Raw genomic sequence first — 56,851 nt, 5'->3', positions numbered from 1 at the left:
CTTCAATAAACTATCTACTAACCACTATCTACTATCTACTAACCACTAACAACTAACTACTAACCACTAACCACTAACCACTAACCAAGTTAAGTTTTTAATACTTGAGAAAATGTGATATGGAAAGCAGTGCCATGATTGCGCTCTAGAGTTAGAGTACCCTTGAGTTGTCTGGTTAGGTTATGCACAATCCTTAAACCTAAAGAGTTGGTGTTGTTCCAATCTAAGGACTCTGGAATACCAATACCAGTATCGCTGACTGTTAGTGTAATGGTATTGTCTGTGGCTGATACCAGACAAATGGCAATTTCGCCGCGTCTTCCTTTGGGAAAAGCGTATTTGAGAGAGTTGGAAACAAGCTCGTTGATAAGCAGCCCACAAGGTATAGCAGTATCAAGGTTGAGCTTGATTCCACCAGTTTCTATTTTTAATAAAATCGCCTTTTGACTGATGCCATAGCATCGGAATAAGTTATCTGTTAAACTCCGAATGTATTCACCAAAATCTATTTGCGAAATTTCTGGCGACTGGTACAAATGTTCGTGAATAAGTGCCATGGATTGCACGCGATTTTGAGATTCTTGGAATAACACCATGGTTGATTCATCCCGCGCACGTCTCGATTGCATTCGCAGCAAGCTAGAAATAATTTGCAGGTTATTTTTCACTCGGTGATGAATTTCTTTTAACAACGTTTCTTTTTCTTCTAGCGAATGTTCTAGTTGGTCTACTGCTTGCTTGCGATCGCTAATATCAGTCACTCTTACTAAATTTCTCACCGTCCCGGCAATACTGATTTGTTTAACAGCTAAGTTCCCCCAAAATGAGTTTCCTTTAAGGGTTTTATATTCAATTTCTCGACTCCAAAATCCTTTTTTCTTAACTTCTTCTGTTAATTTTTCTAATTCTTGAAATGTCAAGGGATAATGTTGTAATGTATGACGATCGTCGTTAATCAGTTCTTCCTTACTAGATGCTTCAAATAACTTAATAGCACGACGATTGCAATCAATGATTCGGCGAGTATCCTCATCCACAAGAAAAATCGCATCAGCCGATTCATTAAAGATGGCTTCTCGGAGATCGCGATTGCGAAGAAGTTCTAACTCCGCTTGTTTGCGTTCCCGTAGGGCGGCTTGTCGTTCGCTAATATCTTGGCAAATACCTATACCACCAATCACATTCCCCTGTATATCCCTAACTAAAGCAGTGGAAAGGCTGATGTCAATTAATGAGCCATCTTTTCTTTGACGCTGAGTTTCCACTTGAGTTATGCCCTGCCCAGCAAAGGTTTGATGCACAAACTCAATAAATTTTTCCCGAGCTTCATTAGGCACAATTGGTAAAGGTTTGCCAAGGACTTCTTGTGCTTTCCAACCAAACAAACGCTCGCTCATTGGATTCCAAAGGACAACATTGCCATCAGTATCAACCAAATCAATCCCAACTGGTGCTGACTGAATAATGGCTTGCAATAAAGCATTAGTTTCCCGCATTTCCATCTCAGTTTGTTTGAGTAACGTGATGTCACGGCTCATTAATAACACGGAAGATAAATCTCCATGAGAATTTCGTTCTGGCACCATTCGAGCTTGGTAGTGCTTCAAACCATTTAAACCATCAAGGCTAAACTCAATAAAATGCTCTTGCCCGGTTTCAAAAACCTGCTTTACCCCAAGTTCTATCTGTATAACTGTCTCCTTGGGAAACCCAAGTTCTCCAGTCGTTTTTCCTATAAATGCTTGTCGGGGTAAACCTGATGCTGCTTGTACGGCAGGGTTAATATATAGGTAACGGTAATCACGCTCAATTCGGGCTATGATATCCGGGGCATTTTCAACCAAAGCTAAAAATTCCTGTTGGCGGCGTTGGAGTTCTGTTTCCGTGCGTTTGCTTTCGGTTATGTCTTCAGCAATACCTACGATCCGTTGAATTGCACCTGCTGAATTTCGAACCAAAAAGCTTTGAGTCCGAATCCAACGAATATCTCCATCATCTCGAAGAATCCGATATTCTTGCCTAAATCCTTCAATATATCTTTGGCGATCGAGTGATAGTATAACGCTGTCTTTGTCCTCAGGATGGACAAGATTTAACCAAGACAAAGAGTTTTGATACATACTCGAGCAAGATTGACCCCAAATCTCTTCATATGCTGGGCTAATATAAATCGTTTCGCTCAAATCGTGGTTAAATATGAAGAAAACTTCGCGAATCTTCTGTGCAAGTTGGCGAAACTTTTCTTCACTTCGACGCAATTCATCTTCTACACGTTGTCTTTCGGCTATTTCGCTTCTGAGGTTAATATTGGCTTGCTCCAAATCCTGAGTCCGTTGTTGAACTCTGATTTCTAACTCTTCATTGAGATCGCATAAAGCTTCTTCTGCTTGCTTGCGTTCTGTGATATCTCTGCCTTCTGGCAGTAACAAAACGACTTCCCCCATCTCATTCAAAATAGGTTTTATGGAAACATCAATAGTTCTTTGAATGCCTCGTGCATTGGGTAATGTGACTTCATACCGCACAAAATTGCCAACAGATGCTAGAGCGATCGCTTTTTGCAAACTGTCATGTATGGTAGGTGATATTTTGTAACAGGATAATTCCCAAAAAGGCAACCCTCTAAGCCGATCGCATTCAGCACCAAAAAACTCCAAAAAGGCTTGGTTGAGTTCCAATATTGTCCCTTGCGGAGTTAACAACCCAATCAATTGAAAAGTTTGCTCAAAAATTGCACGGAATTTACGCTCGCTTTGTTGTAATTCTACTGTTCGTTCAAGGACTTTAGCTTCTAGTTGTGCGTTTAGGCAACGCAAGTTTTCGTAAAGTTCTGCCTGTTGAATCGCGATCGCTAATTGTACTGAAAGTTGCTCTAGCAAATCCATTTCCGATTGTTGCCATTGACGGGAATTTCCGCATTGATGGGCGATGAGCAAACCCCAAACAGGAGGTTCATTTCTCAGCAAACATCGATCGGCTTCTACAGGTTGAATACCTGAAAAAATTGGAACGTAGAGATTTGCTCGGACTTGGTAGTGTTTCAAAAGTTCAACATAACAGTCAGATAATACCGCTTGATGTGTATCGTTAACTGCACCAGGACGACTGCGGTGATAACTTCCTCTTACACCCTGAAAACAGGTATCTTCAACCCTGACATTCAAGCAACTCTTCCAACCAGATACAACAGATTCTGCTACAATTGTACCGCTCTTATCGGGATGAAACTGGTACACTATCACTCGATCTGCTTTCAGAAAATCTCGGATTTCTTCAACTGCCGTATTCAGAACAATTTCCAAGCTCAAGGACAAACGAATGCGGAGAGCGATCGCCGCAATCAATCGTTGCTGCTCTTGCTGTAAATCTACTTGCTGCATGAGGCGCACCCGTTCCATTACGGTATAGCTAGCACGGTAAAAAGTGTCATCAGTGAGTTTCCCTTTGACGAGATAATCCTGTGCGCCGCTTTTCATTGCCTGCACGGCAACGCTTTCATCCCCTTGCCCTGTCAGCATAATGACAGGCAAATGTTTTCTATCGGTGGAAAGTTTTAATTCCTCAAGAAACTCCACCCCAGTCGCATCCGGCAGCATAAAGTCTATGAATATCAGATCTGGAATCCAAGACTTACAAGACTCAATTGCTTCTGCTGCCGATTCAAATTCCACCACTTTATAAGTATAGCGTGTATCGCGCTCTAGTAAGCGACGATAAACCATGCGGTCTTCTTTACAATCATCAATGATAAAAATGGTGCGTTGGCTATCCATATGTCATGTTTTTTGCTGTATGGAATTAGGAAGAACAACGGTATCAAACCAGTAGTCCAAAAAATTCCGAATGGTTTTTCTCAAAGCTTCCACGCCGATTGGTTTGAGCATATAGCAATTCACACCGTACTGATAGCAAGCTTCAATATCTTTGGGGCTAGAAGATGTAGTCAGTGCGATCGTAGGAATACTTTTCAGCAAACGATCCTGTTTGATTTGTTCGATCGCTTCTCGTCCATCTGTTCCCGGTAAATTTAGATCCACCAAAACCAGTGCTGGACGGGGAGATAGAGCGGGATTGGCGTACTTCCCTTGGCGGTGAAGATAATCCAATGCATCATCACCATCACATACGCGATACACCGAGCAGACAAAAGAAGCTTCTCTAAGCGCACGGGTGAATGCTGTAAAGTCCTCATCGCTATCTTCGACTACCAAAATGACACAGTTATGGTTGGGGGTATTGAGAGAAAATTGAGCCAATGGTTTTTCCATAATTTATGTTCATTTCGGTAATGTAAAGTAGAAAGTACTGCCCTGACCGTCAGCAGACTCAACCCAAATCTTTCCATCGTGTCGTTCGATGATTTTCTTGACAATTGTTAACCCTGCCCCTGTCCCACCGGCATACTTACCGGGAGCATGCAGTCGTTTGAAAATCCGAAAGATGGTTTCTAGATGTTTTTCACGAATGCCAATACCATTATCCTTTACGTAAAACGTCCATAGGGGGGGTTTTTGCTCGTTAAGCGAATCTAAATACCCAATCTCTACCCATTTTTCAGGGTTCTCGTTGTATTTGAAGCCATTACTCATTAAATTGATTAGGACTTCTTCAAGTAAAATGCGATCGCCCCTAATCACAGGTAAAGGTTTGGGAATTCGGATATTAATATGACTATTCCCCAAACTCATGCAAAATATTTCAGAGACATTTTGCACCAATTCATTAAAGTCAATTAGCTCCACATTCAATTCCTGTCTTCCCAAACGGGAAAAGTGAAGAAGAGAATTAATCAAATCCTCCATCCGCTTTGTCAAACGAACTAACGTTTCTAGTTTTGAGACACCTTCTCCATCTAAAATCTTGGCATAGTCTTCTAATAAAAAGGTGGAGTAATTGTGAATTCCTCGCAATGGTTCTTTAAGATCGTGAGAAGCAATGTAGGCAAAAGCATCTAACTCATTATTGCTGCGTTCTAACTCCAAGTTAATTGCTGCTAATTCATCAGCTTTACGAAGCACAATCCCTACAATTGCACTCCTCAACTCAATTGCCCCATCAATTTCATAGGATTGCCAAGGTAAAGATGTTCCGTTTACCTGTTCTTGCCACAACTCAAAGGACTTACGCGGACAAAGAGTTAAACTGCCATCAGGTGCTACAGTCTTGACGGGCTGAGGATTTCCCGCCCAATTGACATATTGCAATCTTTCCGGGCGGAACCACAAGACATAGTTATTACGTATCCTAGCTATCGAAAGAGCTAACAATCCACTCGCTACATCTTTAAAGTCTACTGCCTTTGGATAAAGGTTTGATAAAGAGTCAGTCACAAAAAGGTAATTCTGAAATTTGTCACCCAACCAAGACATAAGATCGTGAATAGCTGTTTCACTTGGTGTTTTACCAATAAGTGTCAAATGACCATCAGTACAGACAACAGCCCCCTCAGCATTAACAAGCTTCAGCAAACTAACTCGATCTTGAAACAAAGCATCAGCAAAATCTTGCGATTTAGCCACTGTATCTATAAATTTGGTTTGGCTGAACTTTAACTGCAATTTGTATTCTAAATTTTCATTTTCTTCTTTGGAAGCGAGTTCTAAAGACATAACCTTTCCCAAAAACTCGCAAGCTGTTCTGATTTCATAAGAGACAAATCGAGGCGTTTGATGGTGGCATGCGATTAAACCCCATAATTTGCCGTCTTTTACAAGTGAAATTGACATACTCGCCCCAACTCCCATATTTTTCAAATACTGAATGTGGCACGTGGAAACGCTTCTCAATACGCTATAGGTTAAGTCGAGGGGATTTTGGATTTTGGATTTTGGATTTTGGATTGGGGACTGGAAATTTTGGATTTTGGATTTTGGATTTTGGATTGGGGACTGGAAATTTTGGTTTTTGGAGATAATCGTTACAGGTTGGTAGTTAACATCTGCAATAAGACGCAGGGGATTCAGGGTATACAGATATCTGGCATGGGGGGGTATGTCAAAATCTGGGTATCGCAAGCCGAGATATGGTTCTATCTGTTCCAATTTATCTTCGGCAATGACTTCCCCACAACTTTTCTCATCAAACCGATAAACCATAACTCGGTCAAAACCCGTCATTTTTCTGACTTCTTTGACGATCGCAGCACTCAACTCACTCAAGTTTGAAACTTGTTGCATCTGAGTCAGTGCGTTTCTTGTCAGAGAATAAAAATCATAGAACCCCGTACTCCCTTCGCAATTACAAGGTTCTAACTCCAGAATCAAATCGTTTTGTGGCGAGCGATGAATAATCCCATTAAACAAGCAGATTCTACCATGACTGGAAACTGCGAGTTTCAAAGGATTAATATTTTCAAAATTCCCTTGAAGACATCCTTCAATTGCAGCTATTTGTTCTGGTTCTAAAAGTACGGATAAATGCTGTTCTAAATACTTTTGGGCTGGCATTCCTAGCAAATTCTCTGTATTATTACTAATGTAGAGAATTTCCAAATCGGGTTCTGACAGGACTAAGAATAAACCGTGAGGTTGGATGGAACCTGGGCTGTGAATCGGTTCGCGATCGTAATTAGTTAACTGGATATTATCAACAGGCAGAAAATTTGTATATTCATTGATATGTTCATTTACTATGTATGATAATTAGTATAAAAATACATTTTCAAAGAAAAATACATATTTTTGAGAATGGTTTTACCATGTATCGATTTTCAAAAAATAGCTAGTTTTAGTATACTTATTTAAAATATTTCTAGCATTTTCTTTACCTATCTTAAAAATTTTTTTTAAAAGTATAGCAATCCTAAATCATGCCTGAAAAATTTTAAGTCCTGTAGGTAGGGCTATGCAGCACAAAAGCTTTTTGGTGGGCAATGCCCTACTAACCCTGTCAAGGTGGCTCAGAAAATTTTGATTTAGGTGGCAATTCCTCATCTTTACTCTCTGCGCTCTGGAGCGTACTCTGCGGTTCAAAAGTCATTTATTTAACCTTACTAGACGCAGAGTACGCAGAGAAAAGAGGAGAGAGAGCAATTGGATTTCTTGCAGTTTGTATTCACTTTGACAGGGCTAGCAATGCCCAACCCAACTCCTCTGGGCGCGGGGAAACCCCTTGCTCTTCGGGTGGCTCCCCTAGGTGTATTGCACAAACTAAATAGGGTTGCTATATTGCTTTTGTTATCGACTATTGTTAAGCTAATTAATTTTTTTAATCATTTACTTAATTATAGTGATTTTTAATACATTATTTAACCGTAAAAATATATAAATATTAAACATTTTTGATAACATCGTTTCTACGGATATATTCCTTGTACTTTAAGTAAAAGAACCGTATTTTCACGTAAATATTTGGTATTGAGAATCATTAAGAATAAGCTTGCGGCGTAGAGGAAGGGAACTCGACATTAAACTCTTATTGTTGGGTTTCGTTCCTCAACCCAACCTACGCTTTTCCAGATTACAACGATATAACTGATAGGGAACACCAATACGGTAGTGCTCTTTAGAATCTATAATACAACTGATTTGAGGGGAAACTGCCAGATTATGTTGATAATCTACGCGTCTCCGTCCGGGGCTAATAATCCATAGATTAAGCTTGTCTACTTCTAGTGGGGGAAGTTGAGAAAGTTTTTGCCAAACAGAGGATAAATCGGGTGATTGCTTGAAAAAGGCAAAATAGGATTTAGGGCATTGGACATTGGGGATTGAGCATTGGGGCGGAGTCATTTTTTCCGTGTTTCGTTCTCTCAGCGGTTCAAGTGCTAAAGCAAAGCTCAACCCTAAGGCAATATCTTGATAATTTCTATATGCCATAACAACCATGAGTGAAGTAGAGGGGTCTTGATTCATATTCTTTGCTACTTGCTCGGGCTGAAAAGGTTTTTGAAAAACGAAGTTAGAAACTACGAAACAACTACAAATAATACCGACAAGAAAACAAATGAAGGGCGGAGAAAGAGCAATATAATTTTTTTTATTTCTTGTTCTTGTTTCATATTTCTCTTTTTGAGAAAGACTTGCAGCTATTAGAGCGCACAACCCAGGATAGTAAACAAAGCTATACCGTGGAACGTTGGTAATATCTTTTCCTAGGAAATAGGCAATGGCAAAAAATTCTAACAAGACGCAACCAGTAAAAGTTAACAAAACAAATGTGCTCGATCGCGTTGATGGTGTAGACCATAATTGTTTAAAACCTTTGAAGAGTTGGCAACTTATCCAAAATGTAAAAGACAGCATGAGCAACCCGGATATCAATAAAATTGGGAGAGGCTGATTTTCAACGGGTAAAGCAATGAGCATTAACACCCAATTTAGGAGAGTTTGAAGCAGAGGAGCAATATTTTTGGGAGGTTCTACCCAGTCAGTTTCAGAACGACCAAAATGATATAGCACCATCGCTAACCAGGGCAAGAAACTCATCACAACTCCACAGGAATAGAGAAGGATTGCCAACCAGGTTTGGCGTTGGTTGAGTATCTTTCTCCTGCGCCAATATACGAACAAAAGCAGAGCCACAATTTGAGCGACAAAGGCAAGAGCAAAAAAGTAATGCACGTAAAGACCGATGGCATTCACAATTGCCCACCCAGTCCAAAGAACAAACCTCACTGTCTGACGCTCTTCTATATTCTGTTGAATTTGGATAAGGAGCAGTAAAGCTAGAGTGATGAGAAACATGGGGAAGGTGTAGTGGCGTGCTTCTTGGGAAAGGTAGACAGCAAAGGGAGAAACAGCCATCAATGCAGCTGCCACTAATCCGGCAAATGGGAAGAAGGCGATGCGATTTACGTAATACATTGCGATAATAGCACCAACACCAAAGATTGCGGATGGCGATCGCAACTGTGTCACCCACCCTTCTCCCAATGGAGCGAGCCAACTTAACCAAGTATACATTCCACAGAAAAAAAGTGGTGGATGAGTAGACTCTGTAGCAACAGTTTTGGTAATTTGAAAACAACTCTCTCCCGATTGAAAAGTAAACATTTCCTGCAAATTTTGAAGCAGAAATACTCGATCTAAAGTAAAATCATTGTAATTCTTCCCCAAGCTAAAGATAGCACTGATGACCTCATCCATCCATAGGGGTTTTAAATCCAAATGCCAAAAGCGCAAGAGAGCACCCAAGAATATTACTGCAATCAAACACAGATAATGTAGGAATTTACGATTTACCATAAATGTATAGGGATAGTTGTTAGTTGTTAGTTGTTAGTTGTTAGTTGTTGATTGTTGGTTGTTCTACTAACCACTAACCACTAACCACTAACCACTAACCACTAACCCCTAACAAGACACTCAACTGACAGATACTGTGCCTCAAGAATCGAACTTTATAGAAGTATATGCTGAAAAGCCCGTGTCTTCCCTGCGGGAGACAGCCATAACACGTATCCGTAACAGTCTGCGCCCCGGACAGCAACAAATGGCTGACTGGAGATCGGGTCCGTTGGCGATTTCAGCAGTTCCTGGTGCTGGTAAATCAACAGGGATGGCAGCTGCAGCTGCCATTGCAATTGCACGTCAGTACGAACGTTCTGCGGAATTACGTAAAAAATCTCGCAGTCAACTGATTGTTGTGACCTTTACTCGCTCGGCGGCGGCAAACATTAAAGCTAAAATTCGTGAATATTTACGTAGAGATTTATCTCTACCGCAAACAGGTTTTGTTGTACATACACTCCACGGTCTTGCACTGAACATTGCCACTCGCTACCCCGATTTGTCAGGGTTGCAGTTAGAAAACGTCACTTTAATTACTCCAAATCAAAGTCACCGTTTTATCCGTACTGCTGTAGAGCAATGGGTTTCCAACCATCCAGGACAGTATTCCCGCTTGCTAGAAGGTACGCAATTTGACGGGGAAGAAACAGAAAGACTGCGGCGTCAATCAGTCTTGCGGACAGAGGTGCTACCAGATTTAGCAATGACTGCGATTCATGAGGCAAAAAGTTCCGGTCTGTCACCAGAAGATTTACACGAGTTAAGCAACAAGACAAAAGACGAATATGGAATTTTAAGCATTGCTGCTGGGTTATACGAGCAATATCAAAATTTAATGCGTTCTCGTGACTTTATTGATTACGATGATATGATTCTAGCCGCCTTGCGCGTTCTAGAAAACGAAAGCGCTCGCAAAATAGAGCAAAATCAAGTTTTTGCAGTGTTTGAAGATGAAGCCCAAGACTCTAGCCCTTTACAAACGGAACTTTTAACAATTCTTGCGGCTGACCCCAACAATCCCAACCAACCACCAAACCTCATCCGTGTCGGCGATCCCAACCAAGCCATTAACTCCACGTTTACCCCAGCCGATCCCATTTATTTTCGGCAATTCTGTGAGGAGTGCAGTTTGCAAGAACGACTTGCAACAATGGATCGAGCCGGTCGCAGTACCAGAATTATTATTGAAGCTGCTAATTTTGTTTTGCAATGGGTGAACCGTCATTCGTCAGTTAATAACGACCAAGGACTTTTGACAAATGACAAAAGACAATTACCCTTTCGCCATCAAATCATTCAGCCAGTTAACCCTGACGATCCCCAACCAAATGCCAATCCGGAACGCATCGGAAAGGGACTAGAAATTTATACTCCTCGCGACATTCATCATACAGTTGAGTTGTTATCTGACAGAATTGTTGAGTTATTGTCGCAAGATCCAATGAGTGCGAGTGCAGCCATTTTAGTTCGGGAAAACCGTCAGGGACGGTGGTTAGCAGAAGCATTGGCTCCTATCTGCAAACTCTATAAAATTGCACTTTATGATGTTGGCGAACAGGAACGCCGTTCTCACGTACCGGTGGAAATTCTAGCTCTGCTGCAATTTTGCGATCGCCCCCATTCTCCAGACTACCTGAAAGCAGCGCTAGAAGTTTTTGTCCAAAGGCGACTGATTGAAACACAAGACTTAAACGCTCTTGCAACTTTACCCGAAGAATTTTTGTATCCCGGTCCTTTAGCGGCACCCCAATCAGAACCCGTGCAAAAAGCTGCACATTTGTGTCGCAGTTTACTTCGGGCACGTTTGGAACTGCCTTTGTATCATCTAATTTCTTTTTTCGCTCTGGCACTTAATTATGACCAAGCAGAACTGGCAACTGCTGACAAATTAGCAGAAAGAATTAACCAACAAATCGCCGGTCATGCTGCCATGGGTACGATGCTAAACGCACTGAGCGAAATCGTCAGTTCCGAACGCTTTGAACCTGTGGAAACAGAAGATTCAGAAGCTCGGTACACCCGTCGCGGTCAACTGACAATTATTACCATGCACAAAGCCAAGGGATTGGATTGGGACTACGTGTTTATACCTTTTCTGCATGAAAACTTGATTCCGGGTAGATTTTGGGTTCCGCCTCAAAGCCAGTTTTTAGGAGACTTTACCCTATCGGAAGTAGCTCGCGCTCAAATTCGTGCGGCTCTCCACGATGAATCCACTTTACCTGATGTTACTACGGCTTGGGAACAAGCCAAACACCTAAAAACTGCCGAGGAGTACCGCTTGCTTTATGTTGCCATGACACGGGCAAAGCGATTGTTATGGATGTCTGCATCAAAAAAAGCTCCATTTACTTGGAGTAAACCAGAGAATTTACAAGACCAAGCACCTTGTCCCGTGTTTCCAGCATTAAAACGTCAATTTCGCGAGTGCGTAATCTCAATGGCAACAATACCCAACTGAAAACGTCATTCTACCTTGAGAGGATATTTTGAAAACTCCTTTAATAATATGAAATTTCCAAATAATAATCAACTTTCTCCCTTTCATCGTGTCTTTCAAGTTCCTAAAGGTGCTGTTTTGACCCTATTGTTAACCAGTTTGCTCTATTGGGGACTGAATGTAAATCATTCTACAGCCAACGCGATAAGCTTGGTACAGCCTGCGCTTCGCGATAAGCCGGGTACGGCTTGCGCTAAGAGCGATAAGCTGGGTACAGCTTGCGCTAAGAGCGAACGCACAACAGTCAGTAGTCATGGTAAGAGCGCCCAGTTAGCCCAAAACACCAACCAGCAATCCAAGGTTCTACCGAAACGAATTGCAAAAGCGATCTTGCGGGATGCTTCCAAACGTTCTGACATACCAATGCGCGATTTACAGGTGACTCAAGCGACACCAAAAACTTTCAGCAATCCGTGCATATTTAAGTTTGGTGAGGTTTGCACCAGAGAATATAAACCCGTTGAGGGTTGGGAAGTCAACGTACAAGTAAAGAATGATTCTTGGACTTACCACGTTGATAAATCAGGTTCCCAAGTTGTTTTAGATCCCAAAGTCAGTGCTTCTCAACCAACTGCAATGCCAAAAGCGTTAGAGGCTACTATTTTGCGTGATGCTTCACAGCGTTCCAAAACACCAGTCGCCCAATTAAAAATTACCCAAGCAACTCAAAAAACCTTTGGCAATCCCTGCGAATTCAAATTTGGGGAAATTTGTACAAAGGAATTCAATCCGATCGGAGGTTGGGAAGTGGTTGTAGCTGGTGGTTCTCAATCTTGGACTTACCATGTCAACGAATCTGGTTCCCAAGTTGTTTTAGATCCAAAAGCAGCTAGTCAATAGTGATAAAAGCGATCGCTATTCAACTTAAGAACCAGATCGTAGCAGTTCCTACTCCCTTTCCGCCCGAAGATGACCTATTTAATGAACCACAAAGACGCAAAGGGGAAGGGAGTAGTCTGCTGAGATACAAATTTATCAGCGTCCATCCGCGTTCATCTGCGGTTAATTATTTCTTCTTGAGCCATCTCCCCGAACTAAAGTTACGGGGATTCTGGCTAAGAGTTAGGTATAGCTTTTTGTCCGAAATTGTTTGCACAAAATGACTATCTGGCTACACTTTCTTAGCTATGGGTCAACCGCTCTGCCGCTCTACCAGGGACACGGGCTTTCGGACGCTGCCTACTCAACTTGCGGATTAAGTCAACGCTTTCACACCGACCACGGGAACGGCTCCGTCCCACAATATGTGAAAACTCTCCTGATTCTTTATCCAAGTGACGATACCCCAGTACTTTCAACCGTGAGTATTGGACGAATACGATGTGGCGTAAGCATTTGCGCACCTTTATGTTGCCACCTATGTATCTCATTGCCGCATAATTAATATGATTGCATATTTGTACAAAAAGTTCCAGAGTTTGACGGCGAATAAATTCGCACGAGTCGCCTTTCCACCCCGATATAAATAACATATGAGTTTCAATTCATTTAATTTCTTGAAACTCATATTTCGGGGCTACCAGGCACCCGCGTATTTTAGGTGTGCAAATTAAAGAATTATTAGCTTACAACTGAGCCAAAAAAGCATCCAGCCTTGACGAACTCACCACTTCTGGCAATAAAATCCCCTTTCGTCGTACCAGATAAACACCCTCTGTGAGTTCTTTAAAATCAAAAATCAAACCCGCTTTCTTAGCTTCAGACAGCTTTTTCACCTCAATTGGCATCAATTCCCTCACACGCTTTTTCTCAATTGGTGTGAGTGCTTCCCACGCTTGGTGCTTGTGGTCTTCATGAACAAGCAAAGCTTCTCTAATTTGCTCCCAAGTACTAGCATTCTGAAAGGTCTCAATCAACGACTCAACAGGAGATGGGGTATATTGCTCTGGTTTGAATTCAACCACAGCAGTATATTCCCCACAATCCTCCGTACAATCATCCTTTTCTGGGTCTGGCTCAAACGTCCAAGCGCCCTCCACCTGTTCCTCAAACACCTCAATCTCAGTGGGTACTACGTCTGTATCCGGGTCATTCACCCAAACATTGCTCCAATTCGTTTCTTCATCCTCTGATGTTTCTTCATCACCAGTACCCTCAAAGCTTGCCACCAAAATCAACCGCCCTTCTTTGTAAGCTTGCCGCAGTGCTATGGATTCGGCAACGATGCTCTGTGCGGTCAAACCCTCTTCATCCATCATCTTTTGTAAAGTCGTCCCAGTGATGTAGTCAGACTCGTGAATTGGTGGAATTTGGCAATACCGCTCCCCGTTCTTTGTCCGCCGCCAGATGCTGGGTATTTCTTCTGGTTTTGGTTCCTTGGGTTGTTGCTGCTTGGCAATCAGGTCTCGAACAGTAGATTGGTTAATCTCTGTTAAGCCGTGCAGTTGGTTGATGACGCTTTCGTACTTTTTGGGATTGTTTGCCAGTTGGAATATTGTTGCTGGTTCAATTTGGCTTAAGTCTCGAGCTGAAAACTGTTTGAATGCTGCAGCCACTTTTAAGTACTTCCGGTCTTCGTTTTTCCAACCCCGGTCTTTCAACAACTTTCTGTACTCCCTTTTGGATAACTCCTCCTTCTGCTGGGCAAGCCACAGAGCATGGCTGAGGATGTAGGAAGTGGATTGAGCTAACCCATCAAAAGAATCGCCAGGTGTTTGGAGTGCTATTATATTGCCCTGTGCTTCAACGTATTTGTCATCTTGTTGAGCAATAACTTGTTCGTTTGTTGCAACAGCTTGTGTTTGTGGCATAATAGGTACTAATTGAATTTGATTTGCTATTAGAAAAAGGCGATCGCACTTGGACTTAGGTCTGAGAGATCGTCTTTTTTACTATTTCATAGTATATAGCCAATACGCTACTTAATTTTAGACTTATATATAAAATTTTCTTATAGGCTATGCCAACTGTAAATAAGACAGTCAAAAAGCAGGCTGACTATAAATCACGATTTAGAGGAAACTATGAGAGTAGGTAAAAAAGGAAGACTATCAAAAAATGATTCGTTGGCGGCTTAGGATGATAATGGCAGAGAAAAAAATTAGCAACAAAGAACTTGCCGAGCTTTCAGGCGTTCATCCCACTTCCATTTCAAAGCTAAAAAATGTAGATGAGATCGAACAGATTAGCGGCAGAGTGCTCAACAACTTGTGTAATGGCTTGACTAAGGCGTATCGAGGCAGAAAAGAAAACCGAATTATTACTCCTACCGATTTATTGGAATACACCTACGATGGGGATGATTACTATCCCACCGTATCTGACGAACAACCGTTGTGAGCAAAAAAGTATCCGTTAGCCCAATCCAAAATCCAAAATCCAAAATCCAAAATACAAAATCCAAAATCCAAAATACAAAATCCAAAATCCAAAATCCAAAATCCAAAATCCTTTTATGGTTAGTGAAGTCAAATTTGTTTCAGGACGGGGAATTCCTTTAGTAGGAAATGATATCGACACAGATCGTATCATTCCCGCCAGATATTTAAGGTGCGTCACCTTTAATGGATTGGGAGAACACGTATTTGCCGATGACCGTGCAGTATTAAAAGGACAGCATCCTTTTGACCAGCCTCAGTACCAAGGAGCCAATATTTTGGTAGTCAACCGCAACTTTGGTTGTGGTTCATCACGGGAACACGCACCACAAGCGCTTTCCAAATGGGGTATTCAAGCAGTGGTTGGTGAAAGCTTTAGTGAAATCTTTTTTGGGAATTGTGTTGCCATAGGAATTCCCTGTGTAACTGTTGATACAGAGACTGCGAAGGAACTGCAAGAGAGGCTTGCTGCTAATTCTGAAGTCACCATTTCAGTGAATTTGGAAAGCCTGCAGGTTCACTGTGGTGACTTCTCAGCTTCAATTTCGATAAATGACAGTACCAGAAACATGTTTCTTTCTGGGAGTTGGGATGCTTGCGGTCAGTTAGTAGCTAACAAAGACCAAATTCGGGCAACTGCCACAAAACTGCCTTACATCAGGTGGTATGAGTCTGTTGCAAGTTAGCAAGACCCTTTTAAATTCAAGTTCGCGTCATAAAATCTCTACTCTTATCTCTGTGCTCTCTGTGCCTCTGCGGTTAAATAAATTACTTTTAAACCGCAGAGGCACAGAGGACGCAGAGGAAAGAGGAGTTATTGGTTAAAAATTTTGTTCACCTTGACAAGAGTCGGTGATATCAAGTTCGGTTGATTACTTGTAATAAAATTTATCAACGTAGGTTGGGTAGAACGAAGTGAAACCCAACACAAGCTGAGAATTCATGTTGGGTTTCGTTCCTCAACCCAACCTACGGATATTATAAGTGTTTAACCGGACATGATATGAGTTGCGATCGCATATTAGCGCCGCCATACCCAGCTTATTGCTACAACAATCGGTAATTTATAGAGTGAAAGGCGTATCTCCCTGGTTTGATTTTAAAAATTGTAAGCTTAGTTAAGCTTTAAGGTTGAAAACCCAAAGTCGCCCATGATTGACATTGACGGTTCCTACGGAGAAGGCGGAGGGCAAATACTCCGTACTTCTCTCAGTTTATCTGCTATTACCGGTCATCCAATCCGGATAAACAACATTCGTGCTGGACGGGATAAGCCCGGTTTAGCCGCACAACACTTGACATCGGTTCGTGCTGCAGCAACGATTTGTCGTGCCAAAGTCCGGGGAGATGCAATGGGTTCCATGACTTTGGAGTTTATTCCCAGTAGTGATGTACAAGTAGGAAATTATACTTTTGACGTGAGCGAGGCACGTGAAGGTGGTTCGGCAGGTGCTGTTGGTATGGTGTTACAAACTATACTGTTACCTTTGGTGCTTGCAAATGGCAATTCCCAAGTGACACTGCGGGGCGGAACTCATGTCAATTACAGCCCTTCAATGACCTACATTCAAGAAGTCTATCTTCCGATGCTGCGTCGCATGGGTGTGCAAGTTGAGATGCAAATTAATGCTTGGGGATGGTATCCACAAGGTGGTGGAGAAGTCGAATTGTCTGTAAGTAGCGATAAGCCGGGTACGGCGGCGCTGCCATGCGATCGCAACTTGAATGGTATTATCTTATTAAAACGGGGTGACTTGCAACAGGTACGGGGTTTGGCAGTTGTGACGCAGCTCCCCTCCCATATTCCCCAAAGGATGGCGAGTCGTGCTGAAAATATATTGCGTGAAGAACAATTGAAAGTAGCAGTACAGCCAACTCATGCAAAAGGTGTAGCACCAGGGGCTGGTTTGTTTCTAACTGCTGAGTATGAAAATAGTTTGGCAGGCTTTAGCAGTTTGGGGCGTATTGGTTTGCCAGCAGAAAAAGTTGCTGAGGTAGCTTGTGAGGAATTTCTGAAATTTCATGAAACGGGCGCACCAGTGGACGAACATTTAGGGGATCAGTTATTATTGCCAGCTGCTTTAGCATCAACCAGAAGTGAGTACCGAGTGGCTGTTGTTAGCAATCACTTAACGACCAATGCTTCTATTATCGAGCTATTTGGATTGGCAAAGGTAACAGTAGATGAAGAGGAGAACACAGTCGTTGTGGAACCGTTAGGACACAGTTGAAATCTACTATATTATTTAGTATCAAGTTAGTCACTAATTCTTAAGAAAAATACGGTGAGCAATCTTGTAGAACTCATTCAGCATCAGGATGCTTATAGCTTCAACCACCGGGTGCGCGATTTCCTACTGCGTAATGAAGCATTGCATCATACTATGCTATCCCAGTGTTATGCACTCACTCATACATCAGACCCGTTAAAGAAATGCTCGTATATAGCCTTCCCCTTTCATCCCCCCTTACCAAGGGGGGACAGAGGGGGGTAATTTTTGTACCTCACCAAATTGAAATTTGCTGTATATTGACCTGTTCAACAAATTTGTTCTAATTTTTACTCCTTGCCATTCAAATATACTTTTACAGAACGAGCTAAAGCTTTTGCCAAAATTGGAGGAACAGCATTTCCAATTTGATTGAATTGACTGTTTTCAGAACCTTGAAATTCAAACCAATCTGGAAAACTTTGAAGACGAGCACCTTCACGCACTGTCAATCGTCTTCGGCGTCCATCAGGTAAGCGTATTCGTAACATATCACCAGTTGCGCCGCATAAATTACGACAGGTGACTGTTCTACTAGGGATATCCAGATGAATATCTCTGGGCTTTATACATTTAGATGCTATTTCGTATTTCTTAATATATTCATCCATACTGTGAGTCAGAAATCTTGAGTTAGGCGGCACTGAATAGGCTAGTTCTTCCAAAGCATCACCAGCTGTATATTGTGAACCATGAATATGAGTTTTTTCTGGCCATCTCCAGCCACCTTTATGAGCAACACAAAAAAGACGTTCTCTTTTTTGAGGCACACCATAATCGACTGCGTTTAATATTTTCCATTCAACAGTATAATTAAGTTCTTGCAAAGCAAAAACGATTTCTTCAAAATAGTCTTTATTCCGAAAAAGCATTCCCCGCACATTTTCAAATAACGCAAATTTTGGACGATAGCGTTGAACCGCAGAAATAAAAGTAGGGAATCCGTCACGACTATCTTTTAAACCTAGTTGATGCCCACCTACACTAAAAGGCTGGCAGGGAGGCCCGCCTATGATAACTGCTACACTATCAACTAGCTCGGATAAAGGTGTGAGATTAACTTGATAACATAAACTGTGTAGATTATGCCTGTATGTCGTACAAGCATCTTCTAAAATTTCATAACCAATAGTTTTAAAACCTGCTGCTTCAAATCCCAAAGAAAGCCCACCACAACCAGCAAATAAATCAATGACTAAATCCTCTGTGTTTTCTGGTGTAGGTAGTTGTAGCTCTGTTTCTATAAAATCAAGGTAGGAAAGTTTGCGCTTCAATATCTATGCCCAAAACTTAACTCCTAATTATAGCGGAAAACCTCATAAATATAGCTTGCAATAAATTTTTCAAGGTTATAAAAACGCAAATATCTAAAATTCTAACATCTCATTTTAAGCGATCGCGATCGAGCTTTTGTTAAATCAACCTCAAAATAGGTAATATCACCCCCCTTAATCCCCCCTTATAAACGCTACGGTGTACACACAAGTTGGCTTTACCCCCCTTAATCCCCCCTTGTAAAGGGGGGAAACTGGAAATTAGTTCCCTCCCCTTTACAAGGGGAGGGCTAGGGAGGGGTAAAAAAATGCTAAAACCTCGGTCTATTAGTTATTTCATACTTGTGTGTACACCGTAGCTTAGAAAGGGGGGAAACAGGAAATTTGCAAAATGGTCTCACACTTTCTCTCCAGGACGCCATCCACCAAGTAAGGCTGCAACGCCCAATGCAGCAAAGGTAACTGCACCCCACTTAAGAGGTGGATTCATATCTAACCAATCTAAGAAAGTGGGAATCGTTAATTGGTCAAAGTCCCCTTTAACGCGATCGTATTCAGGTACAGGTGCATAGAGATTATCTGGTGCATCTTCTGATTTAGGTTCGTTAGTACGTTGTCCTGCAAAACCAATCAGCGCCAGTATCGAATCTACCAGTTCTGGCGAAACGCGCTGCAACACATCTAAGATTCTGCCAACATCTCCGGCGATAAAATCGCGAGTGGGATGTTCTGCTGCGTAGAGAATGGCATCGGAAACAATGCTGGGTTGGTAATAGGGAGGTATTCCTGTAGGCTTAACCCCCAGTTTGGTGCGGACTTTGTTGTAGTAAGGTGTGTTAATTACTGCAGGTTTTATGGATGTCACGCTGATGGGCAATCTTTCATGTTGCAATTCAACGCGCAGGGATTCTAAGAAACCTTCAACTCCATGTTTGGCTGCAGAGTAGGGGCTTTGCAGTGGCAAACTGCGGACTCCTTCTACTGAGGATATATGAATTAATGCTCCTCGTCCTTCTTGCTTGAGATAAGGTAGTGCTGCCATTGCACCATGAACTTGTCCCATTAAGGTAACGTCTATAACGCGTTGAAACTCTTCAGGTGTAATTTGGTCGAAGCGAGCAAGTACACCTGTTGCTGCTGCATGAACCCATGTATCTAGTCTTCCATAAAGTGCAACAGTTTTGTCTGCGATCGCTTTGACTTGTTCAAAATCACTCACATCAGCCACAACGTATGCTGCTTCTCCACCAAAGCTTTGGATTTCTTCTACCAAGGACTTTAGCCCCGATTCGCTACGAGCAGCAACCATCACCTTTGCACCCCGTTGGGCAAACTTGAAAGCAGTTTCGCGTCCAATTCCACTAGAAGCACCGACTACAGCAACGACTTGTTGATGAATAGGTTTTAATTGCATAGTTTTACCTTTACTCTTTCTCTCCCATGTAAAGCTTTGTGAAGCATTCATTCATCTTTCATTGGGCTGACAAAGAGAGAGCTATGGCGTACACACAAGTCGAAATTACCCCACCCTAGCCCTCCCCTTAGAAAGGGGAGGGAACAAGAAATCTAGTTTCCCCCCTTTATAAGGGGGGATTAAGGGGGGTAATCCAACTTGTGTGTACACCGCAGCCTTATCAAGGGGGGAAATAGGAAATTTATTTTCCTCCCCTTTATAAGGGGAGGTTAGGAGGGGTAAAATTCCAATATGCTTTTTTCATAAAGTTTTTGTAACCCTTGAATATGAATATCCATGGTAAATTTTTTCATGAACAAAGCATGACCTTGTTCGCCCATATGACGGCATTTTTCATAATCTGTATCTAGCTCGGTAATCGCTTGAGCCAGTTTTTGAATATCATTACCTGGAACTAAAAGACCTGTTTCTTCTGGTTGGATGTATTCTGGAATACCTCCCACCGCACTGGCAATCACAGGTCGATAGTGAGTATAAGCTTCAAGAGTAATTAAACCCGCAGGTTCAGGCCAAATACTGGGGAAGACGACTGCAAAACATTGTTCATACAGAGCCTTTATCTTGTAGCTCGCACACCAACCATGCCAAGTGATACGTTTATTTAAACCGAGGGAGTTTGCTAACCTTTCTAACCTAGGTCGATCCCAGCCATCACCTGCAATATCAAGATGAATGCGCTCGTCCGTTTCTGCTAGACTTCTCAGCAGCCATTCCAACCCTTTATCAGGAACAATCCGCCCAGCAAATAAGATTCTATGATTTTTATGTACTTCCGCACTTAGGGGTGTAGTTGCTGTTTCTGAAACAGAAATAGCATTGTGGAGTGTTACAACTTGCTGAGGTGGTATACCATTTTTGATGTGTTCATTCCGGATATAATCACTTGGGGCAATGATAAGAACTTTACGCTCTTTTACTATATCTAGTGCCTTGTGAGTTAGCTGAAGTTCTCTCATCATTCTTAAGGGTTTACGGCTACCACAGCCATCTACTATTTTGCCCCAAGTACATCCAAGATAGGAAAGATTGCGATCGCAAACTACGCGTTGTCCTGCTAAATATTTTGTTCCACTAGGACAGTAGAGTGAATGATTGTGAGCTGTAAAAACAGTTGCACATTCTCCAGTCAAATCCCATATTAAATCCGCCGTATGGATGTGCAGTAGTTTTACCTGGCTCTGGTCAATAGTTTGGGGTGATTTAAGAACGAGATCGCTAACATCAGGCAACTTCTTAGAAAGAAGATAAGCTAAATACCGTTCAACGCCCCCGCCTTCACCTCGAGGAATACCAGAGCAATGATAAATTAGACCTTTTTCAAAACAAGGTTCAGTTGAAACCTCTGTGATTGTCTCATCATTATTTATTAAGTTAACCATAGCCATTTATCCCCAATTTTTCACATGACTGGCATATTTCGATCTACTCATAACAGATAGTAAATCCAAAAGTTAGTTTTTGACAGTCGTTTTTGTGAGGAACTTTGACTTGAGCCTAGCTAACAAGCTACGATAGCGAAGAAAACGTTGTATAACACTGGGGATTGATGAAGGACTTCGAGCTACCGATCCCTCGAACCATACTCCTGCATTATCAACTAGTCTGACAATTAAGAAAGATTTAACAACATCTGCCCAATTATAGGGTTGAGCAAGAGAATCAGTGCGATCGCTATGACCTTTCTCCCAAGGAAAATCACCCCAAGCCTGCGCCTCTATATGAGAAGGGTTTAACCAAAACGACTGAAGTACGTTTGCAGAAGCCTCACGCACATCTGCCCATGGATTAATTAAGCTGGGATCGAGCAACAAGTTCTCCGTAAAACAATAAACTGCCTTCCTGACAAGTGGTAAACCCCAGTCAACGATGCTTTGGTTGCGTTCTTCTTTGAAAACAGGTCTAACTTGTTCGCCTTCGTCTGTAAAACTAACTACAGTACCGTGATCTGCAGAACAAAACATTTCCAAAGGAACAATACCAAAATTAGGCAAAGCTGAACTCAAGCCGATGTGTTTTCTTTGGTCGAAGAAATAGCCAATCTTTGACTCATCTCGATCGTCTTGGGAATTACCTCTAAGTCCAAAAAATAGACCCACATCAAGTGTAGCACCGTTAGCATTTACCAGCGCACGTAGGGAATCATAAGAACTACCAAACCAGCCGACATCAACTAATCCCTTAGCACTTGAGTCCAACAGTTCTTCTTGCTCCAGATACTTCATCAGAACCTCTCGTTTCTGATGTGCTTTTTGAAAAATAAGTTCAATGACCTTGCTATTTTCCAGTACTGGGTGCAATGCTTGCTGTTCCAGTGGATTTAAAATTCGCGACCAATCTTTTGCTTGAAATCCAACAGCAGCCAAAATTTCACTAATTTCTTCAGGAGCAATAGAAACCCGAGCGAAAAAGTCTCGAATAGAGACATCACTAGTTCCATCCAAAATCCAGCTGGATCTTTTCAACATTTGGAATGCTTGCTCTCGATCTAAACTGGCAACGGCTGGCATATTCCATGCGACTCTGCTACCGTAAATATAGCGAAGCTCGCAAGAAAGGTTGAGCTTATCAATTAATCTACGCGCTATTTCCAGTAAAATTTGACCGTCCCGCGAGACAAAGTAGAGCCGTTTTAAGCCCATCCTTCGAGCTTGATAAAGCACCCAGAGAACAAAGCCTACCAATGTAGGTGCAATTACACCAGCAGCGACATCACGCAGAGCCGCCTCTTTTGAAGACGATACTGGAATTTGTAAGCGTGCTAGTCTTGAAGCTCCGGCAAAAGCAGAAGATAAACCTTCTGTAGCCCAAGAGTAAGACTCAAGTATTTTTTCATATCGATTGAGGTTACCTTCGTCAAAATGTTGAGCTTTCAACCCAACCTTTTTTGCTCCTTGGACATCAATACGCAAATCATTACCGCAATGAGATACCTGTGCGGGTAAAATGCCGTGGCGACTTATTAATTCTTGGAAAAGTTGACCTGTTGCCTTAGACTTTCCATACTCATAAGATACATACAATTCGTCACCCTCTACCCAAAACGAATGGCGCACTAACTGTTCTTTAATGAACTCAGCTGGCAAATACATATCAGACACGAAAACCACACGCTTTCCTTGGGCGCGAGCTGCTTGTATTAAATCTCGTGCGATGGGAACAGGGCGAATGAGTTGAGATTCCAAAACACATTCTAGGTGCATGATTTTTTCCCGCTGCTCATCGCTAAGCCGCAACGCAGCTGCAAGTTCTATATAAATTTGATAGAGCGAACATCTTTCACCAACATTTCCGTAGGCTCGCTGTTCGGCTGAGATCCTAGCATAAGCGAAAGCTTCTGGCGTACAGTTAATTAGAAATTGACTTGCAAGTTGCTTACCTAGCAGAAAAAATATTGCTTTCGGTGCTCCAACAGTTCGCGTCAAAACTGTGTCAAATACATCAAACGAGGAGACTTGTATCGTATTCATTTTTTTACTTAAATTGCCCTAATCTGGTAGATATTCATTTAAACTGTAGGGTGGACATTACTAACCCTGTCAAGGTGGATTAAAATTTCAGAAAATCAATCGTCTTCTCACCTCTTCTCTCTGCGTACTCTGCGCCTCAGCGGTTAAATAAATGACTTTTGAACCGCTGAGTACGCAGAGTACGCAGAGAGGGAAGATGAGGAATTGCTGCCTGAATCAAAATTTGATAAGTGACCTTGACAGGGCTAGGTGGACATTACCTACCGATATTTCAAAATAAATTTATAACCCTGTATTCATCCAAAACTTATGTCTGACATCTCTGACATAATGTCTTAAAGCAATGTCATTACTAGCAAATGTATCTGGATAGATGAACTGATCCTCTACATTGAGAACATATCGTTTTGTACACAAGGGCTTACCATGATTTCTGTGGATTGTCAAATGTACAACTGTTTGTTCGGTAAAATAGCCAGGAGGTTCTCTAAGAGCCGTCAAGCGTTCAATCGCAAAGCTCCAATCCAACTCTTGCTTTAGTAAAATAAATCCAGCGTTAATTGGATTTAATTTTTCAGAATCTTCGTAAATAATTCTCTTATCTAAAGAATTAGAACAATCGGGTAGATAGTAATTGTAGCGATCGCCAGAATTCACTAAATTAACTAAGTCTATTCCGCCAGGGAAAAATAAAATATCTGAATCTGTATAAATAGTTGCACCATTCACTGGAATGGACATTAATGCTGATAACTTTTTGCCCATAGGATGTAATTGGGCGTAATGAGTAACACATTCAGGCAGATCTGGTCGAATAAATTCTTGTAAATTCACCAGTTTAACACAAGGATGTATGCGCCGCAGTAAATCGCAACTGGCATCCGTGTAACTTCCGTCAGAAATTACAGTGAAAGTATTTGGAATACCGACATGACGAATGAACGAGCGAATACTGACTACTTGTTCTGGCAAATCGCGCTCGCATGATAAGGCGTAGACATTGACTGGAACTGTTCGAGTTTGTTGGATAGAACTATTAACCAAGGGACCTAGAACAGCTTTATATAAAGAACGAAGAACTTGCCCTTGAACCCTCGCGCTATGATAACCTACATTAACCATTTGTTATTTTATGTAAATAAGTATACAATATTGCAGTCTGTACGTTGTAGGATGATAGTCAATTTTTCGTGACTGGTAATCCACTATAAAAATTTTGTCAGCCCGAACTAGTGGTTCACCACATTAATTTTGATAGGTAGATCCCCGACTCTCGTTCCCAGGCTCCGCCTGGGAACGCATTACTAGAGGCTCCGCCTCGCACTCTGTGGTAGAGTACAGGAGGCAGAGCCTCCCGTGAGGCATTCCCAGCCAGAGGCTGGGAACGAGATGACAGCCCATCAAAATCATTGTGGTGAACTACTAGGCTACATTCTCAATTTATTTGAGAGGTTAGGTCTGCAGCCTTCAAAATTGATGTAGTTAAGTACTAGTACTACGAATTTATCTTGGCATCCGTACACTCTTACGCGGGAGCATCCCAAATCTGTAAAAATACCAAGCGATAGGAAATCGCAGCTATACAAATTTAGTCCGCGCAGGCGGACTCGTTCACAGCCCGCAGAAGCAGGCTTTGTTTGTGTAGACCCAGAATGCTATTCTGAGTGCATTTTGCACGCTTGGAATGCTTCTCTTTTAAGCTAACAATCTCATAAGTTAGTAGTCAATCAAGATTGACCGTCTTTATAGATTTTTTATATATAGTAAGCAGTATATGTAGAAATGCTTAACTATGTAAGACTTTATCTGAATTCACGGTACATTGATGATTCTACTATAATCGAATTCCACAACAGTTAGCTAGGGTTGCTTTGGAGTTCACCAGTGCTGAAGGGCGCTCCTTCTATATAAAGCTTTGTAAAGCTTTAATTCATCTTTCGCTAAAATAACTAAGGAGGAGGAGATTGGAAAAACACCTAATACCTAATGCCCAATGCCCGCTATATTCCTGAATGACAGCCGAGTATATCACTAAAACAGATCTCAAAGTAACACGTGGATGGACAGACGCAGCAATCAAGAAGTTTCTTGGTAGCGAGGATAAGAACTCTAAAAATCCCGTTTATCGGAGTGCGTCGCCTGTTTGTTTGTATTTACTAGAACGAGTTTTAGAAGCAGAATCTACAGAGGAATTTGAGCATTGGAAAAAGCTTTCAGAAAAGCGAAGAGAGGCAGCAAAAAAAGCATCCCAAACTCGTCAAGAAAGAGAAAGACAAAGAGAGATTGAAGCCCAACAAAAAGCTTTAGAATTACAGAAACAACAGCAATTATTTGGAAAAGCAATATCAGTTGTTAAGCTAAATATTCAACCGTTACCTTATAAAGAATTAGTTGCCTTAGCTTGCGAAGAATGGAACAAAAATAATCCCGAAATCGCAAAGTCGAATGTTCAGACCAAAACAGAAATTACAAAATTCTCAAGATTTATAGAACTGATGGGTGGTTTTGGTCGGAAAAAAATCCCCGCACTCGTCGAGCAAGCTCAAGGGTATCTTGCTCTGTATTACCAAAGCAAAGAGAGTGAAGATGCACAAGAAACGAGAAGAATAGTTGTTGCACTGCACGCTCTTTGTGGTGAATGCGAGGGTTTACTCAACAATATGGGTTCCAAACATCCAATTCTCAAGCAAGCCCTAGATTTAAAAAGCTTAAACAGCTTCGCTCGCAAGACGAGTGAAGAGGAATTAACCAATTGGGTGAGCAATTTTATAGACGTAGTTGAAGGCGGTGTAGAAACATTAGTCGTTCAAGGAAGTGGGAAAATCATAAAAATTCAAAATTTGATAAATTCAGCAATACTGAAAATTCACGAAGCAGAGCTAAAAACTTGTCAAGAAGAATTAAACGCGATCGCAGAACAATTTCAAGAGTGGGTTCCGAGCGCCGCGTTTCAAGTCAAGCAACGCTGTCACCAGTTACTCAAAGAGAAATACCCCTACTTCACCCAATAGCGTTAACAACAGTATTTCTCGTTCCCAGGCGGAGCCTGGGAATGCAGCCCAAGAGGCTCCGCCTCATATCCTCATGATAAAGATAACAAAGTGTATACTAAAAATCTGTAACCATCGCCTAAAGCATTGTAGCTAAGTCATAGCAACAAGCAACTGCCATATCCTCCGTAGAAAATGAGCAAACGAGAACAACTACAGGAATTGCTTGACCTCGTAGAAGATAAAATACTATTTATTCGGCGAGAAAAAATACTGGCAACAGACCCTGTGACGATTTTCTCTTTAGAAAAGCAAATTGAGAGAGACGAAGCTGAACGGAGCAATATCCTACAGGAGATGGCAAATGTAGAGGCAGAAGCTCGTAGTGAAGATTTGTACCGTGCTTTAATGAAACTGGGCTACAGAGAACAAGTGCGATCGTTCCTAAAATTTCAGAAAACCCAATCCATCAAAGCTTTTTTAATTCACGGGTATCCAGAATACGGACAGCGTTGGTTGCTGAATCGCCTCATGACGCAACACATCCGTTTTGGTACAACGGCGAAAGAGATCCGTATCGAACTCGACCGACTGGGGCGCAAAAGAGACGTTGGCGCATTGTGGCGAGAACTCGGTCGTAGAGTCGGTTTGGAACATCACTCCCCCACAGAGGTAGCCGAAGGAGTTTTTAAGTGGTGGAAAACCCAGAATGTCATCCTTATCTTGCATTATGTAGATTGTATGCCAGAAGCATACTTACAAGAGTTACTTCAAGAGTTTTGGCTGCCATTAGCCAGTAAACCACGAAAGGAGGTATCGCAAGATAATAAGTTTCAGTTGCTGATGTTTTTGGTAGATTATGAAGGGTGCGTGGGATGTCAGAATATTATGTTTGTCGAACAGTTAGAACCGACTTGGGAACCAAAAATACCTATCAAATTACCAGCGATCGCACCCTTTGGCGATGGCATTCTAACAGATTGGATAGAAACAGTGGAAACAGAGTTTGATACACTGCCTCTTATAGAAGAAATCAACAAATGGGACGATCCCGCCCAAGCGATTTTAAATAAAACTGAGAATGGAATTCCAGAATTAGTCTTCTCAGAAATCTGCAAGATGTGTGGCTGTAATTGGTACGAAGAGAAAGACAGATGGCTAAAACACTAAGTGATAAACCTCTTGAGTATACAGGTAAAGTTCAGCCACGGGTGGGAGACAAAGACGCTGCGGGTCAGGTATTGTATCCTTACTTACCAAATGAAGACTTAGTAGAAGCTGTTAACTTGGCAATCTACCTTGAAAGACCGCTTTTACTCAAGGGAGAACCGGGATGTGGGAAAACGAGATTAGCTCGTGCTGTAGCATATGAACTTGGTTTGCCCTTTGAAGCATGGTATATTAAATCCACAAGTCGCGCCAAAGATGGGCTATACACTTATGATGCAGTCAATCGCTTGCGAGATGCTCAATTAGCAGCAGCAGGTCGCATAATCAAAGAGGAAGACATTCCCCGGATTGACGATCCCACCACCTACGTTAAATGGGGTCCCTTGGGACGTGCGTTTCAAAATGACCGACGAACTGTAGTCTTAATAGATGAAATTGATAAAGCTGATATAGACTTTCCTAACGATTTGTTACTAGAACTTGACGAGCAACGGTTTATAGTTGACGAAACAGGACAAGAAGTACAAGCAAAAGAACCGCCCATCGTTTTTATTACAAGCAATGATGAAAAAGATTTACCCGATGCTTTCTTAAGAAGGTGTCTGTTTCACTATTTGGAATTTCCCAATCTTCAAAGGTTAGTCGATATTATTAAATCACTTTTTCCCGATTCATCTCCAGTGTTAGTGGCTCAAGCCGTCACTCGCTTTTTACTACTGCGAGAGGAAATGCGAAAAGATAAAGGAGACGCCAGCAAAAAAGTCAGTACAAGTGAGTTGATAGACTGGTTTCGAGTTTTGCGTCGCTATCCGGAAGATGAGATTTTGGCAAAACTAGATGGTAAACTGCCATTTGGTGGCGTGTTGCTGAAAAGTTGGGAAGACCATGTACGTTATTTGAGGCAAAAACGTGGACGTGAATGAATTGCCTCTTATTGAATTGTTTGATAGATTGCGGGAAGCTGGTTTGCCAATTGGGATGGGCGAGTATCAATCTGTTTTGCAAGCCATGCAAGCGGGTTTTGGGGTAGGCGATCGACTTGCTTTAAAGCGTCTTTGTCAGACTGTATGGGTTAAGTCTGCGGAGGAATTGCCGTTATTTGAGTTTCACTTTGAGCAGGTTATGGGTACGGAGGTGATTCAAGAAACCAGTGGAGTTCAAGAAAGCAGGGTTGTGAACTTTCTCAAGGAAACTAGGTTTCTCAGTTTTCTTGTACCAGTTCAGCAGCTTTATTTACATAGGATGACACGCTATGTAATTTTAGGGAGTTTAGCTGTTGGAATAGCTTTTGGTGTCAAAACTTCTGTCAAACTAACTCAGACTTCCCCACCCATCACACCAACACCAATACCAGCACCAACAAACGTTTCGTCAAAGCCAACGATTATAAGAACCCAACAAGTCACATTGGTTCCAAATACGATACAGCAAGCACCACCAAATACTGACGATCGCCTATCAAATGGCATTCTTTGGTTCGTGCTATCAGTTATAGTCTTGAGTGGTGGATATGTCATCGTCAAGTGGCGACCAAATATCTTAGCAACCCGGTTTCTCCCAAAAAATCAAGTTTCTACCTCCTCTCAAGCCACGCCAAAAGCGACTTCTTCAACTACAGACTCCGCACTCACAAGCACAGATGAGGTGCAAATCGCTCAAGCCGTGCTAACCAACAACCCAAAAAATCTTTTCCTCAAAGACGAGCATTTTCCCGTAACAATGAGGCAAATGAAACAAATTTGGCGTTATTTGCGCCGCCCAGTTCGTCAGGGTTCGCGAACAGAATTGGATATGGAAGCCACTATCAACCAAATCGGACAGCAAGGTTTGCTGTTTGAACCCGTGTTAAGACCAAGCCGGGTGAACAGTGCTGAAATGCTTTTACTGATTGATCAAGATGGTTCAATGGTTCCTTTTGGTGGGCTGTCTCGTCGATTGGTAGAAACAGCCTTGCGAGGAGGTCGTTTGGGCAAAGCAGGTATTTACTACTTTCACAACTGTCCCTTGGATTATCTTTATCACGATCCCAATCATTTGAAACCAGAGTTAGTGAGCGATATTGTGAACCGTGTTTCCTCTGACCGAACTGCCGTGTTAATTTTAAGTGATGCTGGTGCTGCTCGTGGCGGTTATAGTGAAGAACGGTATGAGTTAACTCAGAAATTTCTGGCTCAGTTAAAACAGCGAGTGCGTTACATGGCTTGGCTGAATCCCATACCAAATACCCGTTGGGCTGGTACGACAGCCGGAGAAATTGCACGTTTGGTTCCTATGTTTGAACTGAGTCGCAGAGGTTTGCAGGATGCTGTGAGTGTGTTGCGCGGACGTCCGACTAACTTTGAGGGACGCAAAATATGAACAAAATTAGACCTGAAGTTGTCAACCAACGGATTAAGTCTTTTGAAAAACGGTTTGGGGAAGCACATTTATATTTGGCTTATCACGGGGCGTTTCCTCTAGCACTGACACCAGATTTGTTATATCGTTTGTGGGCTAAGTTCCAACAAGATATTTATGGTGAAGTTTTAGACATTCCCTGGATAGCAGTGGCAGACTTGTTACTTTCTAGCTTATGCGATGAAGTGGGACACGAACTTTACGAGATGGTTTTACCAGTACGGAACGAACTCCTCAAGCGATTAAAAGAAGATAAGAGGTTTGGTCAGCAGCGTATTGATGAGCTATCAGAATTTTTGCTGGAATACGCACAGCAGCTACTTTACGATCGCGATCCCGATATCCGAGACTTTGCTCAAGTTCAGCAGTGGATAGCTTTAGCTTATACCCGACCGAGTGATGCATCTCAGGAATTGGCATTGACTCTTTCAAAAACCTATGATACAGATCGCGCCGATTTGATTCGATTGGCATCTTTGGTAGAAACATTGGCAGAACCCTTGGCTGAATTAGAAGATTTTCAACCACTGTTAATTTATGCTCGCGGAATGGGATACTTTGCAGGTGGAGATTTAGAAGCGGCAAAAAAAGAGTTGGGAAAGGCTTTGAAGAAAAATGAAATTAGAGTGGCTGGTATCAGTTTGCCAATTCCCGAACAAGTAAAAGTCATTAACAACCTATCGCGGCGCAAGGTCATTCAATACTTGGGTTGGGGAAGTGTAGGTTTGGGTTTGGTAACTGCTGGAGGATACCAACTTCAAAGAAGTTCGCAACCCACTCCGCAACCCACTGCAACTGCTTCTTCCGTACAAACACCAGAGGTGGTTACGCTGCAAACTGTTCAATTTGAAGTTGTAACGGTGAATGAGCGAGGACAAATTATTAACCGTCGCCCCACTCAAGCAAATTTTTTTACAGAGGATTTGGGGAACGGTATTACTTTAGATATGGTAGAAATTCCTGGCGGTCAGTTTGTCATGGGTTCTCCTCCTAATGAGAGGGAGCGAGAATCTGATGAAAGTCCTCAGCATACCGTCACCATTCAACCTTTTTTCATGAGTAAGTTTGCTGTGACCCAAGAACAGTATCAGGCGGTTATGGGGAATAATCCCTCTCGCTTTAAAGAAGAAGGAGAAAAAAGACCTGTTGAAACTGTAAGTTGGAATGATGCGACTCAATTTTGTGATACACTATCAGAAAGGACTGGAAAAAGCTACCGTTATCGTTTGCCTAGTGAAGCCGAGTGGGAGTATGCTTGTCGTGCGGGAACAACTACGCCTTTTCACTTTGGAGAGACAATTACATCTGACTTAGCTAACTATGATGGTTCGGCGATATACGCTTCTGAGCCAAAAGGTCAATACCGTCAACAGACGACGCTTGTTGGAAGTTTTCCACCAAATGCTTTTAGTCTATATGATATGCACGGCAATGTGTGGGAATGGTGTCTAGACACCTGGCATGATAACTATAATGGAGCACCAATAGATGGAAGTGCTTGGATAAATAACAGTAATAATGATAATCAAATATTGCTGCTTCGCAGTGGCTCCTGGGGTTTCAACCCGAGGGACTGCCGTTCGGCGTATCGCCTCAGGAACCCTCGTGACGACAGGAACGACTGTGTCGGTTTCCGGGTTGTCGTGGCGGTGCTCAGGACTTAGTTACCCTTTAATCTCTTACTCTTTTCCCTTTTCACTCTTCTTGGCGCGAAGCGCCAAAAATTTTTTCTATTTTTCAATAATAGCAGACAGACGCATAGGAGGTCAAATATTTTCCCTATAGAAGTCTGCTCTTATTTAACAAGGACTGTAAAAGCTATTTATAAACATAACATAAGTTTTGCGGGTTTGAAAAATAATATCAAGACTTACGGTGAGAAGCGTCTCCAAAATGCTATATACTAAATATTGGGGTAGGCACTTCCGAATGCTGCTTCGTGGTGGCTCCTGGGGTTTCAACCCGAGGAACTGCCGTTCGGCGAATCGCAACAGGAACCCTCGTGACAACAGGAACGACAATGTCGGTTTCCGGGTTGTCGTGGCGGTGCTCAGCTCTCTTCTGTGTCAGAACTTATGAATGGGAATTCATAGGGCGTACCAAGGAAGAGTCCAGACCTATTCCAGTGAAGTCGATGGCGACTTCCGAATATAAAACCGGGTCGGGTACTTTGGTAGGCTGCAAGGTCGAAGATTTGTCCGACCCATTAAGATTTTTAAAATTGAACAAAAGGTAAATAGCGAAAGAGTTGCGGTATACACACAAGTTGCAACTGTTCTAGCATACCAGTGGCAGAGGTGCGACACAATTGGAACGTAGAATTGCGATCCCCCACTCTCCTACTCTCCTCCTCGGTCAACATGAGAAAATGAAAGGCAACACAGCTTAGTGGCTATTGGGATATGCTATTTTTGAAAAAATTGCCCCTGAGTTGAGGTCTTTGTTTCATGACTCTTTCTCCCAACCAACTCAAAACTGAAATTTTCTACCCTCACTCTGACAGACAACCAATGGCGGAAAGCGATGCAGCGCGGGACTATCTTGTTTATGGTGTGGAAGCGCTGGAGATTTATTTCCAAGACCAAAAAGATGTTTACGTGTCTGGAAATGTGTTTGTTTACTACAAAAAAGGCGTACCCAGTGCGGTGGTTGCTCCTGATGTATTTGTGGTATTTGGGGTTGAGAAGAGGAAACGCAAAAGTTTTAAAGTTTGGGAAGAAGGCAATAAAGTACCCAGCTTCATCTTAGAAATCACTTCTGAAACAACGCAAGAAGTGGATGAAGAAGAAAAACCTCTAAAATATTCCCGTTTAGGAGTACAAGAGTATTTTCAATACGATCCAACTGCGGACTATCTCAATCCTCAACTGAAAGGTCAACGCCTAGTTGCTGGTCAATATCAACCTATATTACCTCAGTTGTTACCAGATGGGGTTTTGTCCATACATAGCGAAGTTTTGGGTCTAGATTTACGATTGATTGCAGGCGAATTGCGGTTTTATAACCCCCGAACTGGAAAGAAACTTCTCAATTATAAAGAAACAGAACAAGCCAGACAGCAAGCCGAGCAAGCTCAACTTCATGCTATCCCTCGGTTGTTAAAGTTGGGATTAAGCATCGAACAAATTGCAACTGCTTTGAGTCTATCAGTGGAAGAGGTGCAGCAAAATTTGAGGAGGTAGTTCTGCGATCGCTTCCTCTAATGTTCTCACAGTTCTTAACAACCTGCTCCTATATGCCGTAAAACCTCCCTACAGTTTACCTTACGCTGTTTGATTTGCTGCCAACCAGTTGAGTAAATCCTCAATCGCTGTAAAATCTAACAAAGCTTCCCCAAGTGCTTCTAATTGGTTTGTCGAAAGGGTTTGAATGTTTTCCATCACGGATTGTGGTAACTCTCCTACCCGTCTTCGCAGTAGCCGTTGGATAAGTTTTTGTTCGCCTTCCAGCTTTCCTTCAAACTTTCCCCGTTCGTAGCCAATGCGCTCTCCTGTGGTCATATAACTCATACTCCGCTCCTGTTCAAATTGCTTAAATTCTTCCCACAACTCTGCTTCCAATCCTTTTGGTAATATAGCAATCCTATTTGATATCCGAATCTGGGGGGACAAGGAAGACAAGGAAGACAAGGAGGACAAGGGAGAGGTGTTTGCAACTCCTGCACTGACTGCGAGCGGAAAAAATTCTCAGAAATTGTCATATGACTCCCCTCCCTATCCTAAAACTGAGAAACTTGTCAAGATATCAAATAGCGTTAAAACGTAATAAATCATGGTCAATCGTAGTAAAACTGTATTCATAGCCATCGGATCGATGAATAAGTTTAATGTGTTGTAAACCAATTTCAATCCGATGCCCGCTAATTAGTACCTCTACTCCTCTATTTGTAGGCGTTTTGACTCTAGCACGATAAATTCCCGCTTTAATGTGTTTGCGATCTTTGAGCAGATTACAAATCACATAATCACCAGCTGTAGCGTGAGTATATTTCTGATTTTTACTCACTAACTTGACTTCTTTTTTACCAGTGATGGGATTCTTTTTGATGCTAGCGATCGCTGGAAAACCTTTAGCATTGACTCTCTGTACTTGTCTTGTGCCGTGTCCTTTACAAGTAAGGCGCAATGGTTGACATATTCGCAATTTAACTATTTCTGATGTTCCTACACAAGCGCTATCAATCCAGTGAGCTTTTGGTAATCCGCTTTGAATACGAATCATTTTAGTAGATGCACCATCACCACTGATTACAGGTAATCCGAATTGCTGTGCCTGGTAAAATATGGCTTTACGGGTAGAGTTAACAGCCGCAGCATCACTTAATGACTTTTTCTGATGTGATTTAATTTTTTGAAGAATTTCGCCTTTGTTCTTGAGAAATTGCTCTATTGGCTTATTTCCCTTTTTCTGGTTACATTTCTCGCATGATAAAGTCAGGTTTGAGAATCGGTCACTGCCTCCTTTACTTCGTGCATTAATGTGTTCTATTTGTAAGGGGACATCTGTTTGACCACAATAAACACATTCTCTACCCCAATGCTCAAGCAACGCTTCGCGTAGAGTGTAACCCCACAGTGTCCCCTGCTGATATTCGATCCCTTCGATATCAGGTGTTTCCAATTTTTGCAGATCGAATTTAACAGATTCAATTGCAATTGATTTAATGGGAGCTATTTTCAGCAATCGTTTGATCCAAGTCTGGGTGGTTAACAACCGATGCCTTAAAGATGGTGCTAGCCAACCATCTGGCTTTTTGCGGTCAAACCGTTTTTTACGATAGCGAAGTCTTCTGGATCTTCTAGAACGTCGAACACCAGCACGTTTAATCAATTCCATTTTAATACGATCACCTCGGTGTTCTAATTCCATTGCCCAGACAACTTCATTCTTATTTAAATCTACTAAGCTAATCCCCGTAAATTTTGAACCGGGATCGCAGCGAAGTTCTAAATAGGGTTCTACATTTTCATCAACATCCTTATCTAGAATTAGAGTAAATGGGAATAGCCTTAGCTTCCTAGCTTTGCCCTGAGACTGTAGAATCCTCGCTCTAGCTGGTGTTGTTGGTTTTAGTATTTTGCCATTCTTGCTTAAAATGAATATTGAGTTTGTAATCATCATTTGATGAATCTCCCTATTGGGGTATAGTTTGCCTTGACACGGCTTAAGAGCTTCACATGATAGTTATGGTTTTGCACTGTCGTGATGCAGCCATGTTCCTTCCCCGACGCTTGAGGCTGGCTAACCTCATTGAGTCATCACTCTTAAGCGGACTAAAATCCTTGCGGATAACATAGAATAAACAGTTCTATGCTGAGTCATGGTGAAGTCAGTTAATCGAATTGCTCCGATTGACTACGAATTACTCCGTTTCACGAACTTCTCTGTATAGGGTAAGCTGTCGCACAGATAAGCTGTTCAGAGGTTGTGAGAGTTGGGATGAAGCATCGAACAAGTTGCAACGGCTTTGAGTCTATCAGTGGAACAGGTGCAGCCAAATTTGAGGAGATAGTTCTGCGATCGCTTCCTGTGATGTTCTCACAGTTGTTGACAACCTGCTCCTATATACAGTACAGTATCCCAACAATTTCTTTTACGCTGTTTGATTTGCTGCCAACCAGTTGAGTAAGTCCTCAATCGCTGTAAAATCTAACAAAGCTTCACCCAGTGCTTCTAATTGGGTTGTGGAAAGGGTTTGAATGGTTTCCATCACGGATTGTGGTAACTCTCCTACTCGTCTTTGCAGTAGCCGTAGGATAAGTTTCTGTTCGCCTTCCAGCTTTCCTTCCAGCTTTCCTTCAAACTTTCCCCGTTCGTAGCCAATGCGCTCGCCTGTGGTCATATAACTCATACTCCGCTCCTGTTCAAATTGCTTAAATTCTTCCCACAACTCTACTTCCAATCCTTTTGGTAATATCATAACCCAATCGATAAATCGGTATAGGTTACGAATATCTCTCTCTTTCAATCCTAAGTCATACAATCGTCGCATCAAGCTAAATTTCTCACTTTTCCGTTCTAGAGGTTTTTTAGTTGTCTGTTGTGTCTTTAAATGTGCCATCACCACCGTTGCAAATGGGTTTTCGCTGGCTTCTAATTCTGCCCAACGGTTTTGGTAATCGAGAAGCTTGACGGTACCAAATTCAAAGTTCAGCCTGGTGTTGGGGTAGCTGTAACTATATTGGTTTGGTCGCCATGATGGGTCGGAATCGCACAAAATCGCCAAACTTATAGCTGGTTTCCCAAATTTGTCAAAAATCCGCAAATTGTAAGAGAACATCCTTTGTGCAAAGGCTTCTTCTGGTTTTGCCTGGACTTCTACGTGTATCAGCAACCACATTTCTTCTCCTTGAAGTTGCCACACTTTGACTAATTTATCTGCATATCGTCTACCTTGTTTTGCATCGCGTGCGATTTGCTGGAATTCTTTATCCAGAAATTCGTGGGGTCGTTCCCAGTTAATTAATGCTGCTACTTCCGGAAAGAAAAATTGCATAGCTTGGGGAAAGTACGCTTCTAAAATTTCTTTCCACGGTGAATCATTATCGGCTCTTTTTCTTTTGGCGGTCATTATTTAATTGCTATACAGAATATCTATTCTAATAAAAAGTTGTCAGCAATTGTAATTTTCATTAGCAAAAATCGGCAGTTCCCAAATACATCAGGACTTTCAATAAAAGAGAATCTTTGAGAATTAAGCATCGCTTGTTTGTTTGTTTTCTTCTAACAGTGTTGCTAGTTTCTGCCCTGCCTTATGATATCATGTCCGCTTGTATAACCTGAATAAAGCTCACGCAAAGACGCAAAGGCGCTAAGAAATTAAGAAACTTTTCCGCATGGTTATGCTATCGGACATGATATGAGAGTTGTATGGTGACCATATATAATAAGTTTTAGGCCCGTTGCAGCGACAATATTTCTTCTTCCGTAGCCATTTCTTGAACTAAAAACTGCATCACTTTCAGTTTGTTTGCGCGAGACAGCTTTTGCAAAATTGGTAATAAGTTAGCTATGTTCATATGAATCTAAAGGATTGCGTTATGTAAAAGTCTACGGTAAGCTGTCGCACCGATAAGCTGTTTCTTGGTTGTGAGAGTTGGGATTCAGCATCGAACAAGTTGCAACGGCTTTGAGTCTATCAGTGGAACAGGTGCAGCCAAATTTGAGGAGGTAGTTCTGCGATCGCTCTGTCTAATGTTCTTTTAGTTCTTGACAACCTGCTCCTATATGCACGTACACCAACCAACAGTTTCCCTTACGCTGTTTGATTTGCTGCCAACCAGTTGAGTAAGTCCTCAATCGCTGTAAAATCTAACAAAGCTTCCCCAAGTGCTTCTAATTGGTTTGTTAAAAGGGTTTGAATGGTTTCGATAACGGATTGTGGTAACTCTCCTACTCGTCTTCGCAGTAGCCGTATGATAATTAACTGTTCGCCTTCCAGCTTTCCTTCCAGCTTTCCCCGTTCGTTACCAATGCGATCGCCTGTGGTCATATAACTCATACTACATAGGATAGCTTTTCAATTTATAGTGATTCCAATTTTGGACGCAATTCAAATGTCATTTGGGAGCGATAAAAACAAACATCAAATTCCAAGAAAAAATTCATACATCCCAACAGTAACGGTACATCATCTGTTAGGCTCCATGCAAACACCAATCTCACTGGTGCAAAAGTACCAACTCTAGCCAACAAAAGTAACCCCTTTGCTTCGACGGGTGCTAAATTTCCGGCTAGTTGTACTGTGGTTGTTAACTCTTCCCAAACCACTCCTAACTGAATACCAACATTGTATGGTAAAACATTGACACTAGCTCCTGTGTCTAGCAAAGCTGATACTTCCATGGTAGAATTTCGGTAACCCAGTATCAAAGGTAATTGTGGTACGAAATCTATGTCCCCAAATACATCACGACCTTCAATAAAAGGGAATCTTTGAGAATTAAGCATCACTTGTTTGTTTGTTTTCTTCTAACAGTGTTGCTAATTTCTGCGCTGCCTTATGGGAGTTGTATGGTGACCATACATGATAAGTTTCGCCCGGTTGCAGCGATAAGGTTTCTTCTTCAGTAGCCATTTCTTGAACTAAAAACTGCATCACTTTCAGTTTGTCTGCGCGAGACAGCTTTTGCAAAGTCGGTAATAAGTCAGCTATGTTCATATAAATATAAATCAGCTATATTCGTATGAATCTAAAAAATTGCGTTACGTAAAACTTAGGTGTTGTTTTGCGGAACGAAACCAAATAATGAACCGCACAAGGGCGCAAAGTACGCGAAGAAAGAACAGAAGGTTTAGCGTCAGTTTTACCCCTATAAAGAAACAGAACAAGTCAGACAGCAAGCCGAGCCAGCTCAACTCAATGCTGTTCAGAGGTTGTGAGAGTTGGGATGAAGCATCGAACAAGTTGCAACGGCTTTGAGTCTATCAGTGGAACAGGTGCAGCCAAATTTGAGGAGATAGTTCTGCGATCGCTTCCTGTGATGTTCTCACAGTTGTTGACAACCTGCTCCTATATACAGTACAGTATCCCAACAATTTCTTTTACGCTGTTTGATTTGCTGCCAACCAGTTGAGTAAGTCCTCAATCGCTGTAAAATCTAACAAAGCTTCACCCAGTGCTTCTAATTGGGTTGTGGAAAGGGTTTGAATGGTTTCCATCACGGATTGTGGTAACTCTCCTACTCGTCTTTGCAGTAGCCGTAGGATAAGTTTCTGTTCGCCTTCCAGCTTTCCTTCCAGCTTTCCTTCAAACTTTCCCCGTTCGTAGCCAATGCGCTCGCCTGTGGTCATATAACTCATACTCCGCTCCTGTTCAAATTGCTTAAATTCTTCCCACAACTCTACTTCCAATCCTTTTGGTAATATCATAACCCAATCGATAAATCGGTATAGGTTACGAATATCTCTCTCTTTCAATCCTAAGTCATACAATCGTCGCATCAAGCTAAATTTCTCACTTTTCCGTTCTAGAGGTTTTTTAGTTGTCTGTTGTGTCTTTAAATGTGCCATCACCACCGTTGCAAATGGGTTTTCGCTGGCTTCTAATTCTGCCCAACGGTTTTGGTAATCGAGAAGCTTGACGGTGCCAAATTCAAAGTTTAGCCTGGTGTTGGGATAGCTGTAACTATATTGGTTTGGTCGCCATATCGGGTCGGAATCGCACAAAATCGCCAAACTTATGGCTGGTTTCCCAAATTTGTCAAAAATCCGCAAATTGTAAGAAAACATCCTTTGTGCAAAGGCTGCTTCTGATTTTGCCTGAACTTCTACGTGTATCAGCAACCACATTCGTCAATACTCTGTTTTTTATTTTCATACAGCCAGAGTTGCTGACGATAAATTTCTGACACTACAAGCAACATCTTATGATGACATTCCTATAAAGTACTGTTCCGTTGGTATCGAAATTATTCCTCTGTCCTCTCCCTCTGCGTCCTCTGCGTTCTCTGCGGTTTTTTAATTATTCAAATGCTATCGGCTCTGATACAAGTAGCTGCGAATAATCATTACCTGTTTGTAGTTGCGTACATGCGCTAAAGCGCAACTACGAGCCAAATACAATGATTTTACTTTCACAAATGTCTGTAAATGTTGGGTTTCGTTCCTCAACCCAACCTACGTGACTTTTGACAAATGACCAATGACAAATGACAAATGACAAATGACAAATGACAAATGACAAATGACAAATGACAAATGACAACACTTAATCTTTCCACAAAGCAATACCGCCCAATAACCCAGTCACATTTGGAATAATCTTTACATTTTGGGGCAATTCAATACTGACTTTATTTGCTTCCCCTCCACCTATGTATAGGTAATCGTAGTTGAAGAGATGTTCCAAGGATGCGATCGCTCTTTGCAAACGCCTGTTCCATTTTTCCCTACCAATCTTGTCCAAAGTAGCGCGTTTCAATTGTTCTTCGTAAGTTTCCCCTTTGCGAAACTGATGGTGTCCCATTTCCAAATTTGGCACCAGTTTCCCATTCACAAACAAAGCAGAACCAAAACCAGTCCCCAGTGTAACCACCAATTCCACACCTTTCCCAGAAATTGCCCCCAAACCTTGCATATCAGCATCATTTATGACACGCACGGGTTGATTTAAACGTCCTGACAATGCTCTTGCCAAATCAAACCCAACCCAGTTAGGAGTTAAATTTGCGGCTGTTCCTATGACACCATTACGCACAACACCAGGAAAACCTACTGAAACGCGATGATATTCTCCTTGAGTTGCGGCTAATCCTGCGATCGCATTAATGACAGCTTCTGGTGTAGCAGGTTGGGGTGTTTCTGTTCGCGCCCTTTCTGTTAAAGGATTGCCTTTCATATCCAGAACCATTACCTTAACACCGCTACCACCAATATCAACAGATAAGGTACGGATAGCTCCATCGTTTACTATCATTGTTTTTTCTCATTACATGGGATTGGGGACTGGGTACTGGGGACTTGGGATTGGCAAAAACAATGCACAATGCCTAATGCCCAATTTTCATGTATTAATTTTATCAGAGATATATTGAGAAATATGCACGGATTCATTCCTCCATCACGCTTTTTTCCCTACTTGACTTGGACTGATGTTCAAGCAATGCCTAACAAAGAAAATGTTGTCTTAATCCAACCAGTAGGAGCAGTAGAGCAACATGGTCCCCATTTACCACTGATTGTTGATGCGGCAATTGGTGCAGCCGTTTTGGGAAAAGCTTTGGAAAAACTAGACACCAACATTCCAGCCTATGCCCTCCCTAATCTTTACTACGGCAAGTCGAACGAGCACTGGCATTTTCCGGGTACGATTACCCTAAGTGCCGAAACTTTGCTGAAAACTTTGACAGAAGTGGGAGAAAGTGTCTATCGTGCTGGATTTAGAAAATTGGTGTTGATGAACTCTCACGGAGGACAACCTCAGGTGATGGATATTGTAGCACGGGATTTACACGTTAAATATAGCGATTTTTTTGTGTTTCCACTTTTCACCTGGCGAGTTCCCCATATCACTGGAGAATTACTGACTCCTAAAGAAAAAAAATTAGGAATTCATGCAGGGGATGCTGAAACGAGTATTATGCTGGCAATTTTACCTGAACAAGTAAAAATGGATGCTGCAGTTGTAGAATATCCTCCCCAACAACCAGAAAACAGTTTGCTCAGCATTGAAGGGAAGTTATCCTTTGCTTGGACAACACAGGATTTAAGCAAAAGTGGCGTGATAGGTGACCCCACAGTCGCAACAAAAGATAAGGGCGATCGCATTCTGGAATCTGTCTCTGATGGTTGGGTACAAGTCATCCAAGATATCTTTGCGTTTAAACAATAACTAGTGAATCTATTTTCTAGGATTCTATATCTTTCAGATCCCCCCATCTCCCCCAACCCCTTCTATGCTAAAAGTGCTTTCTTGCGATTTCGATCCCCCTAGCCTGCCTTTCCAAGGGGGGAAATTTTCACTCGTCCCCCTTTTTAAAGCTCTTCCATGACTTTCGCCAAAGAAAATTTGAAATCCTTATTTTTATATAAGTCCGCCGACGCGGACTTTGTTTGTATAGCCGCGAATTATATTCGCCTCAATTTTTTCAGAAATCGGGTATAATAGTTGACAAAATAGGTATAATTGGAAGCAGCATGATAGTGTGGCGAAACACGATCCCTAAAGTGATTAATGAATCCGTTCGCAGTGCCACAAAACTTAATATGCGTAAAGGATTGAGACAGTTTTTTGGAGAGGCAAGAACTCGAATCCTCCTCTGGTATGTATTAATTATAACTTTCATCTTAGTGGTTTCTATTCCGGCTTTTCGGATACTTCTCTATGCCCGTGTCGATACACGAGTTCGTGGGGAACTCAAGGAAGTCATGCATTTATTTAAGACGAAAGTTCTCAATAAAACCATAGATGAAGAAATAGAAGCAGATAATGAAACGATAGAGGATTCTCAAATCGATAACTTGGATCGAGAGTACCTCAAAAGCCCATCCTCCAAGCGGGAACTCAAAGATTTCTTCAGTGCCTTTTTGTTTCGCCAACTGACGGAAGACGATACTTACCTAATCGCATTTGTGGACGGAAAATTTTATAAATCTAGTCCCAGAGGACGACCACAACCACTGCTTGCAAAAAATTCTAAATTAATGGAGCATTGGGCAAAACTGACTGAACCAGAACAAGGCGAACAAGAGGTTCGAGATCCCGCTGTTGACAGTATTATTTACGTAGCAGAACCAGTTACCATTAATGGCAAAACTGTGGGAGTATTTGTGGTAGCTCACATAACAGCTGGTGAACGTAGAGAAGTGTTAGAAGCTGTCACAGTTATCATCCAAGTCAGTATTGTGGTTATGATTATAGCTTTTGTGCTAGCTTGGATCGCTTCTGGACGAGTATTGGCTCCTCTACGCTTATTAATAGCAACGACACGCTCTATTGGTGAATATGACTTGCAAAAACGGATTTCAGTTCGGGGAGGGGGCGAGATAGCAGAATTAGCAACTACTTTTAACGAGATGATGGACAGACTGCAAGCAGCATTCATGACTCAACGAGATTTCATTAATGACGCCGGACATGAACTGCGAACACCTATTACCATCATCCAAGGGCATTTGGAATTAATGGAAGAAGACCCACAGGATATACACGAAACTCGAACACTGGTACTAGACGAATTGGATCGCATGAGCCGATTTGTAGAAGACCTAATTTTACTGGCAAGAGCAGAAAGACCTGATTTTTTACAGCTTGCAAGGGTAGATGTAAAATCTCTGACTGAAGAGTTATTTGCCAAGGCAAAAGCTTTAGGAAATCGTACTTGGATTTTAGACGCAAGCGCTGACGGTCAAACTATTGCAGACCGTCAGCGCATAACTCAGGCAGTTATGAATCTGGCACAAAATGCCGTGCAATTTACAAAAGAAGCTGATATCATTACTATCGGCTCTAGTATGACAAAAAATAAAGTTCATTTTTGGGTTCGAGATACAGGGGAAGGAATTGCTGTTAGCGACCAGCAACGCATCTTTCAACGCTTTGCTCGTGCAGCAAACAGTCGCCGTCGTTCTGAAGGGGCAGGTTTGGGATTATCCATTGTGAAGGCAATTGCTGAAGCTCATGGTGGTGAAGTTCAACTTCAAAGTCAACCAGGGAAAGGAGCGTCTTTTACTATTGTTTTACCTATTAAACAAAATTATGAATTATCAAACAATCAGCGTTTAATATGAAATACAGCACTCACTATTTAGCATTCAATATTCATCATTTATAATTTATCAATGTCTATGGCTCAAATTCTTATTGCTGAAGATGAACCTCGCATAGCCTCCTTTATTGAAAAGGGACTAAGGGCAAATGGGTTTGTCCCTTCTATTGCCACAGATTCTCAAGAAACTTTGCAAATGGTTTTGGGCAATAATTATGACTTGCTGATTCTCGATTTGGGGCTTCCCGGACAAGATGGTTTGGAGATTTTAGAACAAATTAGGGGGCAGGGCGAACAATTACCAATCATTATACTGACCGCTCGTGATGATATTAATGATAAAGTCGCTGGCTTGGAAGGCGGTGCTGATGACTACATGACTAAACCCTTCCGTTTTGAAGAACTTTTAGCACGGGTGCGAGTGAGGTTGCGAAATCGTCAAACGCCTCAAAACACGGAGGAGGCGGTGCTTCAAGTTGGGGATGTGATTTTAGATTTGAGAACGCGCAAAGCACAAGTGGGCGATCGCATTATCGAGCTGCCAAACCGTGAATTTATACTAGCAGAAACTTTTTTCCGTCATCCCGGACAAGTTTTAAGTAGAGAACAACTTTTAGATCGGGTTTGGGGTTACGACTATGACCCCGGATCTAATATTGTTGACGTGTACGTTGGCTATTTACGTAAAAAACTGGGTAGTGAATTGATTGAGACAGTTAGAGGGATGGGTTACCGTCTGCGCTAACACTCTCACGACTGCTTTGAGAGTCACAGAATCCAATATTCATAAGATGATTATATTTTCTATAGAATATTAATATCATTTTTATTTATAGTTAGAATAGTCTGAGTTATGATTCATATCAAGTCCGGTTGATTACTTGTAATAAAATTTATCAACGTAGGTTGGGTAGAACGAAGTGAAACCCAACACAAGTTGAGAATTCATGTTGGGTTTCGTTCCTCAACCCAACCTACGGATATTATAAGTGTTTAACTGGACATGATATCATAGTTCCGTGTTAGCGATTATAATTCCTAATTTAGTAGTTGTCATATTATAATTTTTTATTATTTGCAACCGCATAATATGAATCAAATTTTAATTGTAGAAGATGAAGCCCGCCTCGCTGCTTTTGTCGAAAAAGGGCTGAAAAAAAATGGTTTTAACACTGTTATTGCAGAAGATGGAGAGCAGGCGGTATATTTAGCGCAAAGTAGTAATTTTGACTTAATGCTTTTAGACTTGAATCTACCTGTGAAAGATGGCTGGACAGTATTGCGAGAGCTTAGAAATGAAGGTAAACAGTTCCCAATTATTATTGTAACAGCAATCGTTGACGAGGGAAATAAAACTGCGGCTTTGAAAGCAGGCGCAAATGACTACATCACTAAACCCTTTAGATTTCAAGACTTGCTGGCAAGAGTACGCACTCAATTAAGTTAAGAAAGTCACAAAAAATGAGAGAATGCTGTTGGAATAGATAAAGACTGAACCCAAATTGCAAGCACATAATAATATTTGTAGTACGCAAAAGATTTAATGCCTTCGATTTCTGAATGTGCTCAACCCTTTTCGTGAGAATGTTCTCATAGAACTTTCATGCACAATTTACGCTACATTGTCACACTTATATTGTGGATAACAAATTAGGGTCGCGCATAACCACACTTTTTAAGGCGTATCGGAAGCATCTACAACTTACGCGTATCCCCCTTATCAAGGATTTGAGGACTGACGCCTATGTATATTTGCGTCATTGGTGCTAGGTGTGTTCGTTTCGTTAAGGGAGCTTGTTTCGCACAAAGCGATCGCATCGGTATCTCTTACCCAGCTGCTCTTCTTTGTAATGTACACACCCAAGATGTTAAAACCACTACTGTCGAATGTTTTCAGGGAGTCACTAGTTATTAGTTAGTGGTTGAAAGTTCTTTTGAACAACCAACGACTAACAAGTACAACAAGACATCTTAAGGACATCAAACCATGAAACTACTAGTTTATTCCCATGATGCTTACGGTTTGGGTAATATTCGCAGAATGCTAGCAATTTGCGAATCTCTGCTGAGCGAGACAGAAAATCTCTCAATTCTGCTGATATCCGGTTCGCCCATGCTTCATGGATTTCGGCTACCAAAAGGGCTTGATTACATTAAACTTCCCTGCTTGAATCGGGGGCAAACAGGCAATGTGACAGTTAAGTATTTGGGTTGTGATGTCAATGAAACGGTAAAATTACGGTCAGATTTAATACTATCAGCTGTTGCAAATTATCAACCAGATTTATTTTTAATAGATAAAAAACCTTATGGGCTGAAAAATGAGTTGACTGCAACTTTAGACTATCTACAAACTACACGCTCGCAAACAAAACTTGTCCTGTTGTTGCGAGATATTTTGGATAGCCCGGAAACGACGATCGCAGATTGGCAAAAGAACGGCTACTATGACGCAATTGAGGAATTTTACGATTTTGTTTTGGTGGTAGGGACACCAACAGTTTTTGACGCTGTTAAAGAATATCAATTTCCAGCAGGGGTAGCTCAGAAAGTACGTTATTGTGGTTACATTCGCCGCTCACCCGGACTGGCAAACCGGACTTGGATAAGACAAAGCTTACAAATGCTACCCCAAGAAAAACTGGTTTTAGTAACTCCCGGTGGTGGAGAAGATGGCTATCACTTGGTTAAGACTTATCTGTCTGGATTAGATTTGATGCCAGCAGAGTACAACGTGAAAAGTTTAGTAATATGCGGTCCGGAAATGCCAGAAGACGAAAAAAAAGAGTTATATCAGGTAGCACAAAATTACCCACAAGTTCAAATTAAGGAATTTACAGATGATTTGATAAGTTACGTTGGTGCGGCGGATGCGATCGTGTCAATGAGTGGCTACAATACTATTTGTGAAATTCTATCTTTAAAAAAATCTGCTGTCATTGTACCCCGTATTAAGCCATCTCGGGAACAGTTAATACGTGCAGAACGAATGGATCGCTTGGGATTAGTGAAAAATATTCATCCGGACAATCTCAACCCACAAGTTTTGATGGAAGCCGTTTTAAACCAGCTAAATCAGAAGCAGATAGCTCCTACTTTTGACTTGGACATGAATGCTTTACGTCGTATTAGTTACTATATTTCTATACTTTTGTTTCAAAGACAGAAGGAAGCAAGTTTACAGAAATTGTTAGTTGTTGGTTGTTAGTTGTTGGTTGTTGGTTGTTGGTTGTTGGTTGTTGGTTGTTGGTTGTTACTGGTCACTGTTTACTGTTTACTGAAGAATGAGGGATTTTATGAAAAAAATTGTGTTTTACTGTCAGTATCTTACAGGTATGGGACATCTTGTCCGTAGTATGGAAATTGTGCGAAGCTTAGTCAAGGAATTTAAAGTTTATTTTATCAATGGTGGTCCTCGTGTGGAAGGGTTTAAAGTTCCTGCTGGTGTGGAAGTGATAAATCTTCCGGCACTTTGGTTGGAGGACGGCAAATTCCAAATAGCAGATGGTTGCCAAAGTGTTGAAGAGGTTAAGGAAATTAGAAAAAATCAATTGATAGATATATGCGATCGCATTCAACCTGATTGTTTAATAACAGAGTTTTTCCCCTTTGGCAGGCACAAGTTATTCTTTGAATTGCTTCCTCTGTTAGAGTATGTAGATACAAATTTACCCAATACAAAGATCGTCTGTAGTCTCAGAGATGTTATCGGTAGAGAAACTCTTTCTGAAGAAGCAGACATTATCTGTCAACTGATAAATCAGTATTTTGATTTGATTTTGTTTCACTCCGATCCAAATTTCCTCACCTTTGAAGCTAGTTTTCCTAGGTATCAAGAACTCAAATGTCAAATTGAATACACTGGATTTGTTGCACAGACTACCTTGGGAAATGTCACATCATTTGATAACTCTTTAACAAAGAATCAGAAAAAAGAGCCGCTTATCCTAGTAAGTGTTGGTGGAGGAAGATTGGGATATGAATTGCTAGAGTCAGTTATAGAGGCTAGCAAGATTTTAGAAAATAAAATTCCCCATCATATTCAGATATTTACCGGACCTTTTATGCCGGATGAACAATTTGTCAAGCTAGAAGCAGCAGCATTAAATAGAGGCAATGTTAATCTCCAAAGATATACGCCTCAATTACTGAGCTATATGGAGAGATCTGACCTTTCTATCAGCTTGACTGGATACAACACAACCATGAACATTCTTAGAACTGGTGTTCGAGCTATTGTAGTTCCTATAGGACATTACGACCAAGATCTGGAACAGTTAGTTAGAACTAGAAAGCTAGAACAGATGGGAATTGTAGAAGTCATTCATCCTAACAATTTAGAACCCATTTATCTCGCTCACAGAATTATTGCTTGTCTTGAGAAAGAACCAGTGGAGAATACCTCTCATATTTTCGATTTAGAAGGTGCTTGGAAAAGTACTACTTTTCTTAAACAATATCTCGATTGCGATGTAAATGCGACTTTTGCTGCTTAGTTACAACAAATATTAGAGGGACGATCTACCGAATATTTATTATAAAGAATTATGGAGAATATTCAATGGATCATCACTCTAATGAAAAAGAATTGAAAGTCGTTTTACCAGGAATTCGGCGGATATTGTCTAAATTATGGCCGTACATCCACAAGCGAAAAAAACTTGTTGCAGCTTCTTTCTTTGCATTACTTATTGAAACTGGATTCCGCTTGTTGGAACCTTGGCCTTTAAAGTACGTTTTCGACCACGTTCTTGTACCTACCCATAACAACTCTATAGGGATTGCCATCAATGCCAGCCTTCAACCATTGGTATTGCTTTCATTGTTAGCCTTGTCCATCGTTGTTATCTCCGGATTGGCAAGCATAGCAGGTTACTTGAGTACTTATGGTATGTCTTTAGCTGTTGTTGAGATTTTATCAGAAGTTCGCGCCGATCTTTTTAGTCATTTACAATATCTTTCCCTGTCTTTTCACCAACAGTTTAAAAGCGGTGACTTAATCACTCGATTAACAACTGATATTGAAAAATTGCGGTTTGTAATTGTCAAAACCATCTTACCCTTGGTGACAAATATTGTCACGCTTACGGCGATCTTGACAGTTATGTTATGGCTAAATGGAGAACTAGCACTTGTAGCACTGGCTATTTTTCCCCTGTTTTTTATATTGACCAGCCGGATTGTTAAGCGCATCCGCAAATTTGCCAGCAAGTATCGAAGTTCTGAAGGTGTTTTGGCGTCAACAACGGGTGAAATGATTGGTGCTATCAAGGTTGTGCAGGTACTTTCTCTTCAAAACTTGCTTAAAAGCATCTTTTCAAAGCAAAACAAGAAAAGTTTAGGTGAAGTCACGGAATCTCTAAGATTGTCAGCAGCACTCGAACGGACAGCCCAGGTGTTAATGGCAATTATAACTGCTATAGTTTTATGGAGGGGTTCGCAAGCAGTTTTACAAAAATCGCTCAGTCCTGGTGATTTGTTAGTCTTTATGACTTACCTAAAAAATGCTTTCGATCCAATGCGGAAACTCTCCAACCAAATGGGGCAAATTGCTAAAGCAACTGCTTCTGGCGAGCGAGTTGTCGAACTGTTAGAATATGAACCAAGCGTGAGAGATTTGCCCAGTGCAAAAAAAGCTCATCCTTTTTTTGGAGCAGTACGGTTTGAGAATGTCTCTTTTGCTTACACACCAGAGAGAACTATCCTCAAAAATGTTAGCTTTGTTGTGCAACCAGGTCAACAAGTGGCGGTTGTTGGTCCATCAGGAAGCGGTAAGTCAACTCTATTGAGTCTGATTCTTCGCCTTTACGATCCTGTAGAAGGTCGGATTTTAATTGACGGACAGGATATACGCGAGTACACTTTGGACTCTCTCCGACAGCAAGTGAGTACTGTTATGCAAGAAAGTGTTTTGTTCGCTGTCAGCGTGCGGGAAAATATTGCTTACGGAAAATCAGAGGCAACTAACCAAGAAGTAGAAAAAGCTGCTCGTCAAGCAAATGCTCATGACTTTATCATGAATTTGCCCCAAGGTTATGACACAATATTAGCAGAAAGAGGGGCAACCCTATCTGGAGGTCAAAGGCAAAGGGTTGCGATCGCTCGTGCTGCAATTCGTCAAGCACCAATAGTCATCCTTGATGAGCCAACAACGGGGTTGGACAATGCGAGTGACAGTGCAGTCAGTAATGCATTAGAGAGATTGACTCAAGGACGGACAACATTCATAATCTCTCACAATCTTAGGGCAGTAAAAAACGCAGATTTGATTCTTTATATTGAGAATGGAAGCCTTTTAGAGTCCGGTACTCATAGCGAACTCATAGCGTTGGGCGCTCGTTACGCAAGTTTGTATAGATTGGAAAATATTAGCAACAATGGCAGTTGTCGTAAAGGAGATACCTATGCACTGGAAGCCTGAGCAAAACCAAGGAACCCGCGTAGTTCTCGTTCGTCACGGACAAAGTACTTATAATGCCCTTGGTCTTTACCAAGGTTGCAGTGATGAATCAATTCTGACCGAGAAAGGGCGCAGTGCTGCTAGCAAGACTGGGGCTTATTTGAAGGGGTTAACGTTTGATGCCGTATATTCTAGCCCATTAAGACGGGCGCAGCAAACAGCTAGGGAAATACTGAAGGCTATGTCTCCCACTGCTGACCTAAAGACAATCTGTGTCAGTGACCTCTTGAAAGAAACCGATCTGCGAATTTGGGAGGGTTTGGCATTCCAATACGTGCATGAAAGATTTGGACATGAGTACCGCACTTGGAAACAGCGCCCCCATGAATTTTTTATGGAACTTCCTCATTCTCCTTCGTACTTTTACCCCGCTTTGGACCTTTACGAACGAGTGCGACAATTTTGGCAGGAAGTCTTATCCCGCCACGTCGGTCAGACTGTATTGCTTGTTGCTCACGGAGGTACTAACCGTGCCTTGATTCATACTGCGATTGGTGTGAGTCCGGATCGCTATCATTGCATTCAGCAGTCTAATTGTGGTATTAGTATATTGGATTTTCCAGATGGTTCTTTAGAGTCCAGTCAATTAGTTGGAGTGAACCTTACCTCCCATATAGAAGAAGACTTACCCAAACTCCAAAAAAGCGACCAAGGTTTGCGCCTAATGCTCTTGCCATCACAATCAACTTCTGTAGAACGGATTCAGCATCTGGTTCAGTTGCTTAAAGGAGTAGGTATAGATTTTAGTGTGAATGCCGAGACTGACAAATATCAAGCCCTTGTATCCGTTGGTGCAAATGACGAGCAGCTATCGACAGGACTTGTTGTAGGTTGCGATCGCATCATCAAATACTTTATTAATCAAGCACTGAGTCTAAATCCCGAACAACTTCGGCGATTGCAATTACATCCAGAGACAATTAGTTTTCTCCATTATCCTGAATCTCAAGGCATTCCCATACTTCAAGCAATGAATGTCTCAATCGCTGACAAAGATTTACTTTTTAAATTGCTGGACAACAAAAATGTTATTCCTACTCCCTCCTGACTCTTTTAGTTTGTAGTTGCGCTGTCTTCGCATGCATCGCCGCTACAAACTAGCCCACCAACATAAAACTAGGCGTAGGTAGGGCTAAAGCCCACGAACATAGGACAGTAATTGGTAATTTTCGCGAGCAAAGGGAATATGTAACGAAATTTGACCCGTAGTTAGAATACATGCGCTAAAGCGCTACTACAAACTTACAAGGATTCATCGTATGAAAATAGCATTTTTAGTTTGGCGGTTTCCTGTTTTATCAGAAGCCTTCATTTTAAACCAAATTACCGGTCTTATAGATCGCGGACATGAAGTTCACATCCATGCCCTCAACGGTCCTCCAGAAAACCTTTCTAAAGTGCATCCTATTATAGAAGAATATCGCCTGCTAGAACGCACTTACTACCCCCCTACTAGACCAGAAAATTATTTGAGGCGTCTTCTCAAAGCTCTGGGATTACTGTTAGCAAATCTAGATAAAGGCTCTTTGTCCTGCTTGCAATTGCTGAACATATTTAAATACGGTCAGCAAGTGATGTCATTAAAGTGGTTTTATAGAGCGATACCGTTATTAAAGGATAAGTCATACGATATTATTCACTGTCAGTTTGGAACCTTAGGACCTATGGGTTTGGTGTTTCGACAAACAGATTTACTTCAGGGCAAACTGATAACTACATTTCGCGGAATAGATATCAGCAGCTATGTTCAAGAACAAGGCGATCGCGTTTACGAACAACTTTTCCAAGAAGGAGATTTTTTCCTCGCCAACTGTGAATTTTTTCGCAATCGTGCGCTTGCGCTAGGTTGCAATCCCAAGAAAATAGTTGTTCACGGTTCCGGAATCGATTGTAGTAAATTTGCCTTCACCCCACGCTATTTACCAAGCGATAAAAGAGTAAGAATAGCAACAACAGGTCGCCTAGTAGAAAAAAAAGGAATAGAATATTCTATCCGTGCCATTGCCAAACTAGCTAGCGATCGCCAAAACATAGAATATAATATTATAGGTGATGGCCCTTTAAAAGAACATTTTCAGAATATAATTGCAGAACTCAATATCAGCCACATTGTCAACCTCGTAGGGTGGAAACAGCAGCAAGAAATTATTGAGATTCTCAACAACAGCCATATATTTATAGCTCCGAGCATCACTGCATCAGATGGAAACCAAGATGCACCAGTTAACACCCTAAAAGAAGCAATGGCAATGGGACTACCCGTAATTAGTACCTTTCACGGTGGAATTCCCGAATTAGTACAAGATGGAATTTCCGGATTTCTCGTTCCAGAACGAGATGCTGACGCCATAGCCGAGAAATTAAACTATCTTATTTCACATCCAGAAATATGGGAACAGATGGGTCGTGCTGGTCGGATGCGTGTCCAAGAAAAATATGACATGAACAAACTCAACAATGAACTAGTAGAGATCTATCAACAACTACTCAATCCACAATCAACCCCAGAATCCTTCTTAGAACAACCCTTTGCTCTAAACCACATCTAATACCATTTTGGATTTTAGATTTTAGATTTTGGATTGGGAAAGCTTTGCTGAGACTACATTTTATGCTACGGTCTGTCACATTTTTTTCACTGTGGTAGGAAAACCTTCCTTAATACTAATTGCGAAAAATGTAAAGATAGTTGATTAATCGTAACTGAAGTAAAGCTTTTCCAATCAAAATCGATTAATCCAAAATCAAAATCCAAAATCCAAAATCAAATCAAAATCCAAATCCAAAATCGATTAATGCAAAATCAAAATCCAAAATCGATTAATCCAAAATCCAAAATCCAAAATCCAAAATCCAAAATCGATTAATCAAAATCCAAAATCATAACTATGAAATTATCAACAACAGAAAAACCCCTAGTAACCATCGTCGTTGTCCCCCGCGAACGTTTTAGCTGCACTCAACAATCGCTAGAAAGTATTTACCAACACACAGACATACCCTTCAAGTTAATTTACGTTGATGGGAATTCACCAGCTAAAGTTCGGTCTTACCTTGAAACCCAAGCACGAGAAAAGCAATTCCAAATTATTCGGACAGATTATTACCTATCACCCAATCATGCTCGAAACATTGGTTTGAGCCAAGTCAACACCAAATACGTAGTATTTGCCGATAACGACATTATAGTGTCACCCGGTTGGCTGCAAGCCTTAGTGAATTGTGCTGAAGAGACAGGGGCTACAGTCGTCGGTCCTTTAATGTGCGAAAAAGAACCAGTACATGAAATTGTTCACTTTGCAGGTGGAGAGTGCCGCATTGTCACCGATATTAAAGGCAAACAACATCTGCGTGAAAAGATGTACAAGCAAAAGCAGATGGTAAGAGATGTACTTCCCCAACTGAAGCGAACTCAAACAGAGTTAGCAGAGTTTCACTGCGTACTGGTTCGCACGGAGATATTTGAGCAGATCGGTTATTTAGACGAAGAAATGCTCTGCACCAAAGAGCATCTTGATTTCTGTTTAACCGTAGCTCAAGCAGGAGGGAAAGTTTATTTTGAGCCTGATTGTATTGTCACGTATGTCCCCGGTCCTCCACTAGAATGGACAGACATACATTTTTATATGCTGCGTTGGAGTGATGCATGGACTCTAGAAAGCTTAAAACACATTCGGGAAAAATGGAACTTAGCGGAAGACGGGTATTTTAAAACCAAGTGTAAAAAGTTGGGATGGAGGCGCAGAGCAACGATTAACAAACCCTTAGTCCGTCGCTTGAGCTTTGGGTTTGAGAACCCACCATTGAAAAAAGTTCTCAGTTTTTTAGATAAGAAGCTTAACCGCTATTTGACAAACCGCTATGCCCAACTCTTACCTCAAAGAAAGTTACAGCTAACTCCCATACAAAGTCAAAAAGCTTCAACTCCCGAATTATCCAAGGTTTGAGATTTGGTAACTTCATCTTTTGCGGAAAGGATAGGCGAAACATCTTACCTCACAAATGTAGCAATTTTTTGTGGGATAAGCATTTTGCCTGTCCTTATTTTTTTTTAACTATTAAAGGTTGAACGCGACACGGCTGTCTTCCCGTAGGCGGTTGGCTTCCGCTCGAAGCCCAACTCATGAATCATAACTAAAGCTAATATTTCACATCACTTTTACTAAACTTAATTGTATTGTAAAGTTAAGTAAACAGATGTAAATTAAAAATGCAGGCAAACAAAAAGCCTGATTCATTCATAAGAAGTAACTGCAATCATAGAACCATGACAGCAACCTTACAACGTCGCGAAAGCGCAAACGTATGGGAGCAGTTCTGTAACTGGATCACCTCCACCGAAAACCGCCTTTACGTTGGCTGGTTCGGCGTATTGATGATTCCTACACTGCTCTCGGCTGCAATCTGCTTCATCATCGCATTCATCGCAGCACCACCAGTAGACATCGATGGTATCCGCGAGCCTGTTGCAGGTTCCTTACTCTACGGTAACAACATCATCTCTGGTGCGGTTGTTCCTTCTTCCAACGCAATTGGTCTTCACTTCTACCCCATTTGGGAAGCCGCTTCCTTAGATGAGTGGTTGTACAACGGTGGCCCATACCAGTTGGTAGTTTTCCACTTCCTGATTGGCGTCTTCTGCTACTTAGGTCGTGAGTGGGAATTGTCCTACCGCTTGGGAATGCGTCCTTGGATCTGTGTAGCATTCAGCGCACCTGTTGCTGCTGCAACAGCAGTGTTCTTAATCTACCCCATTGGTCAAGGTTCCTTCTCTGACGGTATGCCCTTGGGTATCTCTGGAACCTTCAACTTCATGTTGGTGTTCCAAGCAGAGCACAACATCCTCATGCACCCCTTCCACCAATTAGGTGTAGCAGGTGTATTCGGTGGTAGCTTGTTCAGTGCAATGCACGGTTCATTGGTAACCTCCTCCTTAGTTCGTGAAACAACCGAAACCGAATCTCAGAACTACGGTTACAAGTTCGGACAAGAAGAAGAGACCTACAACATCGTCGCCGCACACGGCTACTTCGGAAGGCTTATCTTCCAATACGCCAGCTTCAACAACAGCCGTTCCTTGCACTTCTTCTTGGCAGCATGGCCAGTAGTAGGCATCTGGTTCACGGCACTGGGTATCAGCACCATGGCGTTCAACCTCAACGGCTTCAACTTCAACCAATCCGTACTTGACTCACAAGGTCGTGCGATTGGCACCTGGGCAGACATCCTCAACCGCGCTAACCTCGGTATGGAAGTGATGCACGAGCGCAACGCTCACAACTTCCCCCTCGACTTAGCTGCAAACGAAGTCGCTCCTGTTGCAATCAGCGCTCCTGCTATCAACGGTTAATTATTGCCTGACGCGACCGGAAGGTATTGAAAATAAGCGAGGTAGAAAGCGCTCTCCTGTAAGGGGGGCGCTTTATCCGTTTCTCGTTTTCTCGTTCCCAGGTTCTACCTTTCTCGTTCCCAGGTTCTACCTTTCTCGTTCCCAGGTTCTACCTTTCTCGTTCCCAGGTTCTACCTGGGAATGCAGAGGCTCTGCCTCGCGTTTGAGCTAAATCAGGAGGCGGAGCCTCTTGAAAGGCATTCCCAGGCTGAGCCTGGGAACGAGATGAGGAATGAAATCCACATCAGTACATCCAAAATTCCCCTTCTGGGTACTATAAACACCAAAAAAAAGCGATAATCTAAGTTTATCATTTAGTTGCCATTCATCATGGCTCACGGCTTTTCAGACAAAGACCTGCGAGGTTGTTCCTTTAGAGGAGCTGACCTTACGGATGCTAACTTTTTTCGTTCGGACATTCGTGGTGCAGATTTTACCAATGCTACTCTTACAGGTGCTAATTTCTGTCAGGCAACAGCTGGTATACAGCCGCGTCAGGCAATGCGTTTGGTATTTATAGCAGTCGTTCTGTCAGCACTCTTGGGCTTGACGGCTATATTTGCTATTGTTTTTTTTGGCTGTGTACTTTTTCCCTTGACAGTAACCCCAAGAAAAATCTTGTCAGCAACACTCGTTTCAGAATTGTTTGCTGTCTATATACTTTTTAATATTCCTCATAACTTAAAGGCGGCTTTGGGAACGATCGCAGCAACTGGAGTTATATTTGGGGTTATATTTGGGGTAACTACAGGCAACTTTGTTGGGGTTAGTGCTGGAATAGTTGCAGCTGGTATAGCTGTGGGATTTTGTACAATTGCGATCGCTGTTTCTGTTATAGCTGTAACAATGTCTGAGATGTTATACGGAGTTCTAGCTGTATTGGTAACTGCATGTGCAACTATAGGTACCGCTATCCAAGGTTCTTTACTTGGAGTTACACTCGGTATTCCAGTGGTTCGGTTTCTTCGTAACGATGCCATCTTATCCTTACCTAAAGCTGAAGCTTTATCCGGAACCGTTATGGCAACGGCTTTTGGAATTGCTGGTGCTGCGATGATAGTTAGATATATAGTAAGGCAAATATTGGCAGAAGATAAAACATTTAGCTGGATGCGGAAGATTGCGATCGCTATTATGGCTAGATTGGGAACCAGTTTTAAGGGGGCTGACTTAACTCATGCTGATTTTGCTCATGCTACCTTAAAAAATACTGATTTTACAAATGCTATACTAAAGCGCACTCACTTTCATTTAGCGCAACACCTTGAGACAGCGAAAGTTGATAATACAATTTTGTCCCATTCACAAGTGAGAAATGTGGTTGTGACAAAAAGGGTTTCAAAAGACTCTTTTGCGGGTTGTAACCTCAAAGGTGCTAACCTTTTGGGTGCAGATCTCCGAAATGCTGATTTTACAGAAGCAGATATCAGTGAAGCAACATTTGAATGTGCGGACTTGGAAGGAGCAAACCTGACGAAAGCGAGAGCAATAAAAGCGGATTTTCGACAAGCAAAGCTCACAGGAGCTTGTTTGGAAGCATGGCAAATAGATAAAACGACTCAACTGAAAGACGCAATTTGTGACTATGTTTACCTCGCACAGAAGCAGCTAAAACGATACCCCCTATATAGAAAATTTGTGCCAGAAGAATTTAGCATTTGGGCAAAGCAGAGTAGGGAATAGGGGGTAGGGGGTAGGGGGTAGG

At 41.8% G+C, this 56,851-nt stretch carries 40 protein-coding genes and 2 pseudogenes; 24 read left to right on the top strand and 18 right to left on the bottom strand.

All coding sequences use genetic code 11. From position 1 onward, the window contains the following. Positions 1 to 89: 89 nt before the first annotated feature. From F7734_RS30340 to F7734_RS30325, 4 genes are all read right to left on the bottom strand, one after another. Positions 90 to 3,773 carry a PAS domain S-box protein gene (locus tag F7734_RS30340; protein WP_155748292.1) on the bottom strand — a complete coding sequence of 1,228 codons (3,684 nt, stop codon included), beginning with the start codon at positions 3,771 to 3,773 and terminating at the stop codon, positions 90 to 92. Between the two features lie 3 nt (positions 3,774 to 3,776). Continuing rightward, positions 3,777 to 4,268 carry a response regulator gene (locus tag F7734_RS30335; RefSeq protein ID WP_155748291.1) on the bottom strand — a complete coding sequence of 164 codons (492 nt, stop codon included), beginning with the start codon at positions 4,266 to 4,268 and terminating at the stop codon, positions 3,777 to 3,779. Between the two features lie 9 nt (positions 4,269 to 4,277). Then, complete coding sequence (locus tag F7734_RS30330) at positions 4,278 to 6,596, bottom strand: ATP-binding protein (protein WP_155748290.1); 2,319 nt, start codon at positions 6,594 to 6,596, stop codon at positions 4,278 to 4,280. Between the two features lie 837 nt (positions 6,597 to 7,433). Continuing rightward, positions 7,434 to 9,185 (bottom strand): glycosyltransferase family 39 protein, encoded by a 1,752-nt coding sequence (locus tag F7734_RS30325; protein WP_155748289.1) that lies wholly within the window; start codon positions 9,183 to 9,185, stop codon positions 7,434 to 7,436. A gap of 136 nt (positions 9,186 to 9,321) precedes the next feature. Here F7734_RS30325 and F7734_RS30320 point away from each other — a divergent pair, with 136 nt between their 5' ends. Next, complete coding sequence (locus F7734_RS30320; protein WP_166482242.1) at positions 9,322 to 11,691, top strand: ATP-dependent helicase; 2,370 nt, start codon at positions 9,322 to 9,324, stop codon at positions 11,689 to 11,691. Positions 11,692 to 11,739: 48 nt separating this feature from the next. After that, positions 11,740 to 12,570 carry a hypothetical protein gene (locus F7734_RS30315; protein ID WP_155748287.1) on the top strand — a complete coding sequence of 277 codons (831 nt, stop codon included), beginning with the start codon at positions 11,740 to 11,742 and terminating at the stop codon, positions 12,568 to 12,570. 725 nt (positions 12,571 to 13,295) lie between these two features. On the opposite strand, the gene F7734_RS66320 is transcribed toward F7734_RS30315, so the two are convergent. After that, positions 13,296 to 14,480 (bottom strand): hypothetical protein, encoded by a 1,185-nt coding sequence (locus F7734_RS66320; RefSeq protein WP_155748286.1) that lies wholly within the window; start codon positions 14,478 to 14,480, stop codon positions 13,296 to 13,298. A 247-nt stretch (positions 14,481 to 14,727) separates the two neighbouring features. Here F7734_RS66320 and F7734_RS30305 point away from each other — a divergent pair, with 247 nt between their 5' ends. From F7734_RS30305 to rtcA, 3 genes are all read left to right on the top strand, one after another. Continuing rightward, complete coding sequence (locus tag F7734_RS30305) at positions 14,728 to 15,009, top strand: helix-turn-helix transcriptional regulator (protein WP_155748285.1); 282 nt, start codon at positions 14,728 to 14,730, stop codon at positions 15,007 to 15,009. 115 nt (positions 15,010 to 15,124) lie between these two features. Beyond that, entirely contained in the window at positions 15,125 to 15,733 is a 609-nt protein-coding gene (gene leuD / locus F7734_RS30300) for a 3-isopropylmalate dehydratase small subunit (protein WP_155748284.1), read from the top strand. Positions 15,734 to 16,198: 465 nt separating this feature from the next. After that, positions 16,199 to 17,278, top strand: a complete 1,080-nt coding sequence (rtcA, locus tag F7734_RS30295) for an RNA 3'-terminal phosphate cyclase (protein ID WP_155748283.1) — start codon at positions 16,199 to 16,201, stop codon at positions 17,276 to 17,278. A gap of 329 nt (positions 17,279 to 17,607) precedes the next feature. Here rtcA and F7734_RS30290 read toward each other — a convergent pair whose 3' ends face one another. The 5 genes from F7734_RS30290 to F7734_RS30270 form a co-directional block, all read right to left on the bottom strand. Continuing rightward, the gene (locus tag F7734_RS30290) at positions 17,608 to 18,591 is read right to left on the bottom strand and encodes a DNA cytosine methyltransferase (RefSeq protein WP_155748282.1); all 984 of its coding nucleotides are present in this window, start codon (positions 18,589 to 18,591) and stop codon (positions 17,608 to 17,610) included. 397 nt (positions 18,592 to 18,988) lie between these two features. Then, the gene (locus F7734_RS30285) at positions 18,989 to 20,005 is read right to left on the bottom strand and encodes an SDR family oxidoreductase (RefSeq protein ID WP_155748281.1); all 1,017 of its coding nucleotides are present in this window, start codon (positions 20,003 to 20,005) and stop codon (positions 18,989 to 18,991) included. Between the two features lie 269 nt (positions 20,006 to 20,274). Next, positions 20,275 to 21,444: a glycosyltransferase family 4 protein gene (locus F7734_RS30280; protein ID WP_155748280.1), complete on the bottom strand. Its 1,170-nt coding sequence runs from the start codon at positions 21,442 to 21,444 to the stop codon at positions 20,275 to 20,277. 72 nt (positions 21,445 to 21,516) lie between these two features. Next, positions 21,517 to 23,532, bottom strand: coding sequence for a hypothetical protein (locus tag F7734_RS30275; protein WP_155748279.1), 2,016 nt, complete (start codon positions 23,530 to 23,532; stop codon positions 21,517 to 21,519). A 282-nt stretch (positions 23,533 to 23,814) separates the two neighbouring features. Then, positions 23,815 to 24,654, bottom strand: a complete 840-nt coding sequence (locus F7734_RS30270; RefSeq protein ID WP_155748278.1) for a hypothetical protein — start codon at positions 24,652 to 24,654, stop codon at positions 23,815 to 23,817. Positions 24,655 to 25,544: 890 nt separating this feature from the next. Between F7734_RS30270 and F7734_RS30265 the strand changes: the two genes are divergently transcribed. The 7 genes from F7734_RS30265 (at position 25,545) to F7734_RS30235 (ending at position 33,271) form a co-directional block, all read left to right on the top strand. After that, complete coding sequence (locus F7734_RS30265; RefSeq protein WP_155748277.1) at positions 25,545 to 26,543, top strand: hypothetical protein; 999 nt, start codon at positions 25,545 to 25,547, stop codon at positions 26,541 to 26,543. A 174-nt stretch (positions 26,544 to 26,717) separates the two neighbouring features. Beyond that, positions 26,718 to 27,692 carry a hypothetical protein gene (locus tag F7734_RS30260; RefSeq protein WP_155748276.1) on the top strand — a complete coding sequence of 325 codons (975 nt, stop codon included), beginning with the start codon at positions 26,718 to 26,720 and terminating at the stop codon, positions 27,690 to 27,692. Beyond that, the gene (locus F7734_RS30255; protein WP_155748275.1) at positions 27,677 to 28,615 is read left to right on the top strand and encodes a MoxR family ATPase; all 939 of its coding nucleotides are present in this window, start codon (positions 27,677 to 27,679) and stop codon (positions 28,613 to 28,615) included. Before F7734_RS30260 ends, F7734_RS30255 begins: the two co-directional genes overlap by 16 nt. After that, positions 28,602 to 30,050: a hypothetical protein gene (locus F7734_RS30250; RefSeq protein ID WP_347566308.1), complete on the top strand. Its 1,449-nt coding sequence runs from the start codon at positions 28,602 to 28,604 to the stop codon at positions 30,048 to 30,050. The genes F7734_RS30255 and F7734_RS30250 overlap by 14 nt, the downstream gene beginning before the upstream one ends. Then, a complete protein-coding gene (locus F7734_RS30245) occupies positions 30,047 to 31,753 on the top strand; it encodes a formylglycine-generating enzyme family protein (RefSeq protein WP_243147175.1) in 1,707 nt (568 codons plus the stop codon). Before F7734_RS30250 ends, F7734_RS30245 begins: the two co-directional genes overlap by 4 nt. A 229-nt stretch (positions 31,754 to 31,982) precedes the next feature. Next, a complete protein-coding gene (locus F7734_RS30240) occupies positions 31,983 to 32,168 on the top strand; it encodes an SUMF1/EgtB/PvdO family nonheme iron enzyme (protein WP_155748274.1) in 186 nt (61 codons plus the stop codon). 368 nt (positions 32,169 to 32,536) lie between these two features. Next, positions 32,537 to 33,271 carry a Uma2 family endonuclease gene (locus F7734_RS30235; protein WP_155748273.1) on the top strand — a complete coding sequence of 245 codons (735 nt, stop codon included), beginning with the start codon at positions 32,537 to 32,539 and terminating at the stop codon, positions 33,269 to 33,271. A gap of 81 nt (positions 33,272 to 33,352) precedes the next feature. On the opposite strand, the pseudogene F7734_RS30230 reads toward F7734_RS30235, so the two are convergent. From F7734_RS30230 to F7734_RS30195, 8 genes and pseudogenes are all read right to left on the bottom strand, one after another. Continuing rightward, positions 33,353 to 33,670, bottom strand: a pseudogene (locus F7734_RS30230) (DUF4351 domain-containing protein); the annotation flags it as partial. A 163-nt stretch (positions 33,671 to 33,833) separates the two neighbouring features. Next, complete coding sequence (gene iscB / locus F7734_RS30225) at positions 33,834 to 35,207, bottom strand: RNA-guided endonuclease IscB (protein WP_155748294.1); 1,374 nt, start codon at positions 35,205 to 35,207, stop codon at positions 33,834 to 33,836. A gap of 475 nt (positions 35,208 to 35,682) precedes the next feature. Continuing rightward, complete coding sequence (locus F7734_RS30220; RefSeq protein ID WP_155748272.1) at positions 35,683 to 36,660, bottom strand: DUF4351 domain-containing protein; 978 nt, start codon at positions 36,658 to 36,660, stop codon at positions 35,683 to 35,685. 684 nt (positions 36,661 to 37,344) lie between these two features. Beyond that, positions 37,345 to 37,590 carry a DUF4351 domain-containing protein gene (locus F7734_RS30215; RefSeq protein ID WP_155748271.1) on the bottom strand — a complete coding sequence of 82 codons (246 nt, stop codon included), beginning with the start codon at positions 37,588 to 37,590 and terminating at the stop codon, positions 37,345 to 37,347. 23 nt (positions 37,591 to 37,613) lie between these two features. After that, entirely contained in the window at positions 37,614 to 38,039 is a 426-nt protein-coding gene (locus F7734_RS30210) for a retroviral-like aspartic protease (protein WP_155748270.1), read from the bottom strand. After that, positions 38,032 to 38,250, bottom strand: coding sequence for a hypothetical protein (locus tag F7734_RS30205; RefSeq protein ID WP_155748269.1), 219 nt, complete (start codon positions 38,248 to 38,250; stop codon positions 38,032 to 38,034). The genes F7734_RS30210 and F7734_RS30205 overlap by 8 nt, the downstream gene beginning before the upstream one ends. 383 nt (positions 38,251 to 38,633) lie before the next feature. Beyond that, positions 38,634 to 39,380, bottom strand: a pseudogene (locus tag F7734_RS30200) (DUF4351 domain-containing protein); the annotation flags it as partial. Positions 39,381 to 39,798: 418 nt separating this feature from the next. Continuing rightward, on the bottom strand, positions 39,799 to 40,506 hold the full coding sequence (locus tag F7734_RS30195; protein ID WP_155748267.1) for an ROK family protein: 708 nt from the start codon (positions 40,504 to 40,506) through the stop codon (positions 39,799 to 39,801). Positions 40,507 to 40,629: 123 nt separating this feature from the next. Between F7734_RS30195 and F7734_RS30190 the strand changes: the two genes are divergently transcribed. The 12 genes from F7734_RS30190 to F7734_RS30135 all read left to right on the top strand — a co-directional run bounded on the left by F7734_RS30190 (position 40,630) and on the right by F7734_RS30135 (position 56,829). Continuing rightward, a complete protein-coding gene (locus F7734_RS30190; protein ID WP_155748293.1) occupies positions 40,630 to 41,421 on the top strand; it encodes a creatininase family protein in 792 nt (263 codons plus the stop codon). Between the two features lie 305 nt (positions 41,422 to 41,726). Further along, complete coding sequence (locus F7734_RS30185; RefSeq protein WP_155748266.1) at positions 41,727 to 43,319, top strand: HAMP domain-containing sensor histidine kinase; 1,593 nt, start codon at positions 41,727 to 41,729, stop codon at positions 43,317 to 43,319. Between the two features lie 57 nt (positions 43,320 to 43,376). After that, positions 43,377 to 44,042, top strand: coding sequence for a response regulator transcription factor (locus F7734_RS30180; protein WP_155748265.1), 666 nt, complete (start codon positions 43,377 to 43,379; stop codon positions 44,040 to 44,042). 345 nt (positions 44,043 to 44,387) lie between these two features. Further along, positions 44,388 to 44,744 carry a response regulator transcription factor gene (locus F7734_RS30175; protein ID WP_155748264.1) on the top strand — a complete coding sequence of 119 codons (357 nt, stop codon included), beginning with the start codon at positions 44,388 to 44,390 and terminating at the stop codon, positions 44,742 to 44,744. 540 nt (positions 44,745 to 45,284) lie between these two features. Continuing rightward, the gene (locus F7734_RS30170; RefSeq protein ID WP_155748263.1) at positions 45,285 to 46,505 is read left to right on the top strand and encodes a glycosyltransferase; all 1,221 of its coding nucleotides are present in this window, start codon (positions 45,285 to 45,287) and stop codon (positions 46,503 to 46,505) included. An 88-nt stretch (positions 46,506 to 46,593) separates the two neighbouring features. Next, positions 46,594 to 47,793, top strand: a complete 1,200-nt coding sequence (locus tag F7734_RS30165) for a glycosyltransferase (RefSeq protein ID WP_155748262.1) — start codon at positions 46,594 to 46,596, stop codon at positions 47,791 to 47,793. A 65-nt stretch (positions 47,794 to 47,858) separates the two neighbouring features. Then, the gene (locus F7734_RS30160; RefSeq protein WP_155748261.1) at positions 47,859 to 49,718 is read left to right on the top strand and encodes an ABC transporter ATP-binding protein; all 1,860 of its coding nucleotides are present in this window, start codon (positions 47,859 to 47,861) and stop codon (positions 49,716 to 49,718) included. After that, entirely contained in the window at positions 49,702 to 50,805 is a 1,104-nt protein-coding gene (locus F7734_RS30155; RefSeq protein ID WP_155748260.1) for a histidine phosphatase family protein, read from the top strand. Before F7734_RS30160 ends, F7734_RS30155 begins: the two co-directional genes overlap by 17 nt. A 211-nt stretch (positions 50,806 to 51,016) precedes the next feature. Then, a complete protein-coding gene (locus F7734_RS30150; protein WP_155748259.1) occupies positions 51,017 to 52,306 on the top strand; it encodes a glycosyltransferase in 1,290 nt (429 codons plus the stop codon). Positions 52,307 to 52,645: 339 nt separating this feature from the next. Beyond that, on the top strand, positions 52,646 to 53,704 hold the full coding sequence (locus F7734_RS30145; RefSeq protein ID WP_155748258.1) for a glycosyltransferase: 1,059 nt from the start codon (positions 52,646 to 52,648) through the stop codon (positions 53,702 to 53,704). Between the two features lie 320 nt (positions 53,705 to 54,024). Further along, positions 54,025 to 55,107 carry a photosystem II q(b) protein gene (gene psbA / locus F7734_RS30140; RefSeq protein WP_155748257.1) on the top strand — a complete coding sequence of 361 codons (1,083 nt, stop codon included), beginning with the start codon at positions 54,025 to 54,027 and terminating at the stop codon, positions 55,105 to 55,107. A gap of 369 nt (positions 55,108 to 55,476) precedes the next feature. Further along, positions 55,477 to 56,829 carry a pentapeptide repeat-containing protein gene (locus tag F7734_RS30135; RefSeq protein ID WP_155748256.1) on the top strand — a complete coding sequence of 451 codons (1,353 nt, stop codon included), beginning with the start codon at positions 55,477 to 55,479 and terminating at the stop codon, positions 56,827 to 56,829. Positions 56,830 to 56,851: the final 22 nt, after the last annotated feature.

The sequence above is a fragment of the Scytonema sp. UIC 10036 genome (assembly GCF_009725235.1).
Note: the sequence above shows the minus strand (reverse complement) of the source record. Positions and strands in the feature narration are given on the sequence as shown.

Excerpts from the sequence above, each read along its gene's own strand:
- F7734_RS30340 (WP_155748292.1), bottom strand. The coding sequence starts at position 3,773 with ATGGATAGCCAACGCACCATTTTTATCATTGATGATTGTAAAGAAGAC.
- F7734_RS30335 (WP_155748291.1), bottom strand. The coding sequence starts at position 4,268 with ATGGAAAAACCATTGGCTCAATTTTCTCTCAATACCCCCAACCATAAC.
- F7734_RS30325 (WP_155748289.1), bottom strand. The coding sequence starts at position 9,185 with ATGGTAAATCGTAAATTCCTACATTATCTGTGTTTGATTGCAGTAATA.
- F7734_RS30315 (WP_155748287.1), top strand. The coding sequence starts at position 11,740 with ATGAAATTTCCAAATAATAATCAACTTTCTCCCTTTCATCGTGTCTTT.
- F7734_RS66320 (WP_155748286.1), bottom strand. The coding sequence starts at position 14,480 with ATGCCACAAACACAAGCTGTTGCAACAAACGAACAAGTTATTGCTCAA.
- F7734_RS30305 (WP_155748285.1), top strand. The coding sequence starts at position 14,728 with ATGATTCGTTGGCGGCTTAGGATGATAATGGCAGAGAAAAAAATTAGC.
- leuD (WP_155748284.1), top strand. The coding sequence starts at position 15,125 with ATGGTTAGTGAAGTCAAATTTGTTTCAGGACGGGGAATTCCTTTAGTA.
- rtcA (WP_155748283.1), top strand. The coding sequence starts at position 16,199 with ATGATTGACATTGACGGTTCCTACGGAGAAGGCGGAGGGCAAATACTC.
- F7734_RS30285 (WP_155748281.1), bottom strand. The coding sequence starts at position 20,005 with ATGCAATTAAAACCTATTCATCAACAAGTCGTTGCTGTAGTCGGTGCT.
- F7734_RS30280 (WP_155748280.1), bottom strand. The coding sequence starts at position 21,444 with ATGGTTAACTTAATAAATAATGATGAGACAATCACAGAGGTTTCAACT.
- F7734_RS30275 (WP_155748279.1), bottom strand. The coding sequence starts at position 23,532 with ATGAATACGATACAAGTCTCCTCGTTTGATGTATTTGACACAGTTTTG.
- F7734_RS30270 (WP_155748278.1), bottom strand. The coding sequence starts at position 24,654 with ATGGTTAATGTAGGTTATCATAGCGCGAGGGTTCAAGGGCAAGTTCTT.
- F7734_RS30265 (WP_155748277.1), top strand. The coding sequence starts at position 25,545 with ATGACAGCCGAGTATATCACTAAAACAGATCTCAAAGTAACACGTGGA.
- F7734_RS30260 (WP_155748276.1), top strand. The coding sequence starts at position 26,718 with ATGAGCAAACGAGAACAACTACAGGAATTGCTTGACCTCGTAGAAGAT.
- F7734_RS30255 (WP_155748275.1), top strand. The coding sequence starts at position 27,677 with ATGGCTAAAACACTAAGTGATAAACCTCTTGAGTATACAGGTAAAGTT.
- F7734_RS30245 (WP_243147175.1), top strand. The coding sequence starts at position 30,047 with ATGAACAAAATTAGACCTGAAGTTGTCAACCAACGGATTAAGTCTTTT.
- F7734_RS30240 (WP_155748274.1), top strand. The coding sequence starts at position 31,983 with ATGCTATATACTAAATATTGGGGTAGGCACTTCCGAATGCTGCTTCGT.
- F7734_RS30235 (WP_155748273.1), top strand. The coding sequence starts at position 32,537 with ATGACTCTTTCTCCCAACCAACTCAAAACTGAAATTTTCTACCCTCAC.
- iscB (WP_155748294.1), bottom strand. The coding sequence starts at position 35,207 with ATGATTACAAACTCAATATTCATTTTAAGCAAGAATGGCAAAATACTA.
- F7734_RS30220 (WP_155748272.1), bottom strand. The coding sequence starts at position 36,660 with ATGACCGCCAAAAGAAAAAGAGCCGATAATGATTCACCGTGGAAAGAA.
- F7734_RS30215 (WP_155748271.1), bottom strand. The coding sequence starts at position 37,590 with ATGAGTTATATGACCACAGGCGATCGCATTGGTAACGAACGGGGAAAG.
- F7734_RS30210 (WP_155748270.1), bottom strand. The coding sequence starts at position 38,039 with ATGCTTAATTCTCAAAGATTCCCTTTTATTGAAGGTCGTGATGTATTT.
- F7734_RS30205 (WP_155748269.1), bottom strand. The coding sequence starts at position 38,250 with ATGAACATAGCTGACTTATTACCGACTTTGCAAAAGCTGTCTCGCGCA.
- F7734_RS30195 (WP_155748267.1), bottom strand. The coding sequence starts at position 40,506 with ATGATAGTAAACGATGGAGCTATCCGTACCTTATCTGTTGATATTGGT.
- F7734_RS30190 (WP_155748293.1), top strand. The coding sequence starts at position 40,630 with ATGCACGGATTCATTCCTCCATCACGCTTTTTTCCCTACTTGACTTGG.
- F7734_RS30185 (WP_155748266.1), top strand. The coding sequence starts at position 41,727 with ATGATAGTGTGGCGAAACACGATCCCTAAAGTGATTAATGAATCCGTT.
- F7734_RS30180 (WP_155748265.1), top strand. The coding sequence starts at position 43,377 with ATGGCTCAAATTCTTATTGCTGAAGATGAACCTCGCATAGCCTCCTTT.
- F7734_RS30175 (WP_155748264.1), top strand. The coding sequence starts at position 44,388 with ATGAATCAAATTTTAATTGTAGAAGATGAAGCCCGCCTCGCTGCTTTT.
- F7734_RS30170 (WP_155748263.1), top strand. The coding sequence starts at position 45,285 with ATGAAACTACTAGTTTATTCCCATGATGCTTACGGTTTGGGTAATATT.
- F7734_RS30165 (WP_155748262.1), top strand. The coding sequence starts at position 46,594 with ATGAAAAAAATTGTGTTTTACTGTCAGTATCTTACAGGTATGGGACAT.
- F7734_RS30160 (WP_155748261.1), top strand. The coding sequence starts at position 47,859 with ATGGATCATCACTCTAATGAAAAAGAATTGAAAGTCGTTTTACCAGGA.
- F7734_RS30155 (WP_155748260.1), top strand. The coding sequence starts at position 49,702 with ATGCACTGGAAGCCTGAGCAAAACCAAGGAACCCGCGTAGTTCTCGTT.
- F7734_RS30150 (WP_155748259.1), top strand. The coding sequence starts at position 51,017 with ATGAAAATAGCATTTTTAGTTTGGCGGTTTCCTGTTTTATCAGAAGCC.
- F7734_RS30145 (WP_155748258.1), top strand. The coding sequence starts at position 52,646 with ATGAAATTATCAACAACAGAAAAACCCCTAGTAACCATCGTCGTTGTC.
- psbA (WP_155748257.1), top strand. The coding sequence starts at position 54,025 with ATGACAGCAACCTTACAACGTCGCGAAAGCGCAAACGTATGGGAGCAG.
- F7734_RS30135 (WP_155748256.1), top strand. The coding sequence starts at position 55,477 with ATGGCTCACGGCTTTTCAGACAAAGACCTGCGAGGTTGTTCCTTTAGA.